This window comes from Desulfospira joergensenii DSM 10085 (genome assembly GCF_000420085.1).
Lineage (GTDB): Bacteria > Desulfobacterota > Desulfobacteria > Desulfobacterales > Desulfobacteraceae > Desulfospira > Desulfospira joergensenii.
This window is the reverse complement of record NZ_ATUG01000001.1, coordinates 1,668,226-1,725,896: the sequence shown is the minus strand read 5'-3', so window position 1 is coordinate 1,725,896 and position 57,671 is coordinate 1,668,226. Positions and strand designations below refer to the sequence as shown.

Sequence of the window (57,671 nt, the reverse complement as noted above, 5' to 3'; positions counted from 1 at the left end):
TTTCATTGTCATCCATGAACAGATCAAAGAGATCCGGGTCAAAGGATTTGCCACGTTCTTCATGCATGATGCTGATGGCCTTTTCCAGGGGCATGGCGACCCGATAGGGCCGGTCTGAGGTGATGGCGTCCCAGACATCGGCAATGGTGGCGATCCGGGCTTCAATGGGAATTTCCATTCCGCTCAGGCCCTGGGGATAGCCGGTGCCGTCCCATTTCTCCTGGTGGGAATAGGCGATATTTACGGCAACAGGGGCGATCTCCAGTTTTGACAGGAGATTTTTTCCAATGGCCGGGTGCTCTTTGATATGTTCAAACTCCTGGTCTGTCAGGCGGCCGGGTTTGTTTAACACCTCGTCTTTAATTCCGATTTTACCCACATCATGGACAATGGTGCCCATATAGATCTCATTCACCAGGGTCTCGTTTAAGCCGGTTTTCCGGGCAAGGTCTCTGGCATATCCGGCCACCCGTTCAACATGGCCGCCCGTATACTTGTCTTTAGATTCAATGACAGAAGCAAGAACCATTAAAAATACCTCGAGTTGTTCGGATTTTGTTTTTTCTCTTTCCAGCCTGTGAACACTGAGTACATTTTTAACTCTTGCCTGGAGTTCAAGGTGGTGAAAGGGTTTTGTCAGGTAGTCATCTGCGCCGTACTGAAGGGATTTGATCCTGTCTTCCTGGTCGGTCAGGGAGGTGATGATGATGACCGGAAGGGTTTCGGTATTCGGGGCGGTCCTGATCTTTTCGAGCAACGTGTATCCATCCATAATGGGCATCATGATATCGGAAATCACCAGCCCCGGCATGTGCTCATTTATTGCCTGCCATGCAGCCCGGCCGTTGGATGCAATATGAAGGGTGTACTCCTTTAGGGCAGCACTTAAAAATTCCTGTATACTCTTGTTGTCTTCGGCAATGACAATGTCGCCCTTGGAATTTTCCGGCCGGATTCTCTTCACAGTGGTTTTAGGGTCGGATGTTCTTTCCGATTTAAGGATCCGGGTAATATCCTCATGGTCTATCTTGGCAAGGTCGGTCAATCTTCTGTCAATATTGCGCCTGTCATCTGTTCCGTAGCTTTTTCTTTTTTTCCGGCGTTCCTTTATCCTTCTCTCGATAACGGCATCGGGTTCTGTTTTCTCAAGATCCATGGGCAGTAAAATTGAAAAAAGCGTACCCTGTCCCACCTGGCTCTTGACGGAGATCTCACCATGCATCAATTCCACGGAATCTTTTACAATGGCGAGTCCCAGTCCGGTACCTTCATATTTCCGGGTTCGGGAGCCGTCGCCCTGCTGGAATCTTTGAAATATTTTTCCAAGGACTTCCCGGGACATGCCGATGCCGGTATCTTTCACCTTAATCCTGATCCTGTCTTGCTCCCGGGACAGAACCACCTTGATCTCTCCGTTTTCCGTAAATTTATATGCATTCCGGATCAAATTGTTCAAAATATCCTTTAATTTTTCCCTGTCGATAAAGACCAGTTCCAGGTCCGGGGTCCCGAAAAAGTTCAGATCGATTCCCCGCTGGTCTGTGAGTCCTTTGAAACTGTTGACGATCTGGGAGATGACGGCATTCAGATCTTCGTTTGTCAGCACCAGTTTTCTCATGCCGGCGTCAAATTTGGATACCTTGAGCAGCTCATTTATCTTTTCGGTCAGGTTCAGGGTCTGAAGACCGACTTTATTGATGATGGTTAACAGATGATCCGGAATTTGCCCGGATTCCCCGTCAAGAATGTAGTCTGTCCACCCCCGAATCACCGTCAGGGGAGTTCTCAGTTCATGGGTGACATTGGCGATGAAATCTTTTTTGGAACGGGCCGCCTCTTCAAGGGCAATCACGGACTCCTCCAATTGAGCCGTTTTCATGGCTACCCTTTTTTCAAGGGTTGAGTTGAGCATGAGGAAATGGGAAAGGATAAAGACCAGCACACTGAAAGAGATAAAAAAAACACCAATGGGATAGATCTGAAATCCCAGTTCTTTTGCCAGGGCCGGATAATTGAGAATATAATCAATGGAGGCAAAACAGAATACAATGCTGGCAATAAAGAAATACTTTAACTGGTTTTTTTTGATGGTGTCGGTTTCTTTTTTAAAAACCCCGTACAAAAGGGAAAAGAGACGGATCATCAGGATAAACACCATGGCCATATATGCCGGATGCAGGGGGCCGGCCTCGGGATAATATCCAAAGGACTGAAGATAGGCGCCCTTGATAAAATAGTCTGTTGTCCACAGGCTGGCCAGGAATCCCAGGCAAAGACCATAGACCCAGCGGATATGATGTTTGGGCAGTCTCAGGTAATGGACAACGGATTCATATATGCTTACCGGTAAAAAGATGATTCCCGTATACCCTATCCTGCAGATCAGGCCGGAATATTCATTACTGTGGAGCAAAAAAAGAATAAACCATGAAAACTGCCAGTGGAAGGTGATAATACAGAATCTTAAGAAGACCTTGCGGAGTGTGCCCCTGGAAAGAAAGTATATGGTGATACCCAAGCACAAAAAGAGCAGGGAAGAGAATAGGGGAAGAACTGCGCTTAGGTACTGCATTCAGCTTTAGCTTGCTACCTCCTGATAAAAATCCAATGGCCCCAGCAATTCATCCGGAAGTCTTATCACTTTCCCGTTGGCTTTGACAACACAAAAAGTCTGATATCCTTTTCCGATCAATTCCCCGGTATTTTTATTCTTAAAGACAATGTTCAATTTGCATGAAGCCGCCTTGATGGCGGAAGTGGTCAACTCCACCTGGATGACATCCCCGAAAAAGGCATTGGAGATGAATTTGTTATAGGTGTCAACGGTCACCAGGCGGATGCTGGTCCGGGTAAGCAGGTCGTGCAGGTCCGGAACCGTTGCCAGCAGGAATTTTTCCCGGATCACACCCTGGAATTCAATGAAATTGCTGAAATAGACATTTCCAAATACATTGGTGTCTTTTAAGGTGATCATGATTTCCGTGGTGAATACCCTTGAATCCCCGAATTGTTTCAGGGATTCAAACTGCTGCTCCACATATTGGTTAAAGAGATCTTCCTTTGAATTTTTAAATTGGAGTATTTTGAATCCCACCCCGGAATCGTTGCATCTCTGGGACTCGCAGACCATTCTGATTGTCTTCCGTCCCATCACCTTTAGGTTGAGGTTAAAGGATTCTCCCCTGGGAAACCGTGCCTCTGTTTTTAAAAAACCGCCTGAAGTTGAAATATTTTCGACAATGGCCTCGCCTTGATCCAATACTGCCAAAATCTGTTTGTTTACACGCGGGTCCCTTGCTCTCATCAACATTTTAGCCTCCTTTCCTGTTTTTTTCCGGTCCATGTCAAAACCCATTATAACCATCCTTAAGGTCAGTTAGTAATTAGTTAGCAATTATGATACCATGAGGAAAAAGCTAAAAATTATTATTACATTTCAAAAGGTTGAAGAAAAGTCAAATAAAAAATTAGTAATCAATGACAAATTTATTCCGGGAACTGCCATATTTTTGACGAACAAAAGTAAAAAAGCGGCTGCCGGGCCTGCCTCCGGCCGGGCCCGGATTTTTAAATTGTGGTGAAGTCAAATTTCTGGTATGGCTTGGGCGGATTATGCCAAGATGATAAAATATGGACAGGATAATGCCCCTTTATTCCTATAAACAAAATTGTCCCCTGGTTCACCCATCGGTTTTCATTGCCCCGGGTGCGCAGATCATCGGAGATGTGAGAATCGGCCGGGATTCATCCGTATGGTTTCAATCTGTTATCCGGGGGGACCTGGATCAGATCCATATCGGTGAAGGAACAAATATCCAGGATCTTTGCGTATGTCATGCCGATGAGAATGTCCCCTTAAAAATCGGGGACGGGGTGACCGTGGGGCACAGGTGTGTCATCCACGGATGCACCATTGAGGACGGGTGCCTGATCGGCATGGGAGCCGTTGTCATGAACCGGGCGGTCATCGGTCAGGGCTCTGTGGTTGCGGCCAATGCACTTGTCCTTGAAAATACGGTTATTCCTCCCTATTCCCTTGTAACGGGATCTCCCGGGTCCGTCAAAAAGACCTACGGGGAGAAAGATCAGATTCGGAAAAAGACCGGAATGATGGCCCAAAGCTATATGGAAAACGCCGCAAATTACAGGTCGGAGAAGATCTTTCATGAAATTCGGAAATGACGGCCATTCAACAGGATTCTCCTCCTGTCCCCATAACTCTTTTAGGATCCCGGAGAAAGAACAATATGAAACCCAGACCTGAAAACCGGCCGCCCTCGGATGAAAAGGCCAGAAAAGCCGTAAAACCCGTGGTCTGCTATCCTGTGGATACACTTCCCCGGCCGGACATGGCCCTTTATTCCGCCGCAAGAAAGAGAATGAACCGGATTGAAGAGGTGATTGTTCCGCCCCGGGAGGCAAAGACCTTCCGGGTGAAGGCCGGGAATTTTTTCCGGATCCTCAGCATGGAAGGGCCCCAGGTGGGGGACCTCAACCTCTGGTGCGGGACAGATCTTTTTGAACATTTTTACAGCGGCAAAACCCGGGCTCTCCACGGGACCCACCTGGGCACCGGAGACCGGATGTGGAGCAGTTTTCCCCATCTGCGGCCCATGGCCACCATTACCCATGATACCCTGGACTGGTACGGGTTTGACGGGTTCGGCGGGGGAGTCCACGACGTCATCGGCACCCGGTGCGATCCCTATACCGGACGGTTGCTCAGCGGCCAGGACTATGATCATTGCTGCCATTCCAACCTGATCCGGGCCCTGGCCCAAGAAACCGGCCTGAGCTTTGACCGGGCAGAGCCCCATGTCCACGATGTCCTGAATGTCTTCATGTGCACGGGATTCACCCGGGACACCCACCAGTATTTCATGAAGGCCAGTCCGGTCCGTCCGGGGGATTTTCTTGAGTTCTTTGCCGAGATCGATCTTTTGGGAGCCTTGTCGGCCTGCCCCGGTGGAGACTGCGGTTCCGAGCATTCCAGCGACACTGCCCCCTGTTTCCCCCTGAAGATTGAAATCTTTGAGACCGACCCCGAAACTCTGGAAGGATGGTCTTCACCCCGACCTTCGGCATATTCGGGCCGGCACGGGAAGTAAAGCGGTTCAGGCGATAAATCAGGAAAATCGGAAGATACAGGGCAATCCGTGAACATTCAACCCATATCGGGTTTATTCTCTAAAAATTAATCAAATTCTAATATTCTGATGGTATAAGTTTGCCGCTCACAGAGGCTTACAGCTTAACCGCAATTGACATTGACCTGCTACCGGTCATGGGGGAGGCGGTTCGGTATTATCCATTTTGTAAAGAGGGATGACATGATCCACCTCAGTACGATTCAAAACCTGCGGTTTCGATATCTTATCGGCCTGAGTGCCATTGCCCTTCTCGTCACGTCCTCTTATATAACCATGCAGCATGTTGTGTCTAAACAGCGGGACTATTCAGGCCTTATCAATCTGGCCAGCCATCAGGCCGGCTTAACCAATCGAATTGCATACTTTGCCAGCCTGATGGCAGTAACCGAGGATGAGGCTGAATTCAGCATGGCCCGTGCCCAGGTGGGGCGAACCATTTATAAGATCAAATCCGCACATGAAGCCCTTCGGAAGGGGAGCCCGGAAGATAATATCCCAAAGGTAGTCAATGATTCTCTGCTGACAATTTATGAGGACCCCATGGTCGGGCTTGAACGGGCTTTAACCCGGTTTCTGGAGCGGGCCCAGCAGGTCTATGACAGTGATATGGAAAACCTGAATACGGGGTCGGCTGCGTACCTTTTTCTGACGACGTATGGCCCCCATGTACTGGAACCCCTCCTGGATGCTGCTGTGGATGAGTATGGAAAAATCGGCCGGGAAGCCATCCTGAAAATTGAAAGGCTCGAGCTGATCATATGGCTGGCCGCCATTGCCACCCTTCTGATGGAAGTGGGATTCATATTCCGGCCTCTGGAGCGGCAGGTCAGGAATACATTGGATTCTTTGAAATCCTCGGTTTCGGAATTGACAGACACCCGGAAGCGCCTTGTGGCTGCCCAGAAGCTTGCATCGGTGGGCGACTGGGAGCTGGATATCAGAACCGGAGAAATCACCTGGTCGGATCAAATATATGAAATCTACGGGGTGTCGGTGGAAGAATTTTCAGTCACCCGGCAGAGTTCCCTCAAACTGGTTCATCCGCAAGATCGGGCAATGGTGGAAAAAGATCTGAGTTCATTGGCCAGGGAAGAAGCCTCTTTGAATATGGAATACAGGATAACCCGTCCCGACGGAAAAGAGTGTCTGGTTTATCAGCATGCGGCGTCCATAAAAGGAAATGACGGCCGGGTAAAAAAAATAGTGGGAAGCATCCAGGATATTACCGAGCGAAAAGAGTTGTCCACCCGTCTCGAAAAATTATCCCAGCACATTCCCGGGTTCATCTTTCAGTTTCACCTTGACCCGGAAGGCCGTTCATGGCTTCCCTATGCCAGTACAGGAATCATCGATACCTGCGGGATCCGACCTGAAAAATTAAAAAATGATTCCCAGGCCCTGTTTCAACTCTTCCATGAAGAGGATATCGGGCGGGTAAAAGACAAGATCCGGGAGTCCAGTAAAAACCTGAAAACCTGGCAGGATCAGTATCGGATCCATCATCCGGAAAAAGGAATTGTCTGGCTGGAAGGGCAGGCAACACCGGAGCTGTTGATGGACGGCGGTACATTGTGGTACGGATATATCTGGGACATTACCGAACGAAAACACTCGGAGGAACAGATTCGGAAACTGGCCCTTTACGATTCCCTGACCGGGCTGGCAAACAGGCGGCTGATTAATGACCGGCTGGCCCACGCCATCGCCGTATCCCGCAGGAAGCAAAATTTTGGTGCCGTGCTGATGCTTGACCTGGATAATTTTAAAAGCCTGAATGATACCAAGGGCCACAATGTCGGAGATGCCCTGCTTGTCGAGGTCGCCAAGCGTCTTCGAAACTGTGTAAGAGAGACAGACACTGTGGGCCGACTGGGGGGAGACGAATTTGTCATTGTTCTGGAGTGGCTGGGAGAGGAGGAGAAACCCGGGCGCAAAAAAGCAATGAAGATCGCTGAAAAAATCAGGCTGGCTTTGAATCGGGTTTATATCCTCGGCAAACAGGGACATGCCCATCACAGCAGCGCCTCCATCGGAGTATCTCTTTTCCAGAATACCGATATAAACGAGGGTGAGGTGCTCAAGCGGGCCGATGTGGCCATGTATGAAGCCAAAGATCTGGGCCGGAATCGTTGCTGCTTCTACAATGAGGTTCGGCAGACCCTTGTGAATAACCGGAGTGCCCTGGCCCATGATATGCAGATCGGATTGGAAAATGAAGAATTTTTCCTATACCTTCAGCCACAGTTCTGGGGCTCGGGTAGAATCTGTGGAGCAGAGGCCCTTCTTCGCTGGCTACCTCCGGGCAAAGAACCGATTCCACCGGGGTCGTTCATTCCAGTTGCAGAGAATACCGGCCTGATTCTTCCCCTGGGTGAATGGGCTATCGAAAAAGCCTGCGGTTATCTTACCGACCTAAAAAATCAGGATCTGCCGGAAGATTTCGCCATTGCGGTGAATATCAGTGCAAGGCAATTTGTCGACGAGGACTTTGTCGGAAAAATCGTTTCGATTTTTAAGCGAACCGGTGTGGATCCCCGCCGCCTGAAGTTTGAACTCACTGAAACCTGCCTCATCCAGGACATGAACCGGGGCAGACTCATACTCAACGAGTTGCGGGGATTGGGACTGCGCGTGGAACTCGATGATTTCGGGACCGGATACTCTTCTCTCAATTCCATCAACAACCTCCCTTTAAATGCGTTGAAATTAGACCGTTCACTTATCCAGGGCATTGAAAACGAAGGCTCAAGCACGGCCATCGTCCGCGCCGCCCTGGCCATGGCAAAAGCCATGTCCCTGATGGCGATTGCCGAGGGTGTGGAAACCAGAGGACAAAGGGATTTTCTTGTCAAGGAAGGGTGTGAAATGCTTCAGGGTTTTTATTTCGCCCGTCCCATGCCCTATGATGATTTTAAAAATTATCTCCAAACAATTCTGGATTTTCCTGAAAATCGGGAACAGCTTGTGTTTCCGGCAGAGGGTCTGTCCGGGCGGGGACTGCGGACCGTTTGAGCGGGGCTTGGCCGGTTTTGATTGGAACAGACTCAAACAGAGATCCAAGGAGTGGTTTTTTATCTTTGATGTAACCGGTTATCCAGGAAAAACATCCTTAGAGTTTGCTTTTTCCAGGGGAAGACCAATAATAAAATTGGTTCCCCTGCCCGGCTGGGAAACAAGGTCCATGGTTCCCCCAGGATTTTCAGTGATGATAAAATAAGAAACGGAGAGGCCCAGACCGGTTCCGATCCCCACGGGTTTTGTGGTAAAAAAGGGCTCAAAGATTTTTTTTTACGGATTGCCGGGTCCATTCCGGGCCCGTTGTCTTGGATTTCCATGCAAAGCATGTCTGCCCCTTTCTCCCTCCTGAGCCGCAGGATGAATTTCGGATCCGGCCCGTTTCATAACCCCTCATACCGGTTTGATCGAATATTGCTATAACCCTTCCAATCCCGGATATAATCTTCTGGCACAGTCCGGGCAGATTCCATGGCTGAACCATACATCGGCGTGTTTGCCAAGATACTCTTCAATCTGGTTCCAATACCCTTTGTCATCCCTTATTTTTTTGCATGAGGCACAGATGGGCATGAGCCGGCGAAGTGTTTTTACTTCGCCCAGGGTCTTCTCAAGGACCTTGTTTTTTCGTTCCAACTCTTTTGTTTTGTTTAAAAGTGCCAGATGGGCCTCAACCCCTTCTTTAAAAGAGAGAAGAAGGCTTTCATACTGTTCTCCCCATTTGTTCTCTTTTGTGTCAACGGCACACAGGGTCCCGAAGATTTTTCCGTCCGGCCAGCATAAGGGAAACCCCAGATATGCAAAAATACCGGCCCTTGCCGTGGGAGATCCTGCCCATTCCGGATCTTTTCTGGCATCGGAGATTTTTAGCCTTTGTTTCAGCCTTGCAGTTGTTTCGCAGTATACCCCGGCCATCTCCATTCTGGTCCTGGCGGGAAAGGGATTTCCAGGACTTAGGTTGGCGCTGAACACCTCAAGCTCAGGGGGATTTAATCTGTTGATCATCACACTGGGGACGCAGATCAGGTCAGATATAACATTTACGATGCGCTGCCATGTTTTTTCAATTTCAGACGGAATTGCGATTTTCCGGGTCTGGATTTCCATATCTGCCCTCTTTGTGCGAAAATAGAATGAATACAAATAATATCAAATATATTGAAATTCTGGAATGATGGCAAGGGGGCTTTAAAAAAGACAGGTCAGGGAATGAAACAGGGAAAATATTTGGATATTGAACAAAGGGACTTATTTGTCCTTTAGATTCTTAATTTGATTGTACCAGGCTTCATCCCCATAGATCCTGCCGGCGCATTCCGGGCAGATGCCGTGGCTGAACTGGGCCTGGGAGTGTTCCTGGATATAGGTTTCGATTTGGTTCCAATATCCTTTGTCATCCCGTATCTTTTTGCATGAAGAACAGATGGGCAGCAGGCCGCTGAGCAGTTTGATTTCCCTGGCCGATTCTTCCGTCTGTTCCAGGTTCCTCAGTCCGAGTTCTCCCAGCATGCCGGCAAAAGAGGATACAAATTCAAGGAGTCTGATGATCCGTTTTTCCTTTATGACGGGGATTTCTTCCAGGGCTTTAAGGTAGGCGGTTTCATCGAAATCGTATTTTTGGGCCTGGTTTCGGAAATAGGGGATATCCGGCGGACCGTACAGGAACTGGCCGATATAAAAATTGGCCACATGTTGGTCCCTCACTTTTATGGGGGTCACCGCGTCATTTAATCCGTTTTTACATCGATAAAGGACATGAGCCTGTCCCTTTGCCATGCTCTCTATCAAAGTGGTCCGGCTTAATTGACAGGCTTTTCTGCTTTCCGGATATGCCCGGTGAAACCGGGTGCAGAGTTTTTTGTCGCCCGAGGAAAGCAGCCGGGTCCCGTCAAGCTCCCCGATGGAAGAGGCCAGTCCCAGGGCCTCACAGAAATTGTCTGTCAAGGGTTTGATCTTATCAAGATCGACAAGGTCCCGGAAAAAAAAATCCATTAAATAATCCCTTCTGTGCTTTGTCAGCAGGTTAAAGAGAAAGATCGTGTTTGCCTGAAAGTTTTTAGGTTCCGGGCAGGGCGTTGAATAAATGACTTTACAGTAAAGGGTCTTAAGATTCAACGGTTTAAATCGGGGTTGATGAAACCGGCCGGTATCCGTGGGGGAAGTCAGACCTTAGATTTTTTCTCCCTGGAGCAGATGAAAGTATTCCCCTCCAAGATCGGTCAGTTCCTTATGGGAACCCTGCTCCCGGATGCGGCCGTTCCTGAGCAGGATGATTTTGTCGCAGTTCCGGATGGTGGACAGGCGGTGGGCGATGAGAATGGAAAGCCTCCCCTGGAGCAGTTTTTCCATGGCATTGTGGATGGCCTGCTCAGACTGGGAATCCATATAGGATGTGGCCTCGTCAAAGATGATCAGGTCCGGGTCAAAGGCAAAGGCCCTGGCAATGCAGACCAGCTGCTTTTCTCCACTGGACAGGGGTCGCCCCCCTTCCATGAGGCGGGTGTCAAGTCCCTGGAATTTTTCGAACAGAAACCGGCACCCGGCCTTTTCCAGGGCGGATTCAAGGTCTGAATCCTGTAAATCCGCTCCCCAGGGGCAGATGTTTTCCCGGATAGTGCCTGAGAAGAGGATGGGATCCTGCATGACCAGGGCGGTTCTGGCCCGGATCTCTGTGATGTCCAGGCGGGCCAGGTCTGTCCCGTTAAAGAGGATCTCTCCGGCGCCGGGTCCGTAGAATCCGGTGATCAAATTGATGATGGAAGTCTTGCCGGATCCGGTCTGTCCGGCAATACCCAGGGCCTGTCCCGGGGCCAGAGAGAATGAAATATCTTTGAGAACGGGGGTTCCGGGTTTATAGGAAAAATCGATCCCCTTGAACTCAAGGCTTTCTATCTCCTGGATCGGTTTGGAAGATCCGGCCGGGGCTCCGGTCTTTGGACGGTTCAGCACCGTGACGATGCGTTCCGCAGAGGCCAGGGCGTTCTGGAGCAGGTTGAATTTTTCAGACAGATCCCGCAGGGGCCGGAAAAAGAGTTTTACATAGGTCAGAAAAGCCACCAGCTCCCCCAGGCTCATGGATTGGTCCGCCGTAAAGAAACTGCCCTTCCAGAGGATGGCGGCGGTGAGGGCCGTTCCCAGGAATCCGATCAAGGGCATGAAAAGGGCAAAGATCCGGATCTGAAACATGGCGGCCCTGAAATGGGCAAGGTTCAGGCGCTCAAACCGCCGGACAAAGGTTTCCACGGCCGGGATGGTCTGGATCACCTTGATGCCGTTGATGCCCTCGGAAAACTGGTGGTTGATTTCACCGATTTTCTGGCGGATGTTCCTGAAGGCCCGGCGGGCAGTCCGGGAAAATAAGATGACCGTGACCAGAAGAACCGGCAGAATCCAGGAGAGAAACAGGGTAAGCCCGGGATCAAGAAGGAAAAGCATCACCAGGACCCCGGCCATGAGGACCAGGTCCTTGACCATGAAGACCAGGACCGTGGTGAACATCTCATTCATATTTTCAATGTCCCCGGCCACCCGGGAAACCAGCCTTCCGCTGGCATTTTCGTCAAAATAGGATACGGGCAGCCGGGTCATGTGGGAGAACAGGGCGCATCTGAGATTGAGGATGATTTTCTGGCCTGTATACTCCATGAACAGGGTCTGGACAAAGCTGATGGCAAATCCGGCCACTACAATGCCTGAAAAAATCAAGGCAAAGGTTTGAAAGGAGGGGATCTTAATTCCGGCAAGGTCGGTTCCCGTTCCCGGGCCCGGGGAGAGGATAAATCCGTCCAGGGCCTTCTGGATCATGGCGGGGATGGCCAGTTCAAGGGATACAGCGGCCAGGGCCAGGAGGGTGGAAAGGGCCAGCATCCATGCAAAGGGCCGGATAAAGGGCCAGACAGCCCTGGCCAGGGCCGTGTCGGCCAGGCGGATTACCCTTTCTTCATGGACGGTGCTATTCACGGATCCCCTCCTCAAATTGCTGAATCCGGAAGGATTCCCGGTAAAAACTGTCCCTTTGGATCAGGTCTTCATGGGTTCCCCGGTTCTGGATCCTGCCCTCTTTCAGGACGTAGACCCGGTCGCACCCGGCCAGGGCCGACAGCCGGTGGGAGATGATGATCAGGCTGTAGGGCCGGTCCATCTCTTTCTGCTCAAGGGCGAGTCTTGACATGATTTTTTCTGCGGTATGGGTGTCGAGCTGGGATACGGGGTCATCCAGGATGATGACCGGTGCGGGAAAGGCCAGGGTCCTGGCCAGGGCCACCCTCTGCTTCTGTCCCCCGGACAGGGTGACTCCGCGTTCTCCCACAAGGGTATCCATCCCTTCGGGCATTCGTTCAAGGGTCTGTTCCAGGTCGCAGACCCGGATGATTCGGTCAAGAACGGTATCATCCATTTCTCTTCCCATGAGGATGTTTTCCCGGATGGTGCCGGAAAATAGAAAAGGTTCCTGGGCCATGAACCCGATTTCCCGTCTCAGGTCGTCCGGGTGGAAAAGGGCGATGTCCCTGCCGTCCAGGAGCAGCTTTCCGGATGTAAGATCATAGAGCCTGGGAATGAGCTGGACCAGGCTGGTCTTTCCGCTTCCGGGAGGACCGGTGATTCCGATGGAGGTGCCCGGCCGGATATCCATGGAAAGGTTGGACAGAACCGGGGTGTCAGGATTGTAGAAAAAAGAGGCGTCCCTAAACTCGATTCTTCCTTTGAGGCCTGCCGGTGCGGCAGGAGAGGCAGGAGCTTTCACCCGGGGCCTGGCGTCCAGCAGGGTGCTGATCCGGTGCAGGGAAGCCGTGCCCCGCTGAAATAGATTGACCATCCATCCCACGGCAATGGCCGGCCAGGCCAGCAGTCCCAGGTATTCAAGAAAGGCCACCAGCTCCCCGGGGGAGAGACGGTTTTCCATGACCAGGAATCCGCCGTAAAAGATGATGATCAGGGTGGAGAGGTTGAAGAAAAAGCCAAGCAGCGGTTTTAAAAGGGCCGTGACCACGGCCCTCTTCAGATTTTTTTTAAAATAATCTCCGGCCGCGGCCCTGACTTTTTTGTCTGCGGCCGGCTCAAAGTTGAACACCTTGATCACCCGGATGCCGAAAAAGTTTTCCCTGACCATCTCCGTGAGAATGGAAAAGGATTCCTGGGCGGTTTTGTGGTAATCGTGCATTTTCTGGCCCAGGGATTTGGTAAAATAAATAAGAAAGGGGATGGGGATCATGGACAGGGCCGTGAGTCTGGGATGGGTCCAGAGCATGATCCCCAGGGTGGCTCCGCCCAGCAGGAGGATGTCCACCAGGACGATGATACCGAATCCGAAGGCCATGCGGACATGGTTGATGTCCGAGGTGGCATGGGCCATGATGTCCCCGGTCTTGGTCCGGTCGTAAAAGCTGGGATCCAGTGCCAGGACATGGCTGAACAGATGGTTCCGGATTCCCTTTTCCACTTCCCTGGCGCTTCCCATGAGCAGGATCCGCCACAGGCATCTGAGCCCGGCCATGGCAAGGCCCAGTCCCAGGATGGACAGGCATTGGACAATGAGGACGGGCCGGTCAATGGAGGATTCCGCCAGGGTGTCAACAGCAGACCGGATGATCTGGGGAATGATGAGCTGGAACCCGTCCACCAGGATCATGCACAGGACTCCCACCAGTATCTTATAAAAATTTTTTTTAAAATAAGGGAGAATGAGCTTCATAGAGAATAGATCTGCTTAAAGACCGTGACCTCTTTTTGGGGTCACTGGGTTTCCGGATAAGGGGCATCCCCTGATTCCTGTATTGTTTTTGAGGACATGGAAATCCATTGTACGCCGGGATTTTACGCCGGCCGGACCGGCGGGTGTCCCATGTCTCCTCCCAGCCCCTTAATTTGTCAAAGATCCGGGAAATGTCAAGCTTTTCCTGATCCAGCCATCCAGGGCCCGGATGCCGCAGCCGGCCGTCAGTACGTGCAGTCCCGGTCTGCCATGCCCCTTTTTCCGGATTTGTTCTGAATCGTCCTCCACCGGGATTTCAGGCGGATTCGAAAATTTCAAGTTGATCTGATCTTCGTCCATTCATGATCTCCGGATCATTTACAAGAGGATTTCAGTATATAGAAAAAGGGGAGGATTTACCATGGATTGTTTGGATGAAAGTATGGAGGCGCAGGAACCGGGCTCAGAGAAAATACTTCACGGATTGCACCAGGAGGATGGCAGCCATGAATCCCAGGAGGCGGCGCAGCCAGAGACGATATGTCTTCGCCTGGATGCGGTCCCGCAGGCCCAGGCCCGTGAACATGAGGCCAAGTGCCAGGAGGGTCAGGGGCAGTGAAATCCGGAAAATGTCGGCAGTGAAGAATCCCGCATGGAAGAAGACAATGCCCTGGATCAGTTTCCCGGATAAAAAACAGAGATTAAATACATGGATCATGGCGGTTTTCGGCATCTTGACTTCCAGGGCATAGATGACCAGGACCGGCAGCATGACATTCACCGTCCCCCCCAGTATGCCGGCTCCTAGTCCGGAAAAGGCCATGGCAAGTCTGGGATAGCGTCTGATCCGGGAAAATCCCAGCCCCAGTTTTTCGGCATTCAGATAGACCAGCAGCATCACGGCCAGAAGGGGCCGGAAAATCTCGGCAGGAAAGATGATGAGCAGCCGTGTTCCTGCAAGACTGCCCACCATGCCGTAGAGGGCAAGGGGCCAGTACAGGCCAATACTCTTCTGCCAGTTTCCGCCTTTGAATATGCTGGCAAGGTTGATGACCATGGTCGGCAGCACCAGGATCAGGATGGCGGTCCTCATATCGGTGATGATTGCCAAAAGAGGGGTGGCAACCATGGGAAAACCGATTCCCATGGCGCCGTGGATCATGGCGGCAAATCCTGTGATGCCGGCGTAAGCGAGTGCGATACCAAATGACACGAATTGGGTCCTTGAATGATTTTTTTTAACTTACTATCCCCTTTTTCAGATCCCTTGTCCATGTTTTTATGTTGGGCTCCCGGGGAACCCTGTTTTAAAATATAGATCCGCATCAATTGATGGGTTGACAAGGGACGATCAAAGGACTATATTCTATTTTAACGATTTAATAGAGAGAGGAATATGAAAGAATTCATTAAAGTCATGAAGGCCCTGTCAGATCCCAATCGGGTGAAGATGATGAAAATGCTCCAGGCCCGTCCCCTTTGCGTATGCGAAATAAAAGAGGCCCTGGGGATTGCCCAGTCCACGGCCTCCAAACATTTGAAAATCCTGGAAGATGCAGAACTGGTAAGGAGTTTTAAGGACGGTCTCTGGGTCAACTATTCCCTTTCCGACGGAAAAGGATCTCCCTATTCGGCCAGCATGATCGGGAACCTGAAGCATTGGCTGGAGGATGAGCCCGGGATCCGGGATCTGAACCGGATCCTTCCGGGAATTGACCGCCACGATATTGTGGGAAGATAATCCAGACAAAAAAATTTAGCCTTCATATCGCTACGTGGCCATATGTAAAAAGGAGGAAATATGAATCCCCAAGCAACCCCATCCGAATCCATGGGGCGGAAAGAAAAAATCGGTTTACACCTGATGATGGGAGCAGCCGGGGTGGTCCTGTGGTGGATGATCTACAGGCAACTGCCGGGCCTGTCAAAATGGCTGACATACAGTCTTCTGCCCCTTAAACAGGGCTCCCACCTGGGAGATTCCATTGAGTTTTTTCTCTATGACACCCCCAAGGTCATGATGCTTTTGTTCCTGGTTGTCTTCGGGGTCGGGATCATCAGAAGTTTTTTTACCCCGGAAAAGACCCGGGCCTTTCTCTCCGGGAAAAGTGAATTCGCCGGAAATATCCTGGCAGCCCTTCTGGGAATCGTCACCCCTTTCTGCTCCTGTTCGGCCGTGCCCCTGTTCATCGGGTTTGTCACTGCAGGCGTGCCCCTGGGTGTGACCTTTTCCTTTTTGATCTCCGCCCCCATGGTCAATGAAATTGCACTGGGGCTGCTTTACGGCCTTCTGGGATGGAAGGTGGCGGCCATTTATATGGGAACCGGTCTGTTTGTCGCAATTGCCGCGGGCTGGGTCATCGGCCGGCTACACCTGGAATCCCATATTGAAGACTGGGTGACCCAGAACACCGGGGTCGCCGTGACCCTGGAAGAAGAGAAGATGACCTGGAATGACCGGCTTCTTTACGGATGGGAAGCTGTAAAGGAAATCATCGGCCGGGTCTGGATCTATGTGATTCTCGGTATCGCCGTGGGCGCGGGGATTCACGGGTTTGTTCCCCAGGGGGTCATGGCCTCCATCATGGGCAAGGGCTCCTGGTGGTCCGTGCCCCTGTCCGTGCTCATCGGCGTTCCCATGTACTCCAATGCCGCCGGGGTCATCCCCGTGGTCGAGGCCCTTCTGGGCAAGGGTGCGGCTTTGGGGTCGGTCCTGGCCTTTATGATGAGTGTGATCGCCCTGTCCCTGCCCGAAATGGTGATTCTAAGAAAGGTGTTAAAACCCAGGCTCATTGCCGTTTTTGTGGGGGTGGTGGCCTTCGGCATTCTGTTTGTGGGATATCTATTCAACATTATTTTATAAAGGAGAGTATCATGGAAATTAAAGTTCTCGGGCCCGGATGCGCCAAATGTGCAAAGACTGAAAAGCTGGTCCAGGAAGTGCTCCAGGAGACCGGGGTGGACGCAAATGTGGAAAAAGTCTCGGATTTGATGCAGATCGCATCCTACGGGGTGTTCGGCACCCCTTCCGTGATTGTTGACGGTGAAGTCAAGTGCACGGGAAAAGTACCCAAAAAGGAGGATGTCCTGGCCTGGATCAAAAAGGGATAAAGACTGAATCCGGGTATAAAAAACGGATCCAATGAACTCAAAATATTTGAAAAGTCTAAAAACCAGCTGAGGAAAATAAATGAGAATGCAGATCTTGAAAAAACTGAACGTACCGGGAATCCTTTTGCTCCTTCTGGCGGCGGCCACTGTTTTTGCAGAAGACCTTTCCACCCTGCCTGTCAACGGCAGGGTGACCCTGATCGATCTGGGAGCAAAAAAATGTATCCCCTGCAAGATGATGGCGCCGATTCTTGTCAAACTTGAGAAAAGCTACCAGGGAAAGGCTGACATCGTTTTCATAGATGTCTGGGAAAACCGGGACCAGGTGAAAAAATTCAAGATCAGAGCCATTCCCACCCAGATTTTTTTTAATGAACAGGGGGAAGAGGTCTTTCGCCATGTGGGGTTTATGGATGAAAAATCCATCATCCGGCAGATGACCAAAATGGGTGTAAAAGAACCAGCCCCGGATGATAAGGGATAGCCCGGTGACAGAATCCCTGTTCTTAACAATCAACCAGTGGATGACCGGAGAGACGGGTTTCGCCGCCATGGGATGTTTTTTCTGGGGCATGGTCAGCGTCCTGTTCAGCCCCTGTCACCTGGCTTCCATTCCCCTGATTATCGGATATGTGGGCGGACAGGAAAAAATGGTCCGTCCCGGCCAGGCCGGGGGATATTCCATCCTCTTTACCTCGGGTCTTTTTTTGACCATCGCCTTCATCGGGATCCTCTGCGCATGGCTCGGCAGGATGATGGGGGATGTGGGAAGCTATTGGCAGGTTCTGATCGGCATCATCCTGATCTGGGTTGCCCTGGGCATGCTGGGAATTGAAAAATGCTCCATATCCGGCAGCCTTCTTTACCGATTGAACCTGAGGGGCAGGGCCGGGGCCTTTGTGCTGGGTCTGGCCTACGGGGTTTTGTCAGGATCCTGTACATTCGGGTTTATTGCCCCGATTCTGGCCATCATCACGGTCCAGGAAAAAGTGGCTGTGGGCGTTCTCTATATTTTTCTGTTTGCCCTGGGCCATTGCCTGCCCATCGTGGTCGCCGGTTCCTCCACGGCCGTGGTGAAAAAATTGCTTGAAAACAGTACATGGAACGGTGCAGGCGTCTGGTTCAGGAAGATCTCCGGGACAGCCATCGGGGCCCTGGGCATCTACTTTATTCTGATTCCGTTTTTAAAGGTCTGACCGGAAACCGGGCAGAATCTATACAGATATCAGCACCAGGGCAATGAAGGCCGAAGCCACCCCGATCCACTGCTGGCGTCTCAGCTTTTCCCTGAGAAAAAACCAGGCCAGCATCACCGTGGAGGCCGGGTAGAGGGATCCGAGCACGGCGGCAATATCCAGGCGCCCCAATTGGGCGGCCAGGGAGAAAAGGCAGTTCCCCGTCGCATCTAAAATCCCCGTGATCAAGATAAAGGACCATTGCCCCCTGACAGGCACCCCTCTTTTACCGGAAAATAAAATGATCATGAGCAGAAAAGAAACCGAGGCGATCCTGGCCCCCACCAGGGGCCAGAAAACGGCCAGGTCATTGGCCTTGTCAATGAAGATGAAAAAGAGTCCGAACCCCAGGCCTGCCGAGACGGAGAGAAAAAGTTCGTCCAGGGTCATCCTGAAAGCCGCATCCCCGGAAGAGAGGAGCCAGACCGCAGCCATGAAAAAGAAAAATCCGGCCAGTTGAACATGGGTGGGAAGGCCCGTATAAAATGCCGTATACCCGATGGGAACCAGGGCCGTGAGTACGGCGGACAGGGGAGCGACAATGCCCATGCGTCCCTGGGCCAGCCCGTGGTAGAGGGCGAGCAGTCCGAGGATACCGAACATCCCGGCAAGGGCACCGAACCCGATATGCTCCATGGGGGGAAAGGGTTCGGAAAAGACAAGGGCTGCCACGGCCAAAAGCAATCCCCCGATAGACTGGGAGATCAGCACCACTCCTAAAAGATTCCCTTTTTTGGAGGCCAGGCCCCCGCTGAAATCTCCGGCTCCCCAGGCAATGGCGCTGCCGATTCCGTATGAAAGGGCCAGGGTTTCCGGGTTCATCATTGGAAACCATCCGGATGGAGGGTGAAGATCCCGGCAGAGAGGAGGGCCGGAACCATGGCCAGTTCACCAATTCCCGGGGAGGTGTGTGTGAGTTTATCCATTTTTTGTCCCGTTACAATTTCAGCTTTTTTGAATTTTGATGATCACCAGGGTAAGGTCGTCATCCGGTTTTTTCCCTTTACTGAAGGCCTCAAGTTCTTTGAAAACCCCGCTGAGAATATCCTGGGCAGAACAACGGGCATATCTTCGGATCAGGTCCTGGAATCTTTTTTTGCCCAACATCTCCCGGTTTGTATTGGAGATCTCCCAGATGCCGTCCGTTCCGACGGCAATGATTTGCCCCTCTTCCAGGCCGGTTCTGAGGTTGGACTGGTAGGAAAATCTTTCATCCACCCCCAGGGCCATGCCCGGGCCTTTTAACTCTTCAAAGGTATCGGATTTTGGATCGTAGATCATGGCCGGGTCATGGCCGGCCCGGACCCATTCTATGGTGCTCAGATTCTCGTCAATGGTCAGATAGAACAGGGTCATGAACCGGCCCGACCGGAATACATCATCTGCCAGGTGCTGATTGGCCGCATTTATTGTTTCCGGAAGTGAATTTTTTTCCGGGGTGTTCAACCGGAGAAAAGCCCTTGCCGAGGTCATTAAAAGGGCCGCATCTACGCCGTGGCCGGAAATATCCCCCACGGCTACACTGAATGAAGTTTTAACGGCCTCTTTATCCCAGAAAAAATCATAGTAATCCCCGCCCACTTCATCACAGGGAAGGCTTCTGCCGGCAATGTCCAGTCCCTTGATCCTGGGGATCTCCCGGGGCATCAGGCTTCGCTGGACTTCCCCGGCCAGGGCCAGGGCTTTTTTCTGCTCGGTCATATCCGTGATAAAGGCCATATGGCCGATAATCTCTCCCTGGTCGTCCCTCAGGGTATTGCCGTGGACCAGAGCGGGGACATGGCGCCCGCTCTTCCGGGCCACAAAGGTTCCTTCAACTTTACGGGACTCCTTTTTCACCATCTCTTCCCGGTTTGAAACCAGGAATTCACGGAATTCTTTTGTGGCAAAATCCAAATGGGATCTGCCGATAATATCGGATCGTGAACACTCCATCATCCGGCATAGGGAATCATTGACCTCAATGCATCTAAAGGTTTCATCCAGGAGAATAAATCCTTCCCCCGTGGTCTGGACGATCCGCCTGAATTTTTCCTCGCTGTGCCTTAACTGGTTTTCTTTATGCTGTATCTTCCGGCGGGCTTCATCAACCTCGGCGATGATCCTCCGAAGCATCCTTGAGTTGAGTCCCTTGGTGAATTCAAGGCGCTGCCGAGACTCTTCAGAGCGGTTGAGTTTTCTTGTCAAAAACGCATTCTGCTCCTTCAGATTTTCCATCAACGGGGAGTCATCCCCATGAACGGTCTTTCTCCCGGCCCTGACCGGTGCATTGGATTCGGATCCGATGAGGAGACTGACCAGGGTGGCCACATGGGAAAGGCTTTTCCCCCCGGGCACCAGGGGGGATATTTCTCCAAAGGCGTAAAATCCCAGGATGGGAAGTCCGGGGGACAATCTTTTCTTGAATATGTCCAGCTCTTTTTGGGCTTGAGTTCCCAGAACCAGTTTCCGAAACGCACAGGAGAAGGCCAGGGCAAAGGCGGGTTCCCAATCCCGGGCTCCCCCTTTCAAAGAGTCGGCGGTGGCAAGGAGATCCTGGGTTAAATCCTCCGGCACCGCTTCGGTGAGCTGTACAAAAGCTCCCTGGGGAAGGGTCTCCGAGAAAGTGACACTGCCGTCATCCTGGTATTTTACAGGGACACGCAGATAGAATTCCTCCTGGTCCTTTTCATAAACGGCCAGGAGAAATTCCATGGCCGGTTCTTCATGAAATCCCAGGTAATGGCGATAAAAATCCACGGCGGTCAGATCGCCGATTTTTTCAACACTCCGGCCGCAGGCTTTTGTAACTTCACTCTTTTTCCCCAGGGGCCTCCAGGAGTTTGCAATGGAAAAGGCATATCTCACTGGGCCGGCCATCAGAAGAATCGGAAGGGCGTCTGTCAGAATTTTTCGGCCAAAGAATTGTAAAGGTCTGACCCCATCCGCCCGGAGGGTGGCGGATGCCCCTCCAAAGACCGGGCACTCTTTTCCCAGTTTCGCATTCAGCATGTTCAATACGGGCTTAAGCCGGATATTATATCTTGCCGGAAAGGTAAGGCAGAGGGCAGGCTTTCCCTGGATTTTGTCCCGGGCCGATTCCACGGCTTCCTGAACGCTGGTTTCAGGATCCATGGAAAGGCCTGAACCGATCCCGGTCCCGATTTCGATATCATCGGAAGAAAGCACTGCCAGGGTAATCCCGTCTTCACTGAAACCAAAATCAGAGGAAAAATTACCCGCAGTTGTGCATCCGATCAGCTGGATGCCCGGGAAGGCGTCATTGATCATCTCCAGCATGAGCGGGTGGTCGAACTGGCTTCCGGCCAGCAGGATTCCGGCCTGGGGCGGATCTCCGTTGATTTGGGATCTGCAGGCCAGAATCACTCTGCTGACAAGGGAGCGGGTGTTGATGCCCTCTGCCTGTCCAAGTCCGATTCTGATCATCTTTCACCTTTGATCCGGTATCCGGATGTGAGTAACGGGATTGATTTCATAGGACTTTTCCATACCATAGTTCCAGGGCAGTGGCAATTGGATTCAATTTGTTGAAACCCGCATTGTTTCGCCATTCGGCCTGCAGACTTTGGGATGCTTTCAGGCGGTTTTACCCGGATCTTACCTCTCCTGATTTCTGCAGGCCGATCCCCGTAAAGATCAGTCCCAGGCCGGCCCAGGTATGGACCCGGATCGCCTCTCCCAGGACGAAATGGATAAAGATCAATGAAATAAACGGGGTCAGGAAGATCAGATTGGTGACATGATTCGTCTTTTCAGCCGATTTCAGGGCGGTGATCCAGGCAATGAAGGCAAATCCGAATTCAAAGCATCCGATCCAGACCGCCCCCAGGAGCCCGGCCCCATCCTGGATCGTAAAGGATGAAAATAAAAAGCAGGCCAGGGCGGCAAAGGGGAGACTGAAAAGAAAATTGAGAAAAATGGCCACAAAGGGATCCTGCCGGGACCGGACATTATAGATCCAGTAAAGGGCCCAGATGAGGGTGCAGGACACGGCCAGGAATACCCCCAGGTAGTTGATTCTGACCCCTGAAACCCCGCCGTCCCCCATGGACAAAACCACCACGCCGGCATAACAGACCAGGGTGGCCAAAAGCTGGATCTTTCCCAGGCGCTGTTTCAAAAGAGGAACCGAGAGCAGGGAGAGGGTGATCACCCAGGTATAGTTGATGGGCTGGACAATCTGGGCCGGCAGAAGATCATAGGCCTTGACCGCCATCCAGTAATAGACAAAGGGGTTTAAAGTTCCCAGGACCAGGTAGAATCCATACTCCCTGGGTTTGAGCCGGAGGACTTTCCTGAACCGTTTGGTGGCCAGAAGAAAAATGCCCAGGATCACAACGGCCGTGACAATGGAGCAGAGCAGAAGCTGGAGGACATCCAGATGGCGGAGGGTGATTTTAAAGGCCGTGGCCGAAGTCGACCAGAACAATACCGTGAGCAGGCCCAGTGCATATTCTTTTTTAATCATTAAAAATCTATACAGTAAAAATAAATAAAAGTATCCAGGGAATATCAGCAAGGGTGCCGGAAAAATTTCTGGAATTTGAGTCCGCGGGGAAAAGGGCATGAAGCCCGTTTTTTCCTTCCAGAGGCGCGAGCTCTGTCCCGGCAATTCTGATATTGATAATATTTGCCAATATGGCTCATTATATTTGGAATCGTCAAATTTAATAGAACCCCATAAATCAACGAAACCGGTGTGTGAATTTCCTAAATCCGTGTTAGAATTGCTATAATAAGGAATGGTAAACTATTCCATGTGTAAAGATTGATTTGAAGAAATTCAGGGAAATGAAATAAATGTCTGATAGAAATTTTTGTTTGACGGGACTACTGGTGGGTGTAATTTTTTTGACCGGAGTTCAGAGAGCACAGGCAGAAAGCATTCGGATGGGATGCTTTGAAATCCCACCCCACATATACTCATCCTCAACCGGCCTTCCTGCTGGAGCGGCCGTCAATTTTTTTAAAATTGTGGCCAAAAAAATGGGTTGGGATATCGTCTGGTTAGATCCCCTTCCTCCTGCCCGCTTGATTGAATATCTGAAGGATGGCAAAGAGATCGACGGCGCTCCAATCATCGCCAGGACTTTTGAGAGAGAGAAATTTCTCCATTACCCGAAAAATCATTTTTATCTTGCCAAGCCCAACTTTGTTGTCCGGAAAAACAATCCTCTGATACGAATAGACTCTGCCAAAGATGTTGGCGGCTATGTGGTAGGCCAGTTCAGCAGGGCGGCATATTCGAAATTTGTAATTGAAAATAAAGCATTGTTCAAATTTGATATCATCTCACCTGGAAAATGTCTGGTTGAGCAGCATTTGAATAAATTAATCCTGGGGAGAATTGACGCCGTCCACACCCTGGATGAATTTTCACTTTCCTTTGAAGCCAAAAGGCTGGGTATGGATGCAAAAATAAAAGTCCTGCTGCTTCCCGAACCTCCCCATCCGTTTTATTCCGTGTTCTGCAAGAATGAAAAAGGGAAAAAGCTCGCCCGTCAATATGATATTGCCATCAAAGAATTGGAATTCACATCAGATGACTATATTGAATTTATTCAAGCCGAATTTGCCTTATTAGATAAAAACTAAAAACGAACAGGTTCAAGACGCTGACCCATGAAAGAGAATAACGGCAGTGAATTTGCTTCAGGTTTACCCAAAAAAGTCGATTTTTCCGGATTCGATTGCCTCCGTTGAGGATAAAAACAGGGCAATCCGGGAGAAAGAACCGGTCTGTCCCGGCAAAGATATAAATCTTGATTCAAAGGCCGGATCGGTGCTAACACTGGAGCAGGAATTCAAATCAATGGTTTTTTTAAAGGATCCCGTCCATGCCCCCTTTCCATGATTCAACCCGGCTGCTCAAAACGTTAACGCCCCTGATTACCACCGTTGATTCCCATACCGAGGGGGAAATCACCCGGCTGATCCTGGACGGCACGGGAAATATCCCCGGGGCCTCCATGATGGAGAAGCTTGCATTTTTCAAGTCCCACTGTGATCATCTGCGCTGCCGGGTGACCCGGGAGCCCAGGGGGTCCAGGGAGGTCCTGGCAGCCGCGGTGACGGAGCCGGTCTCTCCGGAAGCCTCCTTTGGCCTGATCTACATGGATGCGAAACGGTATCCCTATCTTTGCGGCCATGCCACCATGGGGGCCGTGGTCACCCTTGCCCGGACCGGGTTTCTGGAACTGGGTCCGGGGGAGAACCGGGTTCTCATCGACACTCCCTCGGGGACCATGGAGACACGCGCCCATGTCGAAAAAGGAGAGGTGATGTCCGTTGAGCTGGACATGGTGCCCTCCTTTGTATTTGACACCCAGAGGGAGATCCGGGTGGAGGGTTTCGGCAAGGTCAAGGTGGATCTGGTGTGCACGGGCGGCTTTTTTGCCATGGTGGATACGGCTCCCCTGGGTCTTGAACCGGTGCTGGAGAACAGAGAGATTCTGGTCGATCTGGGCATGAAGATCATTGCAGCGGCCAATGAGCAGCTGGAAGTCTGGCATCCGGCCCGGCCCGAAGTAAATACCGTGGATGTGACCGAATTCTATGATGTGGATCCGGGCTCCGGACCGCAATCGGGCAGGGGAATGGTGGCCTACGGGGAATCCCATATGGACCGTTCCCCCTGCGGTACGGGCACGGCGGCCAAACTGGCCCTGCTCCACCATTACGGAAAGATCGGCATGGATGAACCCTATGTCAATTCAAGTCCCCTGGGCACCCGGTTTGAGGCCCGGCTCAAGAAAAAGACAAAAATCGGAAACATGGATGCCGTGACGGTCCGGATCAAGGGACGGGCCTGGGTAACGGGAATCCATCATTTTACAATGGACCGCACAGATCCCTTTCAGCAAGGATATATGATTTAATGGACACCCCACCCGATCTTATTTTCTACAATGGAACCTTTCAGCCCCCGGACAACCCCGGTAAAGAGCCCACGGCCCTGGCCGTTACCGGCAGGAGAATAACCGCCCTGGGAGGGGACAGGGAACTCCTGGCCCTGGCCGGTTCCTCCACAAGACGATTGGATCTTGGGGGGAGACTGGTGCTGCCCGGGTTCTGTGACAGCCATTTTCATTTTTACGAATGGGCGGTCAACTACGACAGCATCAATTTTGCAGATACCCGGAATTTTGGGGGCATGGAAAAAGCCATTCAGGAAAAGGCCCGGGATCTCGGGCCGGGGCAGTGGGTTCTGGGCCAGGGGTTTAACGAGTCGGAGTGGCCGGAAAACCGGATGCCGAACCGCGTTGACCTGGACCGGATCGCCCCGGACAACCCTGTCTGTATCTGGAGGTGCGACTGCCACCTGGCCGTGGCCAATTCCTCTGCCCTGGCCCTGGCCGGTATCAATGAAAATTATCCGGATCCCGAGGGAGGGGTGATCGAAAGGGATGAGGCCGGAAAGCCCAACGGAGTCCTCAAGGAACTGGCCCCCAATCTGATCCGGGAAGCCATACCGGCCCTGCCTGAATCCAGGCTCATGGACAATATGGAAAAGGCCATGGCCCATGCCCACAGCCTGGGGCTCACCTGTGTCCATGATGTCCGGCTCATGGGAGGGATGGACGGAGCCGATGCCCTTAAGACCTGGCAGTCCCTCCATGCCCGGGGGCGGCTCAGGATGCGCTGCCATGTGGCCCTGCCCGGGGAGATGACAGACCAGGCCATCGCCCTGGGGCTGTGTACGGGATTCGGAGATGATCTTTTGAAAATCGGCCATCTTAAATTTTTTGCCGACGGCGGCATGGGGGCCCGGACCGGATGGATGACGGAAAAGTATCTGGATGCGGAATTCGGCATGCCCCTGACCCCCATTGAGGAGATTAAGGATGGCGTGACCCGGGCGGACCGGGCCGGGCTTTCGTGCATGGTCCATGCCATCGGGGACCGGGCCTGCCAGGAGGTGATTTCCATATTCGAGGGGGTGGAACAGGCAGGGGAAAGCCGGTGCAGGGTTCCCCACAGGATCGAGCATGTCCAGATGATTCTGCCCCGGGACCTGGACCGTCTGGGACGCCTGAAGAACCTGGCCGTATCCTGCCAGCCCAACAATCTGAGCCTGGATATCTCCATGATCGACCAGTGCGCCGGCCCCAGGGGAAAGTATGCCTATGCATTGAAAAGCATATTGAACACCGGGATTCCCATGATGCTCAGTTCCGATGCCCCGGTGGCCGATCCCAATCCCTTTGCCGGCATCTATTCGGCGGTTACCCGGAAACGGATGAACAAAACCCCGGAGGGGGGGTGGTATCCGGAACAATGCCTGGATATCGGCGATGCGGTTAAGGCCTATACCCTGACCCCGGCCCTGGCTTCAGGCACAGGCCATGATCTGGGGTCCATATCCGTGGGCAAACTGGCAGACCTGGTAATCACGGACCGGAACATCTTTGATATCGAGGCCGATGAAATCGCCGGTACAAAACCGGCCCTCACCCTGTTCAACGGGGAAGTGGTATATGAGTCCTGAAAGCAAAGAATACCTGGATGTCATCTTTAACCGGTCCGCAGACGGCCTTTTGATCTGCGACAACACAGGCAGAATCCTTCGGATGAACCAGGCAGCCGAGCGGCTCAACGGGATCCGGGCCCAGGAGGTGGTGGGAAAGGATGTGAAAACCCTTTTAGAGGAAGGCCAGATCAACCGGTCCGCCACCCAGGAGGTGCTTGAAACCCGGCGCCGGGTCAGCCTGATTCAGACCACCCCCCGGTCGGGATATACCCTCCTGGTGACGGGTACGCCGGTGTTTGACCGGGACGGCGGGCTTGAGTTCGTGGTGGTGAATGAGCGGGACATCTCCTTGATAGAGGATATGCGAAGGGAGCTGGTCCGGGCCCGCCAGGAATCTGAAAAGATGAGGGACAAACTGGCTGAACTCTCCCTCATGGAACTTACGGAAAATACCATTGTGGCCCGGAGCCAGTCCATGGAGCAGACCCTTGGCCTGGCCATGAAGCTGGCCGGAATCGATGCTTCGGATATCCTGATCCAGGGGGAATCGGGCACGGGCAAGGGCCTGCTGGCCAAGTTCATCCATAAAAACAGCCCCCGGGCCCGGCATCCCTTTATCCAGATCAACTGTGCGGCCCTGCCTGAAAATCTTCTGGAAGCGGAATTGTTCGGGTATGAGAAAGGGGCCTTTACCGGGGCCAGGGAAACCGGCAAGGCCGGTCTTTTTGAGCTGGCCTCCAAAGGAACTCTGTTCCTGGATGAAATCGGCGAGCTCTCCCAGGGGGTCCAGGCCAAACTGCTCAAATACCTGGACGATCACGAGATCATGCCCGTGGGGGGGCTTGTCCCGAAAAAGATCGACTGCGCCATCATCGCGGCAACCAATCGGAACCTGGACCGGAGAACCTTGAAAAAGAAGTTCCGCCTGGACCTGTTCCACCGCCTCAACACCTTTACCCTGACCATCCCTCCCCTGCGGGAGAGGCCCGAGGACATCCTGGAACTCACCGGTATCTGCCTGAAACGGTACAACAAACGCTACAACCGCCGGACCTATATCGGATACAAGGCCTATGATGCCCTGAAATCCCACTCCTTCCCCGGAAACGTCAGGGAGTTGATCAATATCATCAAACAGGCCGTGGTCATGTGCGACAGAAGATTCCTGGACGATTACATCCTCCGGGCCATTGAGCCAGCCAGAACCGAGGCCCCGGCCCGGGCCGTTAAAGAAGAGACCGATCTTGGCCGGCGCCTCTTGTCCGTGGAATACGAGATGCTGGCCCAGGCTGCCATGAGATGCCGGACCACCCGTGAGGCAGCCGGTTTCCTGGGCATCAGCCAGCCCACCCTGGTCCGCAAGATGAAAAAGCACGGGATTGCTATGAAAAGGTCTTTGCTTTGATTCTAAATTAAATCAAGCATGCTGTATTCTCTTTGATATCAGGGCGTTGGATAGAAATATATTGATTCAAAAATGGATCATCAAAAATAGTATTTTATTTCAGATAGTTATCTTTCGGAATTGATTCAAAAATGGTTCAATTCTTGCCCTTTTCCGAATTTTCTTTAAGTTTCAGATAGAATATTTCTTATTTTTCAAATACTTGGAATAAAATATTCCCCAAGGCACGGGTTTTGTATTGTTTTACCTTAATCATGTTATCTTAGTCATGTGCGCGGGCAGGTGTCTGCCGGTTACGGGCAGGCATCATGAACAGCAAAAGGCGGTAGAGCCTCCAGACGGTCCGCCCTTTTGTAAAAATCTTTGATTTCCGGAAAGGTCTATGGAAGAAAAAAAGTGGAAACCCTGGCTGCTTTTGTCCCCCTCGCTGACAGCGGTTTTCCTGTTATTGGTGGTCCCGGTCTGTTTTGTGGTGGTCTACAGCTTCTGGCTCAGGGCTCCCAGCGGCCAGGATATCCCGGCTTTTCAACTGGGCAATTACGCCAAGTTCTTTGCTGATTTCTTTTATCCCTCCATTCTTCTCAAAACCCTGCGGGTGGCCCTGGAAACTGTTTTTCTCTGCCTGGTCATGGGGTATATCCCGGCCTATTTTTTTTATAAGACCGAATCAAAACTCAAGCCCTTTTTAATGATCCTGGTCATGCTGCCCTTCTGGATCAGCTTTATCATCCGGACTTTGAGCTGGATCAATATCCTGGGAGATTCAGGCCTCATTAATCACCTGCTCATGAAAACAGGGCTTCTCCAGGAACCCCTGGCCATGCTTTACAACGAAGGCGCCGTGATCATGGGTCTGCTGCAATACCTGCTCCCTTTCATGATTCTCAATATCTACGTCAGTCTGGACGGCATCGACAAGAGTCTGGCCGAAGCAGCCAAGAGCCTGGGATGTACCGAATGGCAGGCCTTCAGGGAGGTGACCCTGCCCCTGAGCCTTCCCGGGGTCAGTGCCGGCTGCCTCCTGGTTTTTGTCCTGACCTGCGGCACCTATCTGCCGCCCATGATCCTTGGCGGTCCGGGCAATGAGATGATCGCCAATCTGATTTTCAAGCGGGTGATCGGAACCCTGGACTGGCCCTTTGGTTCGGCCATCAGCACGATTCTGCTCATTCTTCTGGTCATCATCGTTTACACCTATAACCGGTACATGGGGATCAGCCAGATCTTCAAGACCCTGAGCAATGAACCTTAACCCAAACAGATCCCGGGGATGGATATGAAAAGATTGATTTCAGGATGGACACTCATTAAACTCTATACCCTCCTGGTCTATGTCTGGATGTTTGCCCCCATTGTGGCGGTGGTCATCCTGGCTTTTAACCCCCATCAGTTCGGCTCCTTTCCCATGGAAGGGTTCAGCTTTAAATGGTTTGTCAAGCTCTCCCATAATTCCTCCATTCTGGATGCATTTAAAAACTCCCTTGTTCTGGGATCCCTGACCGCTGTCTTTTCCACCGCCATAGGGGTTCCTGCGGCCATGGCCTTTATCCGGTACGATTTTAAGGGCAAGGATTTTTTTAACACCCTGCTCATCGCACCCATCATGATTCCCGAGGTGGTGCTGGGGGTGGCCCTTCTGCTGTTCATCCGCTGGCTTCAGCAGCCCAAGAGCTTTGCCATGCTGCTCATCGGCCATGTGGTCCTGACCCTTCCCTATGTTCTGCTCATTGTCCAGGCCAGGCTTGTGGGGATTAAAAAAGAGTACGAAGAGGCAGCCATGTCCCTGGGAGCCAGTCCCTTCCAGACATTCTGGTCAATCACATTTCCCCTGCTGGCCCCGGCGGTTTTTGCCGGTATGCTCTTCTCCTTTACCATTTCATTTGATGATGTTACGGCAACTTTGTTCTGGGCCACGGCCCAGAATCAGACCGTGCCGGTGAAGATATTCGGTATGCTCAGAAACTCCATCAGCCCGGAGATCAACGCCTTGGGGGCGGTCATGATCGTTCTTACCGTATCCACCCCTCTTCTTGCAGGATATATTTCAAGAAAGTTTGCAAAGGGCATGGGCAAATAAAGGAGAAAGAGATAAACGGGATGGAACCTGTTTTAAAGATGGCTGTCCCAGGGATCATTGAATGGTAAACAAGAATAATATTCCGGAAAATTTTCGATACATATCCGGATCAACCCAAAAGGAGAAAAAACATGGGAGAAAAACTGGGCCAGAGATTGGATGATGTCTATGAAAAGTTTATGGAAGGCAGTGTTTCAAGGCGTGACTTTGTAAAATACCTGGGACTTTCCGGCGCGGCCCTGGGACTTGTGGGCGGCCCCTTCGGGATGATCCGGAATGCCATGGCCGCCAAGTCCATCCGGTTTGACGGATGGGGGGGCACGGTCTCCGAAGCCTTCAGGAAATATGCCTTCAAACCCTTTACCGATGCCACGGGCATCAAGGTGATCGACGGGGAATTCGGGAATGCAGACTCCTACCTGACCCGGGTGAAGGCTTCCTATCCTCCGGGGGGGGAGTACAACCTGGCCCATCTTTCCGGGGTGTTTGACTATAAACGCTACGTGGACCTGGGATTTGACGTGGTCCTGGACGAGACCAAGATCCCGAACCTGGAAACGGTCATGCCGGCCATCATGGAGCCCTACCGGGCCATTACCAACGGTAAATTGTCCGCCGTGCCCTATGATTACGGATTGACCACCATTGCCTACAACTCCAAACATGTCTCCGACGAGAAAGCCGAGAAGCTGGGTGCCGCCCTTTTATGGGACAAGGATCTGAAGGGCAAGCTGGGTTCCTGGACCGACTGGAGAACCAATATCTGGTATGCGGCACTCAAAACCGGACAGGATCCCAATGATATCAAAGATATCAAGGCCGTATGGGCGGCCCTGAAAGAGCAGCGCGGCCTGATCAAGAAATACTGGGCCTCGGGAGCGGAACAGATGAGCCTTTTGGCCAACGAGGAGGTCTACGCCTCCATTGTATGGTCCGGAAGGGTAAAGACCCTCCAGAACCAGGGACATACCCATCTCAAACTCCTGGTTCCCGACGGGGCCTTTTCCTGGCAGGAATGCATCTTTGTCATGAAGGGAACCAACCTGGATGACGCCCATAAACTGCTCAACTATATGCTGGCCCCGGAATGCGCATTTGCCATTGCCTCAGGCCAGAGCTATCCGCCCAGCCTTGACCCGAGAAAGGTCAAGATTCCAGCGGAAGTCTCCAGTCTGCCCGGCTTTGACGCCACAGGCACACTAAAGGGCTATAAGTTCGCCAATCCGGGGTATTGGAACGGAAAACAGATTGAATGGGCCGAGAAATGGGACAGGATCATGGCCGGCAAATAACCTGGCGAAAACCATGGGCAGGCCCCGGACCCGGAACAGGACCGGGGCCTGCTGAAAAAATTCTCGAATCGTTTGGGAGACAATTATTTTGAGTCAAGAAAAGAATCCGTCATTTGTCCGGTTCCAAGGGGTGGAGAAACGGTTTGGAAAAGTGGTGGCGGTAAAGGAAATGGACCTGGATGTTCCCGAGGGGGCCCTGGTAACCCTTCTGGGCCCTTCCGGGTGCGGCAAGACCACATTGCTGAGAATGCTGGCCGGCCTGGAAACCCCCACCCGGGGAGATATTTTCATAAAAGGCAAACGGATCAACGACCTTCCCATTCATCGGCGGAACCTGGGAATGATCTTCCAGAACTATGCCCTGTTTCCCCACAAGACCATTTTCGACAATGTGGCATTCGGTCTCAAGTACAGGGATGTTTCCAAATCAATCATGAAGGAAAAGGTTGAGAAGGCCCTGGAAACGGTCCGGCTGCCCGGGGTCGGAAACCGGATGCCCTCCCAGCTTTCCGGGGGGCAGCAGCAGCGGATCGCCCTGGCCCGTGCCATTGTCATTGAACCGGATGTCCTGCTCATGGATGAGCCCCTGTCTGCCCTGGATGAGAACCTTCGGGAGGATATGCGGCGGGAGATCGACAATCTCCAGCAGGACCTTGGGGTGACCACCATTTTTGTCACCCATGACCAGAGAGAGGCCCTGTCCATGTCGGACAAGGTCGTGGTGATGAAGGACGGATTTATCCAGCAGGAGGGAACTCCCGAAGAGGTGTACAACGATTCGGCCAATCATTTTGTAGCCGATTTTCTGGGACACTCCAATTTTCTGAAAGCGGCCGTGGAGGGAGAACAGGACGGATATCTGAAGGCCAGGCTCGATGACGACAGCCTCTGCCTGGTCAATCCGGCCGGGGAATTCTCCAGAGGGGACCGGGCCGAAATCGTCATCCGTGCCCAGAAGATGACACTGGGATACAATTCCGATTTTGCCCGGCAGGAGGACATGAACTATTTTTTCGGCAGGATCGTGGACCGCAGTTACATGGGGGGAGAGGTCAGCTATTTTGTCGAACTCTCTCCGGGTCAGGTGCTGCACGTGATTAATTTTGTAAAGAGGGCTCCCTACCGACGGGGAGATGAGGTCTATGTAAAGGCAGATCCCTTTCACTGCAGACTGTTAAAAGAGTAAACCAAAACATAAAAACAGATTCAGCACCCCTGGATCGGGTCATGGCGGCCCGATTCCCAAGGAGGGGTGCGCTTGAAAAGGCATTAAGGCTTGGCTGATATCCCCCGCTCAGGGCCAGAGAAGCAGAGTTTGGACTGGATCAAGAAGGGCCTGGATCCCGGGGTCAGCTATATTGTTTTTGAGAATGAAACGGCCCGCCCCCATGGATCGGCCCTGGCCCCCAGGATCTACGAGTTCCTGGAGCAAGAAAAGATCGGGTGGCAGCAGGTCATTGATATGGATCTGTCCCGGGAGTACCTGGTGGTGAAGGTCCGGCCGGGCCGCGAAGACCGGATTCTGGGAAAGATCATGGGATGCGGGATTCCCGAGAAAACCATTTACACCGTTTATAAGGCAGAAGAGGTATGAAAGTGAACACAACAAAAGAGCAGGTTCTTAGGATAAAATTTGAGCATTCCGGAAAAGAGGCAGACATTCCCCTGTCCGGGTTGAGAAACGGGCTGATTTTTTTCCTGGATATTTACGGCAATGACCAGTTCTGCGGCAGGGATTTTTCAGCCCTTGTCGGAGACGGAGACGGGGAAACCAGGTTCTCCAATCTTCTCAAGTCCTGCGGGTATGGGAATGATCCCAGGGGCTTTTTTGAGTTTGTGCTGGGAACCATTGCCCAGGGAAGGGGCTGGGACATGACCGTCAACGGAATCCGGCTGCCCGGGCTGCTCCTGACGGCCCTGCTGGAACAGGTGATTCCCGGCCATGGATTTAAATCCATCAAGGACACGGAACAGCTGGTCAGCCTGACCAACCTGGACATCCCGGAAAATGACGAGACCGCCCTCCAGAAGGTGATCGAAAAATATCCGGTACGCCTTTCCCGCCATACGGTCCGGCAGATGATGGTTTCAAGGGATGTGGCCTATCAATACCTTCCCTTTGTGGAGGAGCTGGAATCCGTCGGCTTTACCAATACCTGGATCGGCCAGTTCCACGATGGCCTTCTGGAACAGATGTACCAGAACCGGGTGATCTTCCTGCTCAACATGAGCTGCCCGGTCTACTGCCGGTTCTGCTTCAGAAAACACAAGGACTCCCGGAACGAGAAAAACCCGACGCCGGAAGATGTCATGAAGGCGGTTGCGCATGTACGCAATTCCCCCGGGATCAAGGAAATCGTGGTCACCGGCGGAGATCCCTTCATGAACCGGAAAAACATGGCCGCCACCATTGACGGCATCATGGAGGTGGATCATGTCCAGACCCTGCGCCTGGCCACCCGGTCCATTGCCTATTATCCGGCCATGTTTCTGGAAAATGAATCCGAATACTTGAAATATCTCAAGCAGAAGAGCCTGGAACTCCAGCGCAACGGCAAACGCATGGAGGTGGCCACCCATTTTATCCATCCCGACGAAGTCTCCCCGGAAAGCCTGGAGATTATCTCCGACCTGGTGAAAAGCGGAATCGCCGTCTACATCCAGACCCCGTTTTTGAGCGGGTGCAACGATGAAGGCCCCGAACTGGTCCGGTTGTTCTCCCTTCTGCGGGGGGCCGGAGCCGAGATGCACTATATCTACATTCCCTGCAGTCCCATCCACGGCAATTCCATCTATTGGAAACCCCTTTCCGGCGGGATCGATACGGCCTCTCATCTTCGGGCCCATCTGTCCGACCGGGCCATCCCCAGGATATGCACGGCCACGCCCATCGGGAAGATGGACTGGTTCTCCAGCGGCTGGGCCGTGGAAAGAGTGGAGGACAATGAAAATTTTATCTGGATCCGCACCCCCTATACCCCGGACTATTTCAAGGCATTTGCCCCCCTGGCCAATGAACTGGACAACATCCGGATCAATGGGGAAGGCACCATGGATATCCAGTACATGGCCCGGATCGGGAAGGATGAGTATCTCATCGGGAACCGTCCTGAAAGAACAGCCCCCAAAAATCCGCCGGCATCCCAATCGGAAATCAAAGGGCTCAGAAAAGAGCTGGCCCGCACCTGGCAGCCTTCCATTGTTCCCACCGGCCTTGACGGCCTGTCCCGCCTCCACGGGACCCGGGTGGTGATCCATGCCCGGGCCGGCCGGGCGGAGATGGATTATATCCGGGGAGATTACCGGATCACCGATGTCATTATCGGCGGGGACCGGGACGGGGTGGACTGCCTCTCCCATATCCGCAGGATTGTGGGGGAACTGGGAAAGATCCCCCATGTGACCTCTGTCCGGCTTCGCTCTGTGAAGCTGGCCACGGATCCGGAAGCATATACCCGGGCCGCGGTCAATGCCCTGGGGGAAATAAACGGCCTGGCCGTGGTCAATCCCCTGCGCCTGGAAATCGAGACATGGTTCCTCCTGGCCGGGGATGTCCGGGAAGAACACACCCAACTGGCCCGGCGGCTGAACAACAGGGGGATCACCGTATACGCCAACGTTCCCTTGCTGGGAGGCGTCAACGACAATGATGAAGCCGTCCATGATCTGGCCCACGCCCTGCGAAGGGCCGGTATTGAATTCCACCATCTCTACGTGGCGGGCCTGCCTGTCCAGATCCAATGGAACGCGGATCATCCTGTGGACTCCTTTGATGTAACCGATATTGCCACAAAAGTCAGACGGGAAGGTTCGGGCCGGGAGATCCCCAGGTATATCATTGCCACGGAACTGGGCGAGGTGGATTACGGCCTGACCTCAAGATTTGGTAAAACCGGCAAGGAGGCCGAAATAAAACTCAATTGTTATCATGAATCCTATTATAAGGCCATGGATGAGAACTTTGTCTTCCCGGAAGGAATAGAGATTTCCGGGGACGGATGCCCTGTGGTCCGGGTTCCGGGTCTGATAAAAACCAATGATTTTCCCGTTTCCTGAGGTAAAAAATGAAATACCCCTATGTGGCTTATAGCGATAAAGTTGAAATTCAACCTCTGTTCAAGGGGTTGGCCGGGGACCCCCTGGTGGTGGACATGTCCGTGGGCTCTCCTCTGTTCGACCAGGTGGATATCCTTAACCAGAAGGCATTCCAGGCCTGGCTGGACAAGACCATGAAGAACCGGTTTTCCTGGGGACTGGCCTCCTACCTGGAAGACCGGGAGACCATATTGAAGCACTATCCCCAGATGAAAGAGGAACAGCGCTATTTTCACCTGGGCCTGGATATCATCGTGGATCTTGGCACCCCTTTGCATGCCCCCCTGGATTCCGTGGTCCAGGAGAGCGCCTACGAAGAGGGGGAGGGCAACTACGGTGGAAACGTCCTGCTCCGTCATGAAAGCCCCCATTTTGAAACCTTTTACAGCCTGTACGGCCATTTGAACCGGGAAAAACTGCCCGCGCCGGGAAAGATCTTCAAAGCAGGAGAACCCTTTGCCTGGATCGGGGATTTCCATGAGAACGGGAACTGGTTTTACCACACCCATCTCCAGGTCATCACCCAAAAGGGGATTGACCAGGGCTGGCTTTCCAAGGGGTATTGCAGCGCCAGGGACCTGGCGATTATGGACGGGATCTGTCCTTCGCCCCTCTCCCTGTTCCGGGTGTAAAGTCTCCTATCCTCAGAATTTACGGAATGATGGAATTTTCTGGCCGGGCAGGCCTCTTCCTAAACCGGAAAGGCCTGCCTGACCAAGGCATTTGAGACCGGATTGTTCAATTCTTCATGGTAACGAAACGATCTGATATCATTCCCCATCCCTGATTTCCTCCCGGAATTTCCCTTTTAAACGGATGTTTTCTGAAAGGGTTTGGCGGAAGAATAGAAGATGAACGGAGAGCCTGCCTGGGCAGGATGCGGCTCCGCAGGGCTCCCGATTCCTACAGCCTCTTTCATGCCGTTCCGCAAAAGGAGAAAACTCGCATCCGCTCAAACAGTCCTCCTTTTCTGCTCCACGCCATGAAGCGTCTGTACGCGATCGAACCCGGTGTCTCCGCCGCACCCCACCCAGGCCCCCGGGGGAGTAGGGTCAGTTCCGGCATATTTGTAATTTAGGATAAGATAATACTGGACGAAGGTAATCCAATTTTCCAGTCAACAATAACAAAAAAGAAAGGGCCAGGCAGCTACAAGCTGCCCAGCCCAAATTTGTCAGTATCATTCAGAGCATCAGGATCAACAACAGTCAGAACACCAGAATTAACAACTACAGCAACAAAAAGAAAATCAACTTCAGTAACAACGAATGCACAAACGGGGAACATATTAAAGGTTCGAAAGGGCAAGGTCAAGGGGCGTTTTTAATTTTTGAAGCCCCAACGATGCTTTTTTTCCAGTCCTGTCTTTTTCAAAGCCATGCTTGATACCATTAAAGCTCGGTCAACTCTATTAACTTGATAGCCTTTGTTATATCAATCACATCTATTCCAAGATCCGATATCGGTCAAAATACCGTTTTCAAAAGTCAAAGGATAGCAATAGTTTTCACCCCTCTCTTGAATACGGACAGACCAGATATCAATCCTTTTATCAATGTAGATATCATCTTTACCAGAGGAAATTTCTATTTTCTTGGTATAAGAATCTTTATCTATAATCTGACCACAAGACTGAATTTTACTGGCTACCAATATTTTAGCATCTCCTACAGAAATAATGTCATTTCTGCAACGAATACCCGAAAACGCAATTCCAATATTAAAAAGAATGAAGATGGCTATTATAAGGATTGAGACTTTTTGAAACATTTTTTTCTCCTAAAGACAAATTTTATCAACTACCTGATCTCGTGTGAGTATAGGCATATTTTTATTTTAGGGAAAGCAAAATTGTATATTCAAATGTCTATTCTGCACCCCAAAACAGCTGACTTCGTCCATTTTCCCGGTGCAGAGGCTTTGGGAGATGTGGTGGATTCCTTACAGGCCTTTTGGAGCAGAAGGGCAAAAGGATGAATGGTTTGAGCTTTGGCGGGTTTTATTTTTTCCTGGAGCGGCCAAGTTTAAGATCAGGCGAGGCTGCGGGAATTTTTCCCTTTGCGAAACCGCAGCTTCCTGCAACCAGTCTTTCGATCCTTCAGAACCTGTTGTTCGTGTGCGCTTTTGTGTTGTGTGGCCCTCGCTGGAATGGATTTACCGGATTTGCACGATGACCGGAGGGGTATAAGATCAGGAGGGGCCCTTTGATGAAAAACTTAGGCCGGGGGATCCTCCCGGGCGGACCGGATCTCCTTCTGGATCTTTTTTTCAAAAACGGTGTTGAAGAACTGGTCGGATTCGGAGAGTACATGGGAGTGGACTTTTGTAAATTCCTTGAGCAGGCGGCGGGCCAGGGGCGTCAACTGGGAGCCGCCTCCGGCAGTGCCTCCGGCGTTCCGGACCAGGAGGGGCCGGCCCAGACCCTCTTCCGTGGCCTTGATCTTTCCCCAGATGGCCCGGTATCCCATTTTCAATTCCCTGGCCGCGGCATTGATGGAACCGCATTTATCTATGGCGGAGAGAATCCGGAACCGGCCCAGGCCGAAGATAACCTTACCGTCCGGATCCTCGATCCAGACCTTTGAGCGGATATGAAACGGGCTATCGGTCGTCATCGGGTCCTTTGTTTATCAGGATTGGTTTTGAATCCACCTATACCACGGATGGGGTCCTGAATCAAAAACAAAAGGACCGGAAAAAGACCGGCTACAGCTTAAACTGACTGACCATATCCCCAAGTTCCCCGGAGAGCTTGTTCAGGGCATCCGCACTCTCCTGCACCCGGGAACTGCTGCCTGAGATCTGGGTGGAGGCGCTGTTGACATCGGCTATGTCTTCTGCAATTTCCGTTGCAACCGTGGAGCTCTGGGTAATGTTTTCCGTGACCTCCTGGATTCCCTGGGAAGCATTGGATACATTGTCTGCAATCTGGTTGGTGATCTTTGACTGTTCTTCAATGGCCTGGGTGATATTGACGACCTTATCGTTGACGTCGTTTATGACCAATGAGATTTTTTCAATATCACGAATGGTCTCTCCCGAGGAGTTCTGAATATTACCGATTTTCGATTTTATTTCGGTGGTGGCCTTTTCCGTCTGGGTGGCCAGCTCCTTTATCTCATTGGCCACCACGGTAAATCCTTTTCCGGCTTCTCCGGCCCGTGCCGCTTCAATGGTTGCGTTCAAGGCCAGAAGATTGGTCTGGGCCGATATGTCTGCAATGGTTTCCGTAATTTTGCCCACCTCTTTGACGATCTCACCGAAGATGGTCACCTTTTTTGAGGTTTCCCTTGTCTGGGTCACCGCATCTTTGGTGACGGCCATGGTCTCCCCGGTATTTCCCTTTATCTCATTGATGGTGGAGGTCATATTCTCTGCGGCAATAGTGACGGTATTTACGTTGACCGAGGTTTCTTCGGCAGCGGCAGCCACATTGGACATATTGGTGCTCATCTCTTCGGCCGCCGCAGATACGCTGGTTGCCTTGGATGAGGTCTCTTCCGCCCCGGTGCTCATCTCCCGGGAGATATTTGACAGGTCCAGGGCCTCGGTATTCAGACGATTTGAATTCAGGGATATGCTGTTGATGATGGTGTGTATCTTTTCAATAAAGACATTGAACCATTCGGAAAGTTCCCCGATTTCATCCTTGTTTTTTACGGAGAGGCGTTTGGTAAGGTCACCTTCTCCCTGGGCAATGTCCTTGAGCATTTCCACGGTCTGCCCGATGGGCTTGAGAATTCCCCTGGCGGTTAATGTGCTGAGAACGATCAGGATAAAAATCACCAGGACGGAAACAAGGATGTTGTTGAAATTGGCCTTTTTAATGCTTTTGTTGAGTGTGATCTGGGCGGTCTCAGCGATCTTCACGGCGGTTTTGTTGACCTGGTTGCCCGTTGAATTGAGCTGGGGCATCAGTTCCCTGGCCTTTTTCCACTCCTCCAACAGACTGATTTCCTGGTCTTTTGCCGTGGCCAGGATCTTCTTGACCTCTGCCAGTTTTTCATCAAACTCTTTGGACTGGGCCGATGTATAGATAACGGTAAGGTTTTTTACGGCCTGGTCCATGGCCTTTTCAATCTCATCCCTTTTGGCAAGATACTTCTCAAGATCGTTGTAGATAAAGAGATTGCTCAGAAGGTTGATGAGCCTTTCATTCCCGAAGAATAAAAAATCAATGGTTTCTTTTCTGGCGGATATTTTTTCCGAGGAGAGCAGTTCCCCCTCCATCATCAACTCCGTATCTTCGTAATCAATGGATTTGACAACGGTTTTTAAAAGGGAGGTAATGGTCTCGTTGCTGGTGTTGTAGGCCTCCTTTGTCTTGTCTATTCTCAGCAATGTCTCCGAGATGTCCTTGAAAATCTGCGCGTGGCGGGCCTCCAGTTTAAAAATATCATCGGCTGCCTTTTTTATCTCGTCCTGGTCTGCGGTTTCCCTTACCCGGGTCATGATCTTTTCCAGGGATTTGCGCTCTTGGGTATAGGCGGAAAGGTCGTCATCGGAGGAGCTGATCATCTGCTCTTCCATGAACATGATATTTGATATGGCCGTGGCAATCTCCTGGCTCAGCCGCCCCAGGACAATATCCTGATTCTTTGAATGTTCAAAATATTTATTGATTCCCGAGATCGAGGATACCCCCAAAACTCCCACAAAGGCGAAAATAATCAGCTTGGACTTAATGGTAAAAAACATTTGCAGTTTTGAATGAACCATGATCAGGCCTCCTGAGCGAAAAGAAAACGCCAGCCTTGCCACGATAGGGCAAGGCTGGCCGGCATTATGCTTTCCTAATTTGTCTTACTCATATATTCCCGCTGCCATGAATACGGATTCGCCAGGAACTTTATATACATAGGTCATTTTCTTGGACGGCTTTTTCTCCCCCGGTTTCGGCCACATATACTCCACCCATCCGGCGCCTTTTCCCTTGGCCGTGTTGATGAATTCAGCAAAGAACAGTTTTCCGCCGGTATCCTTTACGTGCATAAGGTTTTTACCGATGAGTTTGGGCTTGATGGGGTGGGCTATATTGGCCTTTTTTTCGATATCAATGCAGAAGATATAGGTGTCCTTCCATACAAAGGGGCCGTTTTTATCCATGATAACGGCCAGTGTTGCATCCAGCCCCTTTTCTTGGACCATCTGGGCAGCCTCTTTGCATTTTTCTATGCATTCTTCCTTGGTGGCTTTTTCCTGGGCCGGAACCAGTCCTGTAAAGCAAAACATGAAGAGTGAAACAAGTACTGCAATCGTTAATTTTTTCTTCATCTGTTTCTCCTTTTTCGTAAATAAGTCAACCAACACCATTTACTCTCCTTGAGCATGAAAATCAGTCAAACACTTTACCAATAAGCGTTTAAGAAGAAAATAGTCCAATGGACTATTTTTCCGGACAAAAGGTCCAATCTTGATGATTGGATAAGAGTTAGAATGGACCTTTTTAAGTCAAACAATAAGGGAACTAGGAGATTTGATGAGAAAAAAATGATGCTTTCAGTCATTGATATCGTTTTATACGAACCCGGCCTGAGGTTTCATAAAAAGTGATTATTCCATGGGCGAGGTTTTTATCATGTCAAGAGGTTTGAAAATATTAGCCAACCATAACTATTTTCAATATTTTTAGAAAAAGGTCTGGATTAATTTTCTTTTATCCTTACCTTTTATGTAAAGATACAGATGAAAAAGACCGATTCATAATATAGAGTCTCTGCTTTGAGATGAAGTAAAGGAGGATGACATGGGCAGACAGGATAAACCCTTTGAAGTGGAAAAGACCTTTGGACTCGGGGTGTTGTTAAAATTGACCAAGAAAAATCTCGAAGGGGTTGAAATATCCACCAACGGGAATAAATTCAGATCCAATCTCAGCCGCGATGAATTGAATGATGCCGTGACCCGCATCATGGAAACCCATAACATCCGCCTTAAAATCAAATAATTCCGGGGGGAATCTTCCAGGATCCCAGGACCCGGCCATGGCAATGGCCGGGTCTTTGTTTTTTTAAACAGGGAGCGTGGACATAATCTTTGATCTGTCTCATTTGAAATATACAAATCTGTCTCAGGTGTCCGGATGGATAAGGCTTTTGTCCGGTGGGCCCTGTCCTTTTATTTAAGTTTAAATTACAAGCGGTTGCGATTTTCTGAATGGAAACCCCTGTTTCCGGCACAGGTCTTGTATAGAGGATCCTGTGTGTAGGACGGTTATATACTGGAATATTAGACAAAGATTCAAAAGAATAAGGAGTTTCCCATGAGTGTACTGGTTGGAAAGAATGCCCCGGATTTTACGGCAACTGCAGTGGAAAAAGATCAGGTCCTTGAAAATTTTACCCTTTCCCAGTTCAAGGGTCAGTATGTGGTCCTTTTTTTCTATCCCCTGGATTTTACCTTTGTGTGCCCCACTGAACTCCATGCCTTCAGTGATAATCTTGCCGAGTTTGAAAAGCGGAACGTAAAGGTGATCGGGGTTTCCATTGATTCTCATTTTTCCCACCTGGCCTGGCTCAATACCCCGAAATCCAAAGGGGGAATCCAGGGGGTGGGCTATCCCATTGTATCGGACCTGAACAAGACCATTTCCAGGGATTACGATGTGCTGGTGGACGGAGCCGGCATTGCCTACCGCGGTCTTTTCCTCCTTGACAAAGACCACGTGGTCCGCCACCAGGTGGTCAACGATCTTCCCCTGGGCAGGAATGTGTCGGAGACCATTCGCATGGTGGATGCCCTTCAGTTTACTGAAAAACATGGGGAGGTCTGCCCGGCCAACTGGAACCAGGGGGACAGATCCATGACTCCCACCCAGGAAGGTCTTGAAGCGTTTTTCAAATAAGATCAAGTCCCTGTTTTTATTCCCTGGAAAAGCAGCCGGAACAAGGCGTTCCGGCTGCTTTTTGACGGGCCTGCCCGCCCTGTGACGAAGAAATCCCGGAAGGAAATGCCGGGCCTGATCCTTCAGATTCCGGGCAGGCGGGGATAATTTTTCCAGGGGATCTTGCCTAAATATATCCATGCCTGTATATACAGGCATGGACAAGATACAAAAATTCATAGAAATGTTTGAGGTGCCCCCTGCCATCGCACCCTATGTAGACCTGTTTGCCGAGCCCCGGGAAATCGATCTGATCCTGGCCATGGACGGCCGTACCATGGACCCGGCCCAGGTGGGGGAAAGGCTTGGCATGGCCGAGGACCCGGCCCGGATTTTTCTGGAAAGATCCTATCGCCGCCATTTTGTGCACCGGGAAGTCGACGGGAAAAAGGTGGGGTATATCTTTGACCACCGGGAGGTCGGAGACAGGCCGGTAAGGTATATTCCGGCCCGGTTTTACGACCGGCTGGACGAGCTTTCCATGTACGGGAACTGGGACCAGATCCCGGAAGAGATTCGAAAAGAGGTCGCAGACTGGTGGCTCAAGGATTATGCCGAAAAAATAGCCCCTGTGGTCGAAAATATCAAAAAAGATCCCCAGGCCTACCAGCAGATCAAGCAAAAGGATTTCCTTCTTCTGGAACAGGCCCTGGAACAGGTGGACCGGGCCGAGGTCCATGCCGTGGTCAACTGCGACTGCCGCAGTTCCACCCAGGGCTGCAGCCGCATGATCGAGGCCTGCATCCGTCTGGATGACGGTGCCAGGTATACCCTTGACAGGGGCCTGGGCCGGAAGCTGACCAAGGATGAATGCAAGTCCGTTGTGATTCAGACGGACCGGGATGGCCTGATGCATATCGGCACCCTGGACGATGGAGACCGGGGACTTTTCGGTTTCTGCAACTGCTGCACCTGCTGCTGTTTTCCGGTGAGGGCATCCGGACTCCTGGACAGCGACCGGGTCTATCCCCGGGTCCATTACACGGCCCAGAGGGAGGAAGAAAGCTGCACCCACTGCGGCATCTGCATCAAGCGCTGCCAGTACCAGGCCTTTTTCCATGATGGAGAGCATGTAACCCTCAAAGGGAAAAAAAGAAAAAAAGTGGTCTTTGATCCTTCCCGGTGTTACGGTTGCGGTCTCTGCCGGACCGCCTGCCCAAAGGGGTGTATCACCATGATTCCCCTTGCGGAGTCCTGAAGCCATGGACACAAAGCCGGACAGGAATATCATCCAGGTAAGACAATCGGTCACCCGCGCCAATGACCGCACAGCTGACAAGCTTAGAAAGGATTTTCATGACCGCGGAATCTGGGTGCTGAACCTGGTATCCTCTCCGGGGGCCGGCAAAACCTCTTTGATCGAAAGAACCCTGGAGGCGTTCAAGTCTTCCTGTTCCATCCTGGTGATTGAAGGAGATCCCCACACCCGTCTGGACAGCGACCGGATCAATGCCATGGGGGTCCGGGGAATTCAGATCAACACCCGGGGCGGGTGCCACCTGGATGCCCGGATGATCGGCCAGGTCCTGGAAAAAACCGATCTGGATACCACAGATATGATCATCATTGAAAATGTGGGGAACCTTCTCTGCCCTGCAGCCTGGGATCTGGGCCAGAATCATACCGTGGTGGTGGCCAGCCTCACCGAGGGGGAGGACAAACCCTTAAAATACCCGGAGGCCTTTATCCGCTCCCAGGCTCTGGTGGTCAACAAAATCGATTTAAAACCCTATCTGCCCAAGTCATCGGAAAACCTGTCCGGCAACGCCCTTCAGGTCAATCCCTCCCTGACGGTTTTCAATGTAAGCTGTACGACCGGGACCGGTCTGGCGGACTGGTTTCAATGGGTTTGCACCTGCAGCGGGCAAACCAGGGAATAGGACAGCCCATGCACGAAGAACCCTATGCCCAGAGTATACTGGACATGGCCCTTGAGAAGGCCGGTTCCCGGCCCATAAAAAAAGTCATCCTGGGCCTGGGACGGTTCAGTGCCATTGAACCTGAATCCCTTGAACTCTTTTTCTCTCACTTGAGCCGGGGCACCCCGGCCCAGGGGGCCATCCTGGTCTTTGAGACCGTTCCTGTCACCCTTACCTGCAAGACCTGCTCGGCTGTCCTCACCCTGGATATCCCCCTGGATCAACCGGTCAGGCCGGCCCTGGGCCGGTATCTTTCCCGGGGCTGCTCCTGCGGCAGCACATCCCTTTCTTTCTCCGGGGGCTTGGGTCTTGATCTGATCCGCCTTGAACTGGGCGACTGATCCAAAACCTGGGCGGTGACAATACATCTGCTTTTTTACCCATGGGAAGGAGGGAGAACCTATGCGGGGCCGGTTGTTTCGGCGGCCTATCCTTTTTTCCGCTGAATTTTTATAGGAAAATAAAATTCAGACTTGCTCTTGTTTACTGGCCCTCTCCGGGACAAGTGCCCGACGCCTTGGTACCGTATCCCGGGTAGAGTTTTTTAATGCAGTCCGGGCAGATGCCGTGACTGAACTCTGCGTTGGAGTGCCGGCTGATATACGCTTCGATCTGGTTCCAATATCCCTTGTCATCCCGGATTTTCTTGCACGAGGCGCAGATGGGTATAAAACCGCTGAGCACCTTTACCTTGTCAAGGGCCTTTTTGAGCTTAGCGATGAGTTTTTCCTTTTCGGCTTCCGCCATTTGCCTTTCGGTGATATCGAGAATGACGCCGATCATGCCTTCCACGCTTCCCTGATCATCTTCAAAGGTGGCCTTGTGAAAGATCACCTTCCGGCTGCCAAGGGTCGGGCTTTGGACTTCAAACTCATAGTTCTGGATCCCGGGGGCATTGATCAGTTCCCTATCCTTTTTTTCATAGACATCGGCCAGTTCTTTGGGGGTAAAATCATGAATCGACTTTCCGATGATATTTTTTCTATCTAAATTCATAAAGGTTTCAAAGCTTTTATTACAGCCTGTGAAAATCAGGTGTTTGTCTTTGTAAAACACCGGGATGGGAATGGCATTGATAAGCTGATCCTGGAAATTTGCCGTGGCCATGAGCTGCTCTTGAGTCTTTGCCTGCCGCTTCATGATCCGGGAGCAGAAAACACCGAAGCAGACCACACAGACAAATATCAAGGTCCGGATATACAATTCATGGCCGGGTACACGGGTAATAAGCAGTTCCGTAAAACTGCCTTCATAAAATATGAGATAGTCCAGCAGGGCATCTGCCGTCCAAAGGAACAGCCCGAGAAGAACAGATCCCAGAATTATTTTTTTTTCGGTTTTCATATCTTGTCTTTCTGTCCGAATTGTTCGCTTTCTTCCCAAGGCCCAAGCAGATGGAATCCTTTCCTCCATCCATTTGGGTTTTCCGGCGCCAACCCCATGATAAACCGATTTCCCGGCTCCCTGGGGGCAGAGGATTCCCATTTTTAGAAAAAGAACGTTCAGAGAAATAGAAAATAAATATACCACAAAATCCTCTTACCCATCAACCCCGGGGGAATCGGATTTCATCATCCCGAGGCATCTTCCGTTGCTCAAATTCCGGACAACAGACACCTTGTTTCGGCGATTTATAAGGGTTTTGCCGGATCGTTCCGTTTTGGGCACCCAAAAAAATCTTTGATCCAGGCAGATGGGATTCAGGGAAATATGGGGTGCCTTTAAAAAAGGAAAAATTGGGAAATTTTTTCTCTATATATTGACAAAATATAAATTTAACGTCAGTATAGAGGCTTAGGCCGATGCCTGCTGCATCCCGGCCGAGGTAACCCGGAATGGTGTAATATTGGATTGTGCTGGACACCGGTAAATAATTCTTCTACGGGAGGACCAATGAGATTTTAATAGGATAGCGGATAACGCCAGGCAGCACCGCGTGTGATAATCTGGAAAAGGGAAGGGCGTGAGCATTATGAATTTAGCAATAGATGATTTATATTTGTTTGAATCCCAATGGGAAAAATTATCATTTGAAAAAAAGGCCCTTTCCATTGATGATGCAGTCACCTTGGCCCCGGAGTCCGCTATCCTGCCGATCCTGGCCGGGCTAACCTCAGGTATCCCCTCTCTAAGAAACAAGGCGGAAAAGAGCCTTGCAAGCGTTAAATTAAATATCCTTAACCGGTTGGCAGATCCCACCGACAAAGATCAATACAGAAACGGCATGAAAAGCGCCGCATCTGTTTGCGCAAAGATATATGCCCATATCCATCCGGATATGCCTTTTGACGAGCTCAAGTTCTTTTTCACTACATTGCTGGCCTTTGACGGCAAAGGTCCTTATTTTGCGTTCAAGGCCGTTTATAGGGGACTCGTTCCTGTGGATGCCATGGAAGAGGTTATATTCACGGTTCCAGAGTCTGAGCGCCTGGCCATCGTGGATCAATATCTCCATACCGGCCCTGCTGTCCGGTTGAAATTTGGGGGTTTATTCAAGGATATTTTACAATCCATTCAAGAAAGGGAATCCGTTGTTCAATTCTTTGCCGGCCTTTTCGACGGGGCAAGGGATGCGGACCCGTTTTTAAACAATATCCGTGCCGATTTGAGAGATCCCGATCAAATTATCTCCGGGATGATACGGTCGTCCCGTCCGGAGCAACGGATTGCCGGACTCAAAGCACTTTCCATGATGGTTACAAAAATTTCAACCGATTTGCTGAAGGATCTTCTGGCCGATGAGAAGGACCAAGAGGTTCGAATCGCCATCTATAATGTGATTGAAGCTTCCCCTGTGGGCCTTTACCTGGAACTTTGCTATCCGATCCTCCAATTCTTTTACGGGAGGGAAGAAAAAGAGGCGCTCCATGCCTTTAAGGCCATGGTTGTATCGGGGAAATTTTCACCCCATCAATTGCTGAAAATAATCGAAGCGAAATATCCCTCCCTTTTGCCGGCGATCCACAGGGAAATATCGGTGCTGTCCCGGTTTTCTTTTCTGATCATCCAGGATATTGCCCTGAACAAGGAAAAATATTTAAACTCGAATTTTGATGCCAACCTTGCCTGTGTGCTGGGAATGATCAAAAAAAGACCGGAACGGATCGTTAGGATTCTCAGTGACCATTCAACATCGGTGAATGTAAAGCCCTTCATTGAAAAGACAAAAAAGCTGCTGGCAAAGGAAACAAAAAGTATTGAAACGGAATTTGATTTCATCCCCGGATGGATAAACAAAAAAGTCAACGGATCAAAAAAATCGCTTCTGGCCTTAAATAGGAAAAGGATAGAAGAGCTCAACAAGAAGGGGGATTCAAAGCCGGAGACTCATTTTGAAGGGGATGTAATACTAAATACAAGATTCCCATCCGGCCGGTTCCATCCATCCCCTCTTTTTTTTAATAAAAGCATTATCTGCAAGAGTAATCTTTCCAAGGCCTTTATTTCCGATACTTTTTTCAGGAAAAGCATTTTTTGCAAGGTTGATATGGAAGAGGCGGAGTTTGAGAATGTAAATTTTGACAATGCCGTTTTCATCGACGTAAATGCAGCCGGGGCCAGATTTAAAAACTGCAGCTTTGACAATGTCTCTGTTTATAATTGCAATTTCAGCGGGGCCGACTTAAGAGATGCCTTGTTTTTAAATTCCACGGTTTCAAAAACCCTGTTTGACGGAACCGATCTTTCCGGCTCCTGTTTTGCCTATTCAAAGATTTCCGGTGTATCCTTTTCAAATTCAATCCTTCATCAGGCGGATTTTTCCGATGTGAAGGCGCGGTTTTGTAAATTTCAACTGAGTGAAGACCTGGATGTAAGAAAACAAAACCTGGATTTCAACGCAAGGGAGTTTCAACTTTCCTTCAAAGATATGCCTCCTTTGGAAGAATCCACTGTGGCGGAAGTCAACAAACAGATTTTCTGTGAGTTTATCCATTATGGGGAGAGAAAATTTCTAGAACAAAATCAACTTTCCCTGCTGACGGCCTTTGATATTTTCAAAGAGAAGCAGACCGATCTGTTCCAGCTCATCCCCCTTTTGCTCCACGAAAATATTGTCCTGCCGGGGATTGAGTCGATTCACCCCGAGACCCCCTGCGGCATCTGGAATTATCTGCCAAGCCTTGAAACATTGGAGGTTCTGGGTCTTTATCTGCCCGGGGAAAAGATCCTTTCCAGGAGAAGCCTGAATCCTTCGTTTGAAGGGCTTTTTACCATGGGAAGCGTGGGTTCCCTCGCCCAGACATCCGATTCAGATATCGACTATTGGGTCTGCATTCGCGAAAAAAAATTTAATTCCCAGGATATTGAACGGCTTAAAAATAAATTGAAAATCCTGGAAGCCATGGCCATGGATCGGTTTGACACAAAGGTAACCTTTTTTATCGTGGACATTCCCAGGGCAAGGCATAATGATTTCGGCAGCTTCACCAGTGAAAGTTCAGGTTCAGCACAATCCAGGCTTTTAAAAGAAGAGTTCTACAGGACAATGGTTTATATTGCCGGGAAAATACCCCTTTGGGCGGTATTGCCCAGCGCGATCAGTCTCAATTACTATGACATCATCAAAAACAGTGTTTTTCTTTCCCAGGGGAATTCCAGATATATGGATCTGGGAGATATCAATGCCATATCCACAAGTGAATATTTTGGCGGTTCTCTCTGGCAGATGTTCAAATGCCTGAAAAGCCCTTTTAAATCCGTCATCAAAATGGCTCTTCTTGAAAAATTCCTCCATGAGTATGGGAAAGAACTTTTGCTGTGCAATAAGTATAAAGATGAGTGGCTCAATTCAGGGGCCCAATTGAAACTGACCCAGAATGATTCATATTATATTCTGGTGGAAAATCTTCTGGCCCATTTTACCGCCGTTAAAGACGATGAGTCGGTGGCGCTTCTGCTGACCTGTTTCTTTCTAAAGCTCGGTATTTCTAAAAATTCCCAGATAAATGATACGGTTTTTGGCCTTCGGAAAATCCTTCTTGAACATTGTCTGCACCGGTGGGGATGGACCAAGATTGAATTATTTAGAATCGGCCGGTTTCAAACCTGGAAATACGGGGAGATTGCCAGCGTTTCAGACAGGATCAAAGAGTACATGATCAAGAAATGTAAACTGGTGAATAAAAGATTTGCCGGTCAGGCCAAAATCAGTCCTGAAGACCTGACCGTACTCGGAAGAAAAGTATATATTGAGTTTTTAGAAAAATCCGGGAGAATCGATAAGGCTTTTATCGTATCAAAAAGGGATCAGGATTATCAGCGCCTGCACCTCAGGTATATTGAGGACCAGGAAAAGGGGATGTGGGAGCTGTTCAACAGGAGTACAAAAGAGCTTCATTTTAGAGAAGACATCTTGACCCGGGCAGATAAGGTTGAAGAAATCGGCGCATGGTTAATCCACAACCGTGTTTACTACCCGGGGAATGTCATCAATCTGGTTCCCAATCCCTCCTACGTCACCTTTGATGATATCCAGAAACTCTATGAAGCCATGTATGATTTTTTCAGTCCGATCCTTAAAGAAGAGATCGGTTTTGATCAATTATTGATCCATAGTGAGGTGGTCTCTCTTTTTGTTTCCATTAATTTTTACGTTCCAAAGCAGCAGAAGGCTGTGGCGGATTTTACCATGGTTTATCTGAACTCCTGGGGGGAAATGCTCTATGAATCCGTTATCCCGGAAAAGGCTTTGTTTACAATAGAAGAAATCCAAAATGAGATCCTCAACAGAATCGGCATAAAAAGACTTCCCCTACACACGATTTTTTATTCCGTAAAAGAGAAAAATGGAAGAAAGATAATATTCTCCAGCGGTTTAACCCGCCCAAAGCCGGTTCCTTGCAAAGAGAGTCCAGCAATATCGAAAAAAAAATCAAAAAGGGGAGATAAAAAAATCCCAGGAAATCCCGGGCGTTGATGCGGCCTTAGATAAACCCGGAGATTTCATCCAAAGGTTTTTTTCAGGTCAGGCACAAGAGCCGTTTCAGAGGGATATCCCACCACAAGGATCATAAAGGGTTTTTCATTGGAGAACCTTTCCAGGATCCTGTTTAAAAATTTCATATTGGCCGGGGTATAGGTCAGGATTGCCAGGCCGGCATGGTGAAGGCCGGAGATGAGCATGCCCGCGGAGATCTCCACGGATTCAAGTACATAATAGTGTTTTATCTTCTCTCCGGAGGGGGGCCGGCCGTGGATCCGGGAGAAAACGGGAATGAGAAAGGGATTGGAGTATGTCTGTCTTCCATGAAAATCCTCTTTCATCTTGGATCTGTCGACCATATGGATAGATCAAGGCTCCACTTATCCGTAGACCGCTTTGATGCGGTCAGGGGATGACCAGATCCGGTCCGTGTCCTCATACAGGTCTTTTAGCCTTTTTTCCACCTTTTTCTGCATGGCGCAGAATTCTTTTTCATCCAATTTTCCGGGAACCTCTATGGCCTGGCCAAATCGGAGAATGACCCTGGAAAAGGGTTTGGGAACCATGAACCGGTCCCAGGAGTTGAATATCCAGGGGTTCTCAGCCGAGGTGATGGTGGGCAGAATGGGAAGGCCTGCATACTGGGCAATCCGGATCAGTCCCGGCTTGACCTTGCCAAAGGGTCCCTGGGGGCCGTCCACAATATGGCCGATTTTGTAGGAGGCCCGGGCCAGGGTTTTGATCTCTTCCAGGGCCTGCCTTCCTCCTTTGGACGAAGATCCCCGGACAGGATGCCACCCCAGCAGGTCAACGGCCCGGGCCGCCATCTCTCCATCCCGGCTTTGGGAAATCATGATGGCAATGGGTTTGCGGGTGGAAAAAAAGGTGATGCCCGGAAAAAAACGCTGGTGCCAGGAGGCGTAAACCAGTTGCCGCCGGCTGTCCAGCACCTTTTTTTCATTTTCCGGATCCAGGATTTTTATCCGATAGGTTGCCGATAGGAGCCTGACCCCGAAAAGTCCGCCATAGGGGAAAAGATAGCGATAGAGAAAGCTTTTTAATTTTTTTCGGATCATGAATTCAGGTTCACATCATCTGATATCAATTCTTGACTCTTACCACGGAATTTCAATTTTTCCAAGTTTCAGGCCCGGCAGGCAGTACTAGACAGGTTTCTCCAAAAGAGAAAAATATGGCAAAAAAGGACACTATATCTGCAGATAAAATCAATTTTAGTGAATAAAAATGGGTTTTTACTTGTATTTTGATATTTTTTATTATAGATACCAAAAGATATCAAACGGCGATAAAAGCAGTTCTTCAAAGGTATTTTATCAGATATTGTATCGATATGAATCCAAACACGCATAGGATCGGACCCATGAAACTTTCAGAACAAAAATTGTATATCAACGGCAGTCATGTGGAGGCCACCTCGGGCAAGACCTTTACCACCACCAATCCGGCCACGGGAGAATCCATATGCCGGGTGCAGATGGCCAGTCTTAAGGATCTTGATCTGGCAGTGGAATCGGCCCGGGCCGGCTTCATGATCTGGTCCCGGATGACCGGAACCGAACGCAGCCGCATTCTCATGAAGGCCGTGGGTTTGCTGCGCCAACGGAACCAGGAACTGGCCGAACTGGAGGTAATGGACACGGGCAAGCCCATACAGGAAGCCCAGAGTGTTGATGTGTCATCGGGTGCGGACTGCATCGAATATTTTGCCGGCATGGCCCCGACCCTTACGGGTCATCATGTACAGCTCAAGGATGCCTTTGGGTATACCCGGCGGGAGCCCCTGGGGGTCTGCGCCGGTATCGGGGCCTGGAATTACCCCATACAGATTGCCTGCTGGAAAGCCGGCATGTCCCTTTCCTGCGGGAACGCCATGATTTACAAGCCTGCCAGCCTGACCCCCCTGACGGCCCTGAAGCTGGGAGAGATTTTCACCGAAGCCGGTCTGCCCGACGGTGTGTTCAATGTTCTCTGCGGCAATTCTGAAATCGGCCGGGGCCTGTCCCTGCATCCGGGAATCGACAAGGTATCCCTGACCGGCTCCACCGGTACAGGCAAAAAGGTCATGGCCGACGCCGCCACCACCCTCAAAAAGGTCACCATGGAACTGGGGGGCAAATCCCCCCTGATTATCTTTGGGGATGCCGACCTGGACAATGCCGTATCAGCGGCCATGCTGGCCAATTTCTATACCCAGGGAGAGATCTGCACTAACGGCACCCGGGTATTTGTGGAAAAGTCCATCCACGACGACTTCATAACCCGATTAAAGGAGCGCACCCTCAGGATGAAAATCGGGGACCCCATGGATCCTGAGACCCAGGTGGGCGCCCTGATATCCCGGGACCATATGGAAACGGTCCTTGATTATATTGAAAAAGGGGTCCGGGAAGGGGCAACGCTGGTGTGCGGGGGAAAGCGCTCTGAAGATCCGACCCTGTCCAGGGGCTGCTTTGTGGAGCCTGCCATATTTGACGGGTGCACCGATGACATGGTCATCGTCAAAGAAGAGATCTTCGGCCCGGTCATGTCCGTTCTGACCTTTGAAGACGAAAAAGAAGTGGTCCGCCGGGCCAATGATACGGAATACGGCTTGGCCGCCGGGGTGTTTACCCGGGACTTGACCCGGGCCCACCGGGTGGTCGCCCAAATTGAGGCCGGCACCTGCTGGATCAACAACTACAATATCACCCCAATTGAGTTGCCCCTTGGCGGATTCAAACAATCGGGAATCGGGCTGGAGAACGGCCCGACAGCCGTTGAACACTATACCCGCCTCAAAAGCGTTTACGTTGAACTGGGCGATGTGGACTGCCCCTATGAATGATCCGGTTCCCGGATTAACAGGGACCCGGGCTCCTGATTCTTAAGCGGAGCCGGGCCTGTCGGGGTTGGAACAGGGCCATGTCATTTATCCTTCTTCCCTGAGCAGGGATAATACATCCTGAACCGTAACAATCCGGGCAAACCGGTTGTGCAAGACCATTTCCGTCCGGGCCTGGATCTGGTCCACTGTCATCTTTTCATCCCGATGGGGATGGTGCAAAGGAAAGGTCAGGGTCGCCTGGGTAACAAAACTCACGTCAAATCCAAGATCCGATGCCACCCTGGCCGTGGTTTCACAGCATTGCTCCGTTCGGATACCGCAGATCACCACCCGGGAAATCCGGTTTTGAATCAGCATGGGCAAAAGAGGGCTTCCGGTAAAGGCATTGTGGACCTGTTTCAGGATGACGGGTTCATCGGGACGATGTTCCAGGAAATCCATGACCCGGAAAAGGGGAGAATCCGTTGAGAATCCCGGATCATCATCCTTGTGAAGGATAAAATAGACCGGCTGATTGGCATCTCTGAACCCGGTTACCAAAGATTTTATGTGAACCTCAAAATCGGCAGGTCCCCGGCTCTTCCAGAGGGCTTCTCCCATCGCCTTAAAGGATTCCTGGGCATCAACAACAAGCAGGGCGCATTTTTGATCGTGTTTTTTAAAATTCATCTTCACTCCTTTCCAATTGGATTATTTCATGGGACTAACAGAATTGAATCATCAATAAAAGGACAATTAACGGGCATTTCAGGCCGGATCAAAGGGAAACCCTGGGGGGCATCTCTTACCGGCTCTTCTTGATTTCACGTCAACGAGTCTGTAGAATAAGTCATTTTTAGGCGGTAGTCATTTGCCGCTATGGAATTATTCTCAGCCTCTTGTTTTTTATTATTCTATGTTAATTCTGTCGTTAAAATCGATTACGCTATTGTAACTGTCTCTTAAGACCGCAATATCAGCCTCTGATAAAGAGAGATCTGTTCCCCCATGCCCTTCCTTTATGTGGCTGGGATCGAACCATACCGATGTATCTTTTTCAAATTATGCAAAGCGCAGAACAGCAGCCATTGACAATTAACCTTGATTTTCCCTCTCAAAGTGAACCTGTCCAACTTTATCGTATGCCGAATATGGCCAAACACCGGTTCTACTGTCCCGAGCCGCTTGGAATAAATCATCCGACCCAAGGCGGAGTCGATTTTTTGTTTCATCCTTTCCGTGGCTGTGTCCGGGGCATCTTTGTTCTTTGTCCCGCTATGAAAATATGCCACCGATCTCTTGGGAGATCTGTCTGGATGACGAAGGCATTTTGATCTGAGCTTACAAGGGCCGCAAGCGGATTTAGGCGCCTTGAATCGCGTTACAAAATTGCCCTGGGTATCGAAACCTCTGCCACTTCGGTAAAGCCGCTTTCCGGCCGGACACATGCAAAATTTAAAATCAGGATCAAAATAGAAGTCTTCTTTTGAATACAATTGGGATTTTTTCCGTTTTCCTGCGATCTCTTTACGATGCCTTTCTTTGTAGCGGTCATTATCTTTAAACCGGGGATCTCATTTGCGGAACCGGTTATCGGCCACATAGGCGTCAATCCCTTCTTTAGCCAGCATATCCATATTGTCCTTGGTGTGAAATCCGCTGTCTGCTGTCAAAAGGGTCTTTTCAAAAACACTATCTTCCAGATTGCCCTTTGTGGATTCAATCATCGGTTTCAACAAATCCTGTTCTGGCCCTTTTCCATAGGCTTCGGCACCCACAATCACTTGATGTTTGCTGTCCACCATGGCCAGGCCGTTATATCCCTGGATATAACCTTTCGATGATTTCATTTTGGCAGAATCGTTATCAGTGATGTTGGACTTTATGGGTTTGCCGCCGGCACCCGGTTTATCATCATTGTCGTTTACCCATTCACGGATCTTTTTAATCTGCTTTTGAAGCGTTGCCATATACTTTGCATCGGACTCAATGATATTGTTTTTCTCTTCAATGTCATCGATTTGCCGGTGCTTTTCAATGATATGTTCTATGGCTTTTTCAAATTTAAGGGCTTTTTTCTTAAAATCGGCCTTGGTGCCGCTCCATTCCTTTGAGGCATTGGAAGGCAGCTTACAGCCGTCCACAGCAAACATTTCCCTGCCGATCAGGTTCATCTCATCGCAGATAAGGATGATTTCTTGAAACAGAGCGACAGCCTCTTCATCCTGGCTGGAAACAAAATCAGCGATGGTCGTGAAATGAGGTCTTGTATGAGCGGACAGGGCCATGAAGATAATGTTTTCTTCGCAGCATTGGGAGATTTTCCGGCTGGATGTGATCCCCCTTGAATAAGCATAAAGAATTATTTTTAAAAGGATCCTGGGATCATAGGCAGGAGCCCCGGTATCATCGTTTTTATACCGTTTGTCGAAAACACTCAAATCCAGTTCATTGTCAATCAAATGACTGAGGGTATATTCGAATGTGCCCGGAAGGATCTGTCTGTCAAAATAGACCGGAAGGAAAACACCTTGATCGTATGAATAGTCTTTATATTTGGCCATTTTTTACTCTTGTCTGGTCTGCGGTTTTTCTATTTGTTTTAAAGAAAAATCTAGCACAAAACGATAAGAATCTCCAGTGTTTTCAACCTTTTTCTACAGCTTCAACAGGCGGTATCACCGGTAGAGATTTCCGGTTTTCCAAAACCGAAGCCGGAAAATTTTACCCTTTCCTATCCCATGGACAAATACTGAACATTCCCCTTTGATGGAAAAATAAATATTCCGGGAGAAAAAGGATTTCAGTATAGATTTGGCCCAGAATCATTAATAATGCAGCGTTTCGGCCGAAAACGAATTCTCCCTGAATCATATAATCAAAATATCATTTGGATCTTGAAAATTCGGGTGCGGAAATTGCTTGTTTTTATTGAAATTGGGAACCATTCTTTGGGAGGAACAACAGATGTCGATTGAAACCGTATCCATTGACAGGATCAAACTTGATCCAATGGCGTTTGAGGCCCAATCATTGGACTTGTCCGGTCACTTTGCCGCCTGTCTGTCAGAGCAAATGGGAGAGGCATCCAGTCAGGCAGGGCCGGGGAATTCATCGGAGGATACCCTTACAGATCATGTAAATACCTTGAAAGAAGAAGGCTTCATCGGGTTCTTTAAGAAAATTCAAGAAGAAAAAATGGAAGAACTCAGAGAAAAGATCCTGAAAGAAATGGGGCTTACGGAAGAGGATCTGGCCAAAATGCCTCCGGAACAAAGGGCCGCCATTGAGAAAATTATTGCTAAGGAGATCAGCAAACGCATGTCAGCCCAATCTGCAATGGAAGAAGACAAAGAAACGAATTCAATTCAGAAGAGGCTGCTGCTGGCAGAAATAGACGGGGGCATGGATTTCCAGAGCATGATGGGGTAAATTTTCTGGAAGTTCCGGTCTCAAAAAAAATCGAACCGCACCCGCCGGACTTCAGGTCTCCTCCTTTAGGCGCAAAGGTTCTGTTCGTTCATCTTTTACCCCATAAGGACTTCATGGACTGTGCCGGCTACCGGGCTTCGCAAATTCAGGTCTTATCCGTGCTCCATATCGATTTCCATAAAATTAAACCAGTATCCGTAGTTTGATACATGATCCAGTTCGATCTGAACAAGATCCTCGTGTCTTCTTTCGATTTCCAGGAGTCTCTCAAAGATTTCCCTGATGGTGCCTTCCGTCTTATTACAGGCATCCTCATAGAACTCACTGGTTTCAATTTCAAGCTTCAAGGCACTGCTCAATACACGTTTGACATCCCCAAACATTTGGTCGGGGATTGTCTTTTGCATCTTTTCAATCCGGTCCTTGTACAGATCCTTTGGCGGAATGGAGGATTCAAGGTCCACCCTTTTAATTCGGCCATCTGATTTTAATACCTCAAGGCTGTGTTTCAAAAAATCGACATGGCTTTGTTCATCCTCTGCCAATGCTTTGAAAATTGCTTTTCCCCTTTCATCATCAATGCTTTTTACGGCTGAGAGATAGAGATCTCTGATTTTTTCTTCATAGTGTAACGCAGTTATAAATATTTTTTCGGAATTCATGTTTCCTCCAGCTTTATGGTTTGGTTTGAATGGCTTTTTAGGAACGGGCCCTTTTAAAAGACAGGTTCCAATAGCTCCTCATGATCCGGGATCCCTTGTAATGGGTTACTTTTCCCTGATTCGGTCCGGCCCATTCGGTTTTTTATTCATCATCCCGGTGAACCATATCAGGAGAAAATGCCGGCAGACAAACAGCAATGTATTCGGCGCCCTCTTCTGTTGGTGTGCTGTATTGCACCCATTCCTTTTCTTTTACAATAATCGCTTCACCTGAATGTACATTAAATTCGCCCGATTCGGTGTTCACCCTCAACATTCCTTTTAAAACAAGGGTATACTCGGTGAATTCAGGTTTCTGCCCCGGTTCTACCCAGCCGGAGGGGCTTACCATTCGAGCGATACTCAGGTCGGAAGTCCGGGAATTGACCCGTCCGATATACTCCTCAATCTTTTTGGGCTTGCTGCCCGCGGCTTCAACAATTGTGG

51 protein-coding genes (2 of these 51 only partly in view) are annotated in these 57,671 nt (G+C 50.5%); 27 read left to right on the top strand and 24 right to left on the bottom strand.

Annotated elements, in window-relative coordinates; genetic code table 11:
* Together F608_RS34575 and F608_RS0108700 are read right to left on the bottom strand one after the other, a co-directional pair.
* Nucleotides 1–2,572: the 5' portion of an HD domain-containing phosphohydrolase gene (locus tag F608_RS34575; protein WP_022665243.1), read on the bottom strand. 50 nt of this gene lie to the left of the window's left edge; only the first 2,572 of its 2,622 coding nucleotides appear in the window; its start codon is at nt 2,570–2,572; the stop codon falls past the left edge of the window.
* A gap of 6 nt (nt 2,573–2,578) precedes the next feature.
* Nucleotides 2,579–3,310: an acyl-CoA thioesterase gene (locus F608_RS0108700; protein ID WP_153307470.1), complete on the bottom strand. Its 732-nt coding sequence runs from the start codon at nt 3,308–3,310 to the stop codon at nt 2,579–2,581.
* Nucleotides 3,311–3,630: 320 nt separating this feature from the next.
* On the opposite strand from F608_RS0108700, the gene F608_RS0108690 reads away from it, so the two are divergent.
* The 3 genes from F608_RS0108690 to F608_RS37115 all read left to right on the top strand — a co-directional run bounded on the left by F608_RS0108690 (nt 3,631) and on the right by F608_RS37115 (nt 8,162).
* Entirely contained in the window at nt 3,631–4,182 is a 552-nt protein-coding gene (locus tag F608_RS0108690; protein ID WP_244154258.1) for a gamma carbonic anhydrase family protein, read from the top strand.
* Nucleotides 4,183–4,247: 65 nt separating this feature from the next.
* Nucleotides 4,248–5,108 (top strand): urea carboxylase-associated family protein, encoded by an 861-nt coding sequence (locus F608_RS0108680; RefSeq protein ID WP_022665238.1) that lies wholly within the window; start codon nt 4,248–4,250, stop codon nt 5,106–5,108.
* Between the two features lie 222 nt (nt 5,109–5,330).
* Nucleotides 5,331–8,162, top strand: coding sequence for a sensor domain-containing protein (locus tag F608_RS37115; RefSeq protein ID WP_022665237.1), 2,832 nt, complete (start codon nt 5,331–5,333; stop codon nt 8,160–8,162).
* A 78-nt stretch (nt 8,163–8,240) separates the two neighbouring features.
* On the opposite strand, the gene F608_RS36880 is transcribed toward F608_RS37115, so the two are convergent.
* The 7 genes from F608_RS36880 to F608_RS0108635 form a co-directional block, all read right to left on the bottom strand.
* Complete coding sequence (locus F608_RS36880) at nt 8,241–8,402, bottom strand: ATP-binding protein (RefSeq protein WP_022665236.1); 162 nt, start codon at nt 8,400–8,402, stop codon at nt 8,241–8,243.
* Between the two features lie 180 nt (nt 8,403–8,582).
* Entirely contained in the window at nt 8,583–9,272 is a 690-nt protein-coding gene (locus F608_RS0108660; protein ID WP_022665234.1) for a GAF domain-containing protein, read from the bottom strand.
* Between the two features lie 141 nt (nt 9,273–9,413).
* Entirely contained in the window at nt 9,414–10,157 is a 744-nt protein-coding gene (locus F608_RS31235; RefSeq protein WP_022665232.1) for a PocR ligand-binding domain-containing protein, read from the bottom strand.
* Between the two features lie 177 nt (nt 10,158–10,334).
* Nucleotides 10,335–12,125, bottom strand: coding sequence for an ABC transporter ATP-binding protein (locus F608_RS0108650; protein ID WP_022665231.1), 1,791 nt, complete (start codon nt 12,123–12,125; stop codon nt 10,335–10,337).
* Entirely contained in the window at nt 12,118–13,857 is a 1,740-nt protein-coding gene (locus tag F608_RS0108645; RefSeq protein ID WP_022665230.1) for an ABC transporter ATP-binding protein, read from the bottom strand. Before F608_RS0108645 ends, F608_RS0108650 begins: the two co-directional genes overlap by 8 nt.
* Before the next feature lie 168 nt (nt 13,858–14,025).
* The gene (locus F608_RS0108640) at nt 14,026–14,217 is read right to left on the bottom strand and encodes a hypothetical protein (RefSeq protein ID WP_022665229.1); all 192 of its coding nucleotides are present in this window, start codon (nt 14,215–14,217) and stop codon (nt 14,026–14,028) included.
* Nucleotides 14,218–14,320: 103 nt separating this feature from the next.
* Nucleotides 14,321–15,070: a sulfite exporter TauE/SafE family protein gene (locus tag F608_RS0108635; RefSeq protein ID WP_022665228.1), complete on the bottom strand. Its 750-nt coding sequence runs from the start codon at nt 15,068–15,070 to the stop codon at nt 14,321–14,323.
* Nucleotides 15,071–15,253: 183 nt separating this feature from the next.
* Between F608_RS0108635 and F608_RS0108630 the strand changes: the two genes are divergently transcribed.
* From F608_RS0108630 to F608_RS0108610, 5 genes are all read left to right on the top strand, one after another.
* The gene (locus F608_RS0108630; protein WP_022665227.1) at nt 15,254–15,598 is read left to right on the top strand and encodes an ArsR/SmtB family transcription factor; all 345 of its coding nucleotides are present in this window, start codon (nt 15,254–15,256) and stop codon (nt 15,596–15,598) included.
* 60 nt (nt 15,599–15,658) lie between these two features.
* The gene (locus tag F608_RS0108625; protein WP_022665226.1) at nt 15,659–16,720 is read left to right on the top strand and encodes a permease; all 1,062 of its coding nucleotides are present in this window, start codon (nt 15,659–15,661) and stop codon (nt 16,718–16,720) included.
* Nucleotides 16,721–16,731: 11 nt separating this feature from the next.
* Entirely contained in the window at nt 16,732–16,968 is a 237-nt protein-coding gene (locus F608_RS0108620) for a thioredoxin family protein (protein ID WP_022665225.1), read from the top strand.
* A gap of 79 nt (nt 16,969–17,047) precedes the next feature.
* Nucleotides 17,048–17,452, top strand: a complete 405-nt coding sequence (locus tag F608_RS0108615) for a thioredoxin family protein (protein ID WP_022665224.1) — start codon at nt 17,048–17,050, stop codon at nt 17,450–17,452.
* Between the two features lie 4 nt (nt 17,453–17,456).
* Nucleotides 17,457–18,164: a cytochrome c biogenesis CcdA family protein gene (locus F608_RS0108610; RefSeq protein WP_027362592.1), complete on the top strand. Its 708-nt coding sequence runs from the start codon at nt 17,457–17,459 to the stop codon at nt 18,162–18,164.
* An 18-nt stretch (nt 18,165–18,182) separates the two neighbouring features.
* Here the strand turns inward: F608_RS0108610 and F608_RS0108605 are convergent, their stop codons facing one another.
* The 3 genes from F608_RS0108605 to F608_RS0108585 all read right to left on the bottom strand — a co-directional run bounded on the left by F608_RS0108605 (nt 18,183) and on the right by F608_RS0108585 (nt 22,671).
* Nucleotides 18,183–19,028 carry a DMT family transporter gene (locus F608_RS0108605; RefSeq protein ID WP_022665222.1) on the bottom strand — a complete coding sequence of 282 codons (846 nt, stop codon included), beginning with the start codon at nt 19,026–19,028 and terminating at the stop codon, nt 18,183–18,185.
* 120 nt (nt 19,029–19,148) lie between these two features.
* On the bottom strand, nt 19,149–21,629 hold the full coding sequence (locus F608_RS34565; RefSeq protein ID WP_051148511.1) for a SpoIIE family protein phosphatase: 2,481 nt from the start codon (nt 21,627–21,629) through the stop codon (nt 19,149–19,151).
* Between the two features lie 160 nt (nt 21,630–21,789).
* A complete protein-coding gene (locus F608_RS0108585) occupies nt 21,790–22,671 on the bottom strand; it encodes a DMT family transporter (RefSeq protein WP_022665221.1) in 882 nt (293 codons plus the stop codon).
* Nucleotides 22,672–23,003: 332 nt separating this feature from the next.
* Here F608_RS0108585 and F608_RS0108575 point away from each other — a divergent pair, with 332 nt between their 5' ends.
* The 11 genes from F608_RS0108575 (at nt 23,004) to F608_RS34560 (ending at nt 36,174) form a co-directional block, all read left to right on the top strand.
* Nucleotides 23,004–23,798 carry a substrate-binding periplasmic protein gene (locus tag F608_RS0108575; protein WP_084681025.1) on the top strand — a complete coding sequence of 265 codons (795 nt, stop codon included), beginning with the start codon at nt 23,004–23,006 and terminating at the stop codon, nt 23,796–23,798.
* Between the two features lie 242 nt (nt 23,799–24,040).
* Nucleotides 24,041–25,081: a proline racemase family protein gene (locus tag F608_RS0108565; RefSeq protein WP_022665217.1), complete on the top strand. Its 1,041-nt coding sequence runs from the start codon at nt 24,041–24,043 to the stop codon at nt 25,079–25,081.
* Nucleotides 25,081–26,691 carry an amidohydrolase gene (locus F608_RS0108560; protein ID WP_027362589.1) on the top strand — a complete coding sequence of 537 codons (1,611 nt, stop codon included), beginning with the start codon at nt 25,081–25,083 and terminating at the stop codon, nt 26,689–26,691. Before F608_RS0108565 ends, F608_RS0108560 begins: the two co-directional genes overlap by 1 nt.
* On the top strand, nt 26,681–28,078 hold the full coding sequence (locus F608_RS0108555; protein ID WP_027362588.1) for a sigma-54 interaction domain-containing protein: 1,398 nt from the start codon (nt 26,681–26,683) through the stop codon (nt 28,076–28,078). Before F608_RS0108560 ends, F608_RS0108555 begins: the two co-directional genes overlap by 11 nt.
* A gap of 382 nt (nt 28,079–28,460) precedes the next feature.
* Entirely contained in the window at nt 28,461–29,330 is an 870-nt protein-coding gene (locus tag F608_RS0108550; RefSeq protein ID WP_022665216.1) for an ABC transporter permease, read from the top strand.
* 24 nt (nt 29,331–29,354) lie between these two features.
* Nucleotides 29,355–30,155: an ABC transporter permease gene (locus F608_RS0108545; protein WP_022665215.1), complete on the top strand. Its 801-nt coding sequence runs from the start codon at nt 29,355–29,357 to the stop codon at nt 30,153–30,155.
* Between the two features lie 131 nt (nt 30,156–30,286).
* On the top strand, nt 30,287–31,447 hold the full coding sequence (locus tag F608_RS0108540) for an extracellular solute-binding protein (protein ID WP_022665214.1): 1,161 nt from the start codon (nt 30,287–30,289) through the stop codon (nt 31,445–31,447).
* 88 nt (nt 31,448–31,535) lie between these two features.
* Nucleotides 31,536–32,633 (top strand): ABC transporter ATP-binding protein, encoded by a 1,098-nt coding sequence (locus F608_RS0108535; RefSeq protein WP_022665213.1) that lies wholly within the window; start codon nt 31,536–31,538, stop codon nt 32,631–32,633.
* 129 nt (nt 32,634–32,762) lie between these two features.
* On the top strand, nt 32,763–33,041 hold the full coding sequence (locus F608_RS0108530; RefSeq protein ID WP_153307469.1) for a hypothetical protein: 279 nt from the start codon (nt 32,763–32,765) through the stop codon (nt 33,039–33,041).
* Complete coding sequence (locus tag F608_RS0108525; RefSeq protein WP_022665211.1) at nt 33,038–35,503, top strand: radical SAM protein; 2,466 nt, start codon at nt 33,038–33,040, stop codon at nt 35,501–35,503. Before F608_RS0108530 ends, F608_RS0108525 begins: the two co-directional genes overlap by 4 nt.
* An 8-nt stretch (nt 35,504–35,511) precedes the next feature.
* Nucleotides 35,512–36,174, top strand: coding sequence for a peptidoglycan DD-metalloendopeptidase family protein (locus F608_RS34560; protein ID WP_022665210.1), 663 nt, complete (start codon nt 35,512–35,514; stop codon nt 36,172–36,174).
* Between the two features lie 802 nt (nt 36,175–36,976).
* Here the strand turns inward: F608_RS34560 and F608_RS0108505 are convergent.
* From F608_RS0108505 to F608_RS0108480, 4 genes are all read right to left on the bottom strand, one after another.
* Complete coding sequence (locus tag F608_RS0108505) at nt 36,977–37,312, bottom strand: DUF2845 domain-containing protein (RefSeq protein ID WP_022665207.1); 336 nt, start codon at nt 37,310–37,312, stop codon at nt 36,977–36,979.
* Between the two features lie 446 nt (nt 37,313–37,758).
* Nucleotides 37,759–38,157, bottom strand: coding sequence for a winged helix-turn-helix domain-containing protein (locus F608_RS31215; RefSeq protein ID WP_022665205.1), 399 nt, complete (start codon nt 38,155–38,157; stop codon nt 37,759–37,761).
* A 91-nt stretch (nt 38,158–38,248) separates the two neighbouring features.
* Nucleotides 38,249–40,261 (bottom strand): methyl-accepting chemotaxis protein, encoded by a 2,013-nt coding sequence (locus tag F608_RS34555; RefSeq protein WP_022665203.1) that lies wholly within the window; start codon nt 40,259–40,261, stop codon nt 38,249–38,251.
* 84 nt (nt 40,262–40,345) lie between these two features.
* Nucleotides 40,346–40,816: a cache domain-containing protein gene (locus F608_RS0108480; protein WP_027362587.1), complete on the bottom strand. Its 471-nt coding sequence runs from the start codon at nt 40,814–40,816 to the stop codon at nt 40,346–40,348.
* A 472-nt stretch (nt 40,817–41,288) separates the two neighbouring features.
* Here F608_RS0108480 and F608_RS0108470 point away from each other — a divergent pair, with 472 nt between their 5' ends.
* From F608_RS0108470 to F608_RS34550, 5 genes are all read left to right on the top strand, one after another.
* Entirely contained in the window at nt 41,289–41,489 is a 201-nt protein-coding gene (locus tag F608_RS0108470; protein ID WP_022665200.1) for a hypothetical protein, read from the top strand.
* Between the two features lie 315 nt (nt 41,490–41,804).
* Nucleotides 41,805–42,386, top strand: a complete 582-nt coding sequence (locus F608_RS0108460; RefSeq protein WP_022665198.1) for a peroxiredoxin — start codon at nt 41,805–41,807, stop codon at nt 42,384–42,386.
* Nucleotides 42,387–42,564: 178 nt separating this feature from the next.
* The gene (locus F608_RS0108455) at nt 42,565–43,623 is read left to right on the top strand and encodes an ATP-binding protein (protein ID WP_022665197.1); all 1,059 of its coding nucleotides are present in this window, start codon (nt 42,565–42,567) and stop codon (nt 43,621–43,623) included.
* A 4-nt stretch (nt 43,624–43,627) separates the two neighbouring features.
* On the top strand, nt 43,628–44,305 hold the full coding sequence (hypB, locus tag F608_RS0108450) for a hydrogenase nickel incorporation protein HypB (protein WP_027362586.1): 678 nt from the start codon (nt 43,628–43,630) through the stop codon (nt 44,303–44,305).
* Between the two features lie 8 nt (nt 44,306–44,313).
* Entirely contained in the window at nt 44,314–44,685 is a 372-nt protein-coding gene (locus tag F608_RS34550; RefSeq protein ID WP_022665195.1) for a hydrogenase maturation nickel metallochaperone HypA/HybF, read from the top strand.
* Between the two features lie 142 nt (nt 44,686–44,827).
* Here the strand turns inward: F608_RS34550 and F608_RS34545 are convergent, their stop codons facing one another.
* Nucleotides 44,828–45,688: a PAS domain-containing protein gene (locus F608_RS34545; protein WP_161626839.1), complete on the bottom strand. Its 861-nt coding sequence runs from the start codon at nt 45,686–45,688 to the stop codon at nt 44,828–44,830.
* Nucleotides 45,689–46,316: 628 nt separating this feature from the next.
* On the opposite strand from F608_RS34545, the gene F608_RS31195 reads away from it, so the two are divergent.
* Nucleotides 46,317–50,261, top strand: a complete 3,945-nt coding sequence (locus tag F608_RS31195; RefSeq protein ID WP_022665192.1) for a class I adenylate cyclase — start codon at nt 46,317–46,319, stop codon at nt 50,259–50,261.
* A gap of 26 nt (nt 50,262–50,287) precedes the next feature.
* Here the strand turns inward: F608_RS31195 and F608_RS34145 are convergent, their stop codons facing one another.
* Together F608_RS34145 and F608_RS0108420 are read right to left on the bottom strand one after the other, a co-directional pair.
* A complete protein-coding gene (locus tag F608_RS34145; protein WP_022665191.1) occupies nt 50,288–50,626 on the bottom strand; it encodes a nitroreductase family protein in 339 nt (112 codons plus the stop codon).
* Between the two features lie 21 nt (nt 50,627–50,647).
* A complete protein-coding gene (locus F608_RS0108420; protein ID WP_022665190.1) occupies nt 50,648–51,343 on the bottom strand; it encodes a lysophospholipid acyltransferase family protein in 696 nt (231 codons plus the stop codon).
* 305 nt (nt 51,344–51,648) lie between these two features.
* Here F608_RS0108420 and betB point away from each other — a divergent pair, with 305 nt between their 5' ends.
* Complete coding sequence (gene betB, locus F608_RS0108415) at nt 51,649–53,112, top strand: betaine-aldehyde dehydrogenase (protein ID WP_022665189.1); 1,464 nt, start codon at nt 51,649–51,651, stop codon at nt 53,110–53,112.
* An 84-nt stretch (nt 53,113–53,196) separates the two neighbouring features.
* Here betB and F608_RS0108410 read toward each other — a convergent pair whose 3' ends face one another.
* From F608_RS0108410 to F608_RS36870, 3 genes are all read right to left on the bottom strand, one after another.
* On the bottom strand, nt 53,197–53,781 hold the full coding sequence (locus F608_RS0108410; protein WP_022665188.1) for an isochorismatase family protein: 585 nt from the start codon (nt 53,779–53,781) through the stop codon (nt 53,197–53,199).
* Between the two features lie 329 nt (nt 53,782–54,110).
* Nucleotides 54,111–54,539 (bottom strand): transposase, encoded by a 429-nt coding sequence (locus F608_RS37340; RefSeq protein WP_244154270.1) that lies wholly within the window; start codon nt 54,537–54,539, stop codon nt 54,111–54,113.
* A gap of 126 nt (nt 54,540–54,665) precedes the next feature.
* Nucleotides 54,666–55,655, bottom strand: coding sequence for a transposase (locus tag F608_RS36870; RefSeq protein WP_244154256.1), 990 nt, complete (start codon nt 55,653–55,655; stop codon nt 54,666–54,668).
* A 403-nt stretch (nt 55,656–56,058) separates the two neighbouring features.
* On the opposite strand from F608_RS36870, the gene F608_RS31180 reads away from it, so the two are divergent.
* Entirely contained in the window at nt 56,059–56,523 is a 465-nt protein-coding gene (locus F608_RS31180; RefSeq protein WP_022665187.1) for a hypothetical protein, read from the top strand.
* Between the two features lie 152 nt (nt 56,524–56,675).
* Here F608_RS31180 and F608_RS0108395 read toward each other — a convergent pair whose 3' ends face one another.
* Nucleotides 56,676–57,185, bottom strand: a complete 510-nt coding sequence (locus tag F608_RS0108395; RefSeq protein ID WP_022665186.1) for a ferritin family protein — start codon at nt 57,183–57,185, stop codon at nt 56,676–56,678.
* Between the two features lie 142 nt (nt 57,186–57,327).
* Nucleotides 57,328–57,671, bottom strand: the 3' portion of a protein-coding gene (locus F608_RS0108390) for a cupin domain-containing protein (protein WP_027362585.1). Its footprint extends 22 nt past the window's final position; only the last 344 of its 366 coding nucleotides appear in the window; the start codon falls outside the window, past its right edge — the gene reads right to left on this strand; the stop codon is at nt 57,328–57,330.

Bases quoted from the DNA above. Each gene is read 5' to 3' on its own strand.
- F608_RS0108700 (WP_153307470.1), bottom strand. From the start codon at position 3,310: ATGTTGATGAGAGCAAGGGACCCGCGTGTAAACAAACAGATTTTGGCA.
- F608_RS0108690 (WP_244154258.1), top strand. From the start codon at position 3,631: ATGGACAGGATAATGCCCCTTTATTCCTATAAACAAAATTGTCCCCTG.
- F608_RS0108680 (WP_022665238.1), top strand. From the start codon at position 4,248: ATGAAACCCAGACCTGAAAACCGGCCGCCCTCGGATGAAAAGGCCAGA.
- F608_RS37115 (WP_022665237.1), top strand. From the start codon at position 5,331: ATGATCCACCTCAGTACGATTCAAAACCTGCGGTTTCGATATCTTATC.
- F608_RS0108660 (WP_022665234.1), bottom strand. From the start codon at position 9,272: ATGGAAATCCAGACCCGGAAAATCGCAATTCCGTCTGAAATTGAAAAA.
- F608_RS31235 (WP_022665232.1), bottom strand. From the start codon at position 10,157: ATGGATTTTTTTTTCCGGGACCTTGTCGATCTTGATAAGATCAAACCC.
- F608_RS0108645 (WP_022665230.1), bottom strand. From the start codon at position 13,857: ATGAAGCTCATTCTCCCTTATTTTAAAAAAAATTTTTATAAGATACTG.
- F608_RS0108640 (WP_022665229.1), bottom strand. From the start codon at position 14,217: ATGGACGAAGATCAGATCAACTTGAAATTTTCGAATCCGCCTGAAATC.
- F608_RS0108630 (WP_022665227.1), top strand. From the start codon at position 15,254: ATGAAAGAATTCATTAAAGTCATGAAGGCCCTGTCAGATCCCAATCGG.
- F608_RS0108625 (WP_022665226.1), top strand. From the start codon at position 15,659: ATGAATCCCCAAGCAACCCCATCCGAATCCATGGGGCGGAAAGAAAAA.
- F608_RS0108620 (WP_022665225.1), top strand. From the start codon at position 16,732: ATGGAAATTAAAGTTCTCGGGCCCGGATGCGCCAAATGTGCAAAGACT.
- F608_RS0108615 (WP_022665224.1), top strand. From the start codon at position 17,048: ATGAGAATGCAGATCTTGAAAAAACTGAACGTACCGGGAATCCTTTTG.
- F608_RS0108605 (WP_022665222.1), bottom strand. From the start codon at position 19,028: ATGATGAACCCGGAAACCCTGGCCCTTTCATACGGAATCGGCAGCGCC.
- F608_RS34565 (WP_051148511.1), bottom strand. From the start codon at position 21,629: ATGATCAGAATCGGACTTGGACAGGCAGAGGGCATCAACACCCGCTCC.
- F608_RS0108585 (WP_022665221.1), bottom strand. From the start codon at position 22,671: ATGATTAAAAAAGAATATGCACTGGGCCTGCTCACGGTATTGTTCTGG.
- F608_RS0108575 (WP_084681025.1), top strand. From the start codon at position 23,004: ATGTCTGATAGAAATTTTTGTTTGACGGGACTACTGGTGGGTGTAATT.
- F608_RS0108565 (WP_022665217.1), top strand. From the start codon at position 24,041: ATGCCCCCTTTCCATGATTCAACCCGGCTGCTCAAAACGTTAACGCCC.
- F608_RS0108560 (WP_027362589.1), top strand. From the start codon at position 25,081: ATGGACACCCCACCCGATCTTATTTTCTACAATGGAACCTTTCAGCCC.
- F608_RS0108555 (WP_027362588.1), top strand. From the start codon at position 26,681: ATGAGTCCTGAAAGCAAAGAATACCTGGATGTCATCTTTAACCGGTCC.
- F608_RS0108550 (WP_022665216.1), top strand. From the start codon at position 28,461: ATGGAAGAAAAAAAGTGGAAACCCTGGCTGCTTTTGTCCCCCTCGCTG.
- F608_RS0108545 (WP_022665215.1), top strand. From the start codon at position 29,355: ATGAAAAGATTGATTTCAGGATGGACACTCATTAAACTCTATACCCTC.
- F608_RS0108540 (WP_022665214.1), top strand. From the start codon at position 30,287: ATGGGAGAAAAACTGGGCCAGAGATTGGATGATGTCTATGAAAAGTTT.
- F608_RS0108525 (WP_022665211.1), top strand. From the start codon at position 33,038: ATGAAAGTGAACACAACAAAAGAGCAGGTTCTTAGGATAAAATTTGAG.
- F608_RS34560 (WP_022665210.1), top strand. From the start codon at position 35,512: ATGAAATACCCCTATGTGGCTTATAGCGATAAAGTTGAAATTCAACCT.
- F608_RS0108505 (WP_022665207.1), bottom strand. From the start codon at position 37,312: ATGTTTCAAAAAGTCTCAATCCTTATAATAGCCATCTTCATTCTTTTT.
- F608_RS31215 (WP_022665205.1), bottom strand. From the start codon at position 38,157: ATGACGACCGATAGCCCGTTTCATATCCGCTCAAAGGTCTGGATCGAG.
- F608_RS34555 (WP_022665203.1), bottom strand. From the start codon at position 40,261: ATGGTTCATTCAAAACTGCAAATGTTTTTTACCATTAAGTCCAAGCTG.
- F608_RS0108480 (WP_027362587.1), bottom strand. From the start codon at position 40,816: ATGAAGAAAAAATTAACGATTGCAGTACTTGTTTCACTCTTCATGTTT.
- F608_RS0108470 (WP_022665200.1), top strand. From the start codon at position 41,289: ATGGGCAGACAGGATAAACCCTTTGAAGTGGAAAAGACCTTTGGACTC.
- F608_RS0108460 (WP_022665198.1), top strand. From the start codon at position 41,805: ATGAGTGTACTGGTTGGAAAGAATGCCCCGGATTTTACGGCAACTGCA.
- F608_RS0108455 (WP_022665197.1), top strand. From the start codon at position 42,565: ATGCCTGTATATACAGGCATGGACAAGATACAAAAATTCATAGAAATG.
- hypB (WP_027362586.1), top strand. From the start codon at position 43,628: ATGGACACAAAGCCGGACAGGAATATCATCCAGGTAAGACAATCGGTC.
- F608_RS34550 (WP_022665195.1), top strand. From the start codon at position 44,314: ATGCACGAAGAACCCTATGCCCAGAGTATACTGGACATGGCCCTTGAG.
- F608_RS34545 (WP_161626839.1), bottom strand. From the start codon at position 45,688: ATGAAAACCGAAAAAAAAATAATTCTGGGATCTGTTCTTCTCGGGCTG.
- F608_RS31195 (WP_022665192.1), top strand. From the start codon at position 46,317: ATGAATTTAGCAATAGATGATTTATATTTGTTTGAATCCCAATGGGAA.
- F608_RS34145 (WP_022665191.1), bottom strand. From the start codon at position 50,626: ATGGTCGACAGATCCAAGATGAAAGAGGATTTTCATGGAAGACAGACA.
- F608_RS0108420 (WP_022665190.1), bottom strand. From the start codon at position 51,343: ATGATCCGAAAAAAATTAAAAAGCTTTCTCTATCGCTATCTTTTCCCC.
- betB (WP_022665189.1), top strand. From the start codon at position 51,649: ATGAAACTTTCAGAACAAAAATTGTATATCAACGGCAGTCATGTGGAG.
- F608_RS0108410 (WP_022665188.1), bottom strand. From the start codon at position 53,781: ATGAATTTTAAAAAACACGATCAAAAATGCGCCCTGCTTGTTGTTGAT.
- F608_RS37340 (WP_244154270.1), bottom strand. From the start codon at position 54,539: ATGTGTCCGGCCGGAAAGCGGCTTTACCGAAGTGGCAGAGGTTTCGAT.
- F608_RS36870 (WP_244154256.1), bottom strand. From the start codon at position 55,655: ATGGCCAAATATAAAGACTATTCATACGATCAAGGTGTTTTCCTTCCG.
- F608_RS31180 (WP_022665187.1), top strand. From the start codon at position 56,059: ATGTCGATTGAAACCGTATCCATTGACAGGATCAAACTTGATCCAATG.
- F608_RS0108395 (WP_022665186.1), bottom strand. From the start codon at position 57,185: ATGAATTCCGAAAAAATATTTATAACTGCGTTACACTATGAAGAAAAA.